The following is a 57,671-nucleotide window of genomic DNA, read 5'->3' as shown; positions in this document are numbered from 1 at the left end:
AAACCCGTTCTGAATATGGAAAAGAAATTGTGGACGAGCTTGCTCGACAGCTCGATGGTAAAAGTGCTTCTTTGTGGGGATTTGCGGGGCAAGCGACCAGACTTTCTCCTGCAACGATGGATGCCTTATTTTTGCGTTTAATGATACGAGATCTACAGATAAATGAGGGGAATGTCACTGGAACAAGTCTGATTAACGCTGTAAAAGCCATCCAGAAAGAAATTTCAGAGTTGCCGCAAGATCGAAAGTTGGTGGCTGTATTATTAAGCGATGGGGAAGACACAGAAAATATCTCGGCCGAAGAAAAAGCCAAAAACTTAAGAGTCCTTCTAGATGACTTGAAAACAAAATTTAAGGATAGATTAACCATTTATACAATAGGAATTGGCTCTAGAGAAGGAGGGGAAATTCCTGATGTTCTTGAACAAGGGCAAAGAATTCATTCCAAAAGAGATGATACATGGCTCAAACAAATTGGAGAGAGTTCCGGGGAGTATATCATCGCAGACCAGGAGTCTTCCATTGAGATTGCTCAGGATATCCTCAGCAAAATGAAAAAGAAAAACCTCGAGGAATGGATATCAAAGCCCAACGAGACTTCTTCTGTAAAAGAAGATATGGTTCAATCTTTAATCTACACCCTATATTTCCAATATCCATTAGCCTTTGCGCTTCTTTTTTTAACAATTGAAATTCTTTTTCCTATTGTGCGTCATCAAACACGGAGTCCCAAATGAAACTGTGGATGGTTTGGGTGATTTCATGCCTTGGTCTAGCCCTATGTGCGGCAGAAACGGAGTCTGAAATTAAAACCGATATCGCCAACCGACAATTTACAGCGAGAGATTATCAACGAGCTGAACAAGAATATGGAAAAATTTTGCAGCTCCCTATGTGGCGTTGGCAGAAGGAAATTGTGATGTACAATAGAGGGACAGCTTTGCTTGCACAAAAAAAATGGAATGAAGCTTTATCGCAATTTCAGCAAATCGCTCCATCTGCAACCTCTTTCCCCTTATTAGTGATTTCTCTGAAAAAAAATTTAGCCATTACACGTCTATTTCAAGGAATTCAGCTATCGCAAAATCAGAGTGATACAGAGGATCATTTTATCTCTGTTGTGTATATTTTAAAAAATGCTCTGATGAATGCAGAAGAAGCACAAAAGGCAGAGTGTTCGTTACAACGCATTGAAGGTAGCCAGGTTTGTGAGGTCTCAGAAAATTTGCGTGCTATCACAAGAGAGATTCGTATACAGCTTGCTTCGGCGATACAAGTGAATCAGCAAAAACAACTTTCTCAGTTTTCTCCAGAAAATGGAATCCCACTCTTGTTGACAGGTGTAAATGCTATTATAGAAGACCTCCATTTTTTAGAATCTCAAGCTTTTACATCCTCCCAAGAGGAAGCTTATAAAGAATGGTTTTTATCGAATGCGCAATCTTGGATCTTTCTCTGGAAAACCTTGCAGCCTTTTTTCGAAAAAGAATCGCAATCTCCCTTTCATTATGCCTCGGATGACTTTAATTTAGCTCTGGATAAGATGCAGCAGGGAAGATGGAAAGAAAGCTTAGAGCATTTGAATTTAGCTGAGAAGAATTTGCAAAATCTTTTGCAAAAAATATGGAAAGGAAGGCCATTTATGTCTTTGTTGCAAAGGCTTAATCAGTCTTATCTCAATTTGGAATTACAAGATTCTTTATCCACACTTGCCCTCGTTGGTTTATTGGAGGAGCAAAAACAGCTGCAAGAATGGGGGAAAGATCAGATAAGGACAGGTTTGCAAAAGTCCACTCAAAATCTGGAAAAAAGTGTGCACTTCATGAAAGAAAAAAACGATGTTTTAGGACGTTTTTATTTTGAAGAGGCTGAGCAGGAATTAAAAAATGTGATGGATCAGCAAGAGGGAGGCGGCAAAACAGATGCTCAAGAATTGCTGAGAAGAGCGATCGAGAAACAGCGCTTTGCATTAAAAATCAATCAATTGCAACAAAAAATGCCGAAGCAAATCGAGGAGGTTCAAAAGATTGTGCAGAATCGGCAAACCGAAACTTTTGCTGAAATTCCGCAATTTTTAGAAGCGGTTGTCAACATGCAGCAAAAAAATACGCATGATCAATTTTCAGAAAAGGATTGGAAAGATATCTTGTCCTTTGTAGGGTCCGGATATGAAAAAGCACGAGCAGCAGAAAAAAACTTACAAACCCCGGAATCGAATTTTGCCAAAGTGGCCTCTTTACAAGAGCAAGCAGTAGAAGATTGGTTTACTGCTTTAGAAAAGTTAAAAAATCTTCAGCAAGCCCAACAACCGCAAAAACAGAATACGTCCTCTTCCACGCAACCTGCGGAACAGAAAATGAACCAAGTTTTTAAAATGGCTCAAGAAATGGAAAAAAGTGATCGCGCTTTGAAACAAGCCTATGCTCCAGCTTCGATCAACCAAGGAGACAAACCATGGTAAGAATAGGTTTCATGCTTCTCTTCTTTTTTTTCGAGCATAGTTTTTGTTTTTGTGCTGAAGACGTGAAAGTGACAGCGGAGATCGAAAGTGATCAGGCCTTTGCTGGACAACCCTTGCCTGGGACGATTATGATTACGCATGATTCACAGGAGGCTGTGGACGCTGGAAGTTTTATGCTAAATGGGAAAACGCCTTTAAAAGCCCAATTCCAGCGTGATGTACGAATGGCACAGGGCAGCCCGCTAGTTATTTCTATTTATCTTTTTACGTTAGATTCGCAAGATAAGGGACTTTATGTGCTACCTAATATTCATGTCACAGTTGGAGGGAAAAAATATCAGTCTGCACTTTCCTCTTATGAAGTTCATGATGCGCATGCTTCCAGACCAACAGCAGTTCCTGCTAAACCGAGCTCCACTTATGAGCCCCCCTCTGCCGCCCCTCCTAAGTCCACTGCGTCCACCAATACAAATGTAACCCCTGTGTTAAAATTAGAAGCTTTTGTGCAGGGAAAGTCGACCTTGTTTCCAGGAGAGCGTACGCAACTTGTTTATCGTTATGTCTTCAATACCGATATTAATCTCACTAAAGAGCTTGTCCCTATGCTTGATGCTGTGGGCATGCGTAAAGTGGGGAGTAAACAAATCCATGACCATACAGAAGGCAATTTTAGTATTCGAGAAATCATGCAAGAGGTTGAAGCTGTTAAACCAGGAAAGTATGTTTATGGTCCATCTTTAATTGAAGGATATGCAGGACCAGAAAGACAGCTCTTAAGTGCTCCAGCGCCTATTGTAACTGTTATTGTGAATGAACTTCCTCAAGAAACTACACCCAAAACGTTTAATGGTGCCATCGGTGATTTTACTTACCAAGTAAAAATGCTAACACCATCCACTGTGCAGGTGGGGGATAAGATTCAGTTATCGATTCAAGTGACAGGTAAGGGTGATTTATCGACTATTAAATTACCAGATTTATGCTGTCAACCTGGATTTGAAGGACTTTTCACACAGAGCGATTTGCACGATTCAGGAAAAATTCAAGGTGATACCGTTTCTTTTATTGCTGAGATGCGTCCATTATCTATTTTGGTGCATGAGATCCCGAGTATTGAATTTTCTTCGTTTAATCCTCAGACCAAAAAGTATGTGATTAAACGCTCAGCTCCTATTCCACTAACGGTCACAGAATCTCAGCCGGATCTCCAAAAAGAAACGCAAGTCAATGCGAAGGAGGCGTGGAGTCCCCAGAATGCGAAACCGCACGATATAGAAATTCAAGGCAATGAGCCCTTAACTAGACAAAATTTAGATAATCGATTTTTAGCAACTTGGTGGTCTCTTCTTCTGATTCCACTTGGTGTTGGGTTCTTATTATTTCAAATTCAATTAAAAAAACATCTTGCTGATATGCAACGCCATTCAACAATTCCACAGAGTGAGCAAATTTTAAAAGAAGCCTTAAAGAACCAGCATCAGCCCGATCTCTGCTTTGCTTTAATCACACGAGCCTTGCTCACACGCTTAGTTGAGAAGAAAAAAATTCCAACGACAGAGGTCACTTTTGGTGCTTTGCCGCGAGAGGGGATTGTGGGAGAAGTACGTGAGTTTTTGATGCAAGTTGAAAAAATGCGTTTTTCCGGTCATCCCGAGGTTTCGGTCGAGGAATATTTAACGAAAGGAAAGGAACTCTTTTCTAAGGTGGAGTAAAAGATGCCAAAAAATTTCAAAAAGATCGGGATAGCAGGTTTACTCTGCCTTGTGCTTATGGCGGGTTTCGTTTTTTTGATTCGAGAAACTTTGCAAAAAGAATTGGAGAAGGTCGAAAAAGCCTATCAAGAAGGTGAAAGGGCAACCACTCTCAGCGAGAGAAAAAAAGCCTTTAATCAAGCATTAGAGGGATATTTGGAGATGGAAGTTGCTTATCACCCTATTTATGGAGACGGCAAACTTTACTATAACCTGGGAAATACCTATTTTCAATTAGAAGAATACCCCTTGGCCATTTTGTATTATGAAAAAGCCTTGAACCTACTTTCTGATTCGTCTAAAGTGCAAGAAAATTTAAGAATTACGCGTCAAAAGTTGGGGATTGTAGACAGCTCCAAAGCAAATGTTTTTCAATATCTCGTTTTTTTTCAAGAATGGCTTTTGCCCACTAGATTACAACTTTTATCCTTTTGCTTGATCCTGATAATTGCCAGCATTTCTCTTTTTATTTGGTATCAATTTTCTTGGATTAAACCTGTTTTTTGGACCTTGGCTGCCATCGCTTTGATTTTATTGGGAAGTGTTTTTTATTCCCGCTTCTTTTCTTCTGTGGATGGAATTATTACTCAGCCCGCTTTTCTTTATCGAGATGCCGGAACGCAGTACGCAAAAGTCCGGGAAGACCCGTTGATTGCCGGATCTAAAGTTGAAGTTTTAGATTTGAATAAGGGAGCGTGGATGAAAATTGCGACGCCAAAAGGCGAAATTGGGTATATCAAGGCCGCAGACATTCAATTGATAGAACCTTATAGGTAGAGAGGTTGATAGGATAAATTTTAATGTTTCAAAAAAATGGAGCTTTGAGATTTAAGGTATTGCTCAAATGCACTGAGTGAGCTATACTTATAAGCAAATTAATGAATATTTTTACGTAGAGTCGTTGAGATGCAAGTAGAGCGAAAAGCTTTATATAATTTGTTACGAATGAATTGGTTACTTGATCCAAGTATAAAAGTTTTAGCTTGGCAAGTAGAGGACTATCGAGCCCTCCCAGTTTTTGAAATTTTTAATCGTTTGCAGGCAAAGCATGTTGACCTGGATAAGGTTAGCTTTACAGCTTTAGCTGAGCATTGTGATAATTCGGAAGATTTGACAGATGAGCTGGTCGAAGGTTCGGAGATTTCTCAGGAAGATGAGGATCAAATCTATCTATTGCTTTTCGAATTATGGCGTAGACTTATTCCTGAAAAGCCTAGTCTTTCTACATTTTGTGATGAATTAGATCATCAAATTTATCTGTATGACCAGGGTAATCTTGATCAGGAAGAAGGAATCCAAGACGTCTTAGCGAATCTCCAAGTTATCTTGGATGAAAATGTAGATGGAGGAGGGAAACCTTTAGAAGTTTTTGAATTGGTCACAAATACTTGTGCGAATGACATCGAAAGCTTTTTATACGACTTTATTGCAGAACAAATTGATCACCACAACTATTCCTATGCCTCAGAGCTCATTGAAGGCTTTCAAAAATATATCAAAGATGAGAAATGGTTTGAGTTCTTAACCACTCGCATTTTAGCTGTCACAGATAGTCATGGTGCCAACCAGCAGGTGCGTCAACTGACCAAAAAAATCATGGCAAAACCTGATTTGGAATTTATCTTCGAAATTTTGACATTTTTGGTGCAAGATGGAGAAAAAGAAGCTTTTGTTAAGCTAGCCAAAAAAGGTGTTTCATTGCTTCAAACGGAAGAGGATTTTCGAGATCTCCTTTTAATCAGCTCGGATTTTTTCCATCACCTGGATCTAGAAAAGCAGGAAGATGCAATTAAAAAAATCTTACAAGCGCGTCATCGCAAATCTATTGCAGAACACGTTAAGGCGCAAGATTCAGACGTTCAGCAATTCGTTAAAATATTAGAATAACGCCCCACGTAATGGGGCGTTGTCCTTTTTTAAACTCTCGGATTGTGGTTTTGTGAGACCTCTTGCTCTTTCTCCCGAGCCACTTTCTTTTGGTTTACATCATTTTTAGAGCCTTTAGCATCCTCTTCTAACTCTACAGCTTTTCTTTTGCATGCAGTTGCATTTGCTTTAATATTTTGTAAATTTAATTCATCCGTAATTCTTTTCTGCAATCGTTTATCTACGAGCAGAGCCTCTCTTTTTGCAAATTCGGAAATGGTCAAATTATTGTGATGAGATTCTATGCATTTTTGCACTGCGATATTCAGTTTTTGTAGGTGATCGATCTTCCATGGAATACTTTCTTCGTAACGTCCATGATAATGATGGATAGTATCTGGCCCGTCTTTCGTTTGGGAGGGGATTGTTGTGTAGCGATGATAAATATGCGTGCATTTCCCCGCCATTTTTTCAATGGAGGCCTGCTGCTTATTTTCGATAGGTGGTTGTTGTGTTCGGGGCTCCTCCGGTCGATAGCTTTCAATGCGGCTCTGGTATTCTAGCATTAAAAAACTGCTCTCGGGAAAGGGGTACTTATAAGTGAATTGTGGAGGCTCTTTAGATAGCTCCATGGGTGCTTCTTTAGCAAATTGTTCCAGAGTGGATTTGTATAGCTCATCTATTATTCTTGTCCACGCATGGTGAGCGATTGCATCGATGCGTATCGCATGCAATATATATTTTAAATGATAAATGTCTTCTTCAAGTAAATGGACCATTTTTCTTCTATGATTCAAAGAAATATGGGGCATTTTAATGAGATCTGAGAGTTTATAAATACAATTCTGAAGCTGATATAAAGCAGCTCCAGAAATGACATCTAGTCTCCTGCTTTCTAAGTCATGGCAATGAGAATAGACAAGGGCTTGATCTAACTCTCTTGTGAAAATGGGGGACTTTTGTCCCCACTGTTCAGAAAATGTATGGTTGTGACTTTCGTTTGGTAACATTTTTTCCTGTAAAAATAATCGAATTTTTTATTGATGATTTAAAACAAAGTTAATGCCTAATTTTTCAGAAGTTTCTTTTTCTGATCGTTCGGCTTTCTCGGATTCGAGTTGTTCTTTTCGGATGTGGGTAAAACGAATTTTAGTTTTTGTTGAAGTTGTTCTTGGTGGCTCAGATCGCCGATCATCGGCAGAGACGTTCCTTCTTCTTGATATTGGGGATGGATGAGGGATAAATGGAGAATCAAAATGGTCTTCAGGTATGAAGGTTGGGTAAGGTGAGCTTTCCTGATTATGAGCTTCAAAAGCAGAATCTCCCATGTCTCTTGGTAAAGGCGATTCAGCACGCTCTCTAAACAAGGGCAGGAGTGTGATTCCTCCTGCAGCTGAGGAAGAAAGTGGTGGAAAGGAAAAACGAGGACTCGGAGCGCTAAGGGGCGAACCAAAGCGATCTGTTGATGGAGATATGGGGTGGGGTGAGATTTTCCTATGAGTGGATAATGGTGAATGACTAGGGCTAGAAGGTACTCTAAACAATGAATAGCGCGATGATGTCGCTTTTTTACTTGGAATTTCTGTCGCTCGTCTTGCAGCTTCAGAAAGATATGATTGAGGGGAAAACAGAGGAAATTTAAGGGGCGTTGTTGATGGAAATATGGGATGAGGTGAGTTTTTTGAAGGGAGGGGAGATCCAATGGTAGAAGAACTTCTTGCTGACGGTGATTCGAAATGCATACTAAACAGAGGAGAGGAGTGTGAGGGGGTCTTGGATTGACTATGGGGTTCCCCAGCTCTTGCTGCTACGGATAGGCGTTGCTGAAGCTGATTGTGAAATTCGGTAGGTCTTATCCTTTTATTTCTTGGTAGTGGTGATTGGGGAAAGGTGGATGAGTCTTCAGATTCTTCGGGAGAATGTCTTTTTCTTGAATAAGTGGTGAACTCTGATTGAGGTTTTTCTGAAGTGTCATTTAAATCACAGCTAAAAGAGTCAGACTCCGTAGAATCCGATTCTTTTTCTACTGCGGAGCTTTGCATTAAAGCTTTTTCCTTTGCTTCAAGTTGCATTCTTATGTGCTTAATGAGGCTATTTTCTTTTTCTAATAATTTTTCTTGCTCTTCTGGATACTCTGCTAGAGCTTTGAAATGAAAATCACAACAGTGAGAGATTTTTTCCATGAGATCTTTTAACTGAGAAATAGTTCGCTTAGAAAGGTATGTGCTTTTTAGATAAAGCCCATGAGTATGTTCGCATGTTTTAGATTCATTATTGAAGGAGGGCTGTTTGTTTTTAGGGCCGAACCTATGCTGGACAGCCAATCTGGGAGTTGGCGAGGATTCAGTTGAGCTTATGGGAGAAGCGTGAGAACTTTCTGAGTATCCTGAGAGTGTTTCAGTAAAGAGTCTAGTGATATAGTCACTCATTAGATCAGCATCATTTTTTTGGAGTGAAACGCAATTAAAAGTGGTTTCAAAGAGTTTGATGTCGCTTATAAAAGATAAGAGCATTTTTTTTTTAATTTGAGGGGGGAAAATGATTAAATCAGATCGAATTTGAGAGCTAAAAAATTCTAAACATTTTTGTATTTTTTCTAGCTCTTGAAAAAGATGATTTTCACTAACAAGGGGGCGCTGGGCAGCATCGAAAAGTAAGCTTATATGACAATGATTATGGCGAGTTGTGCAGCCATTTGGTCCAAGGCCTATTTCAGGAGAGGTGCATAGCCACTCGTCTTGATTTAATGGATTTGTTCCTGTTATTTGCATAATATTTCACCTTTGATAAAAGTTATTTGTTTTGTGCTTTGATTAATATTTTATGTCTATTTTGTTTTTGTCAAACTATGATGTGAATTAATGGTGTTTATTTGTGTTGAGATTTAAAAAGGTAAAAATTGAGTTAGAAAGACAAGCAATCTAAATGGTTTTAAAATTTACGGCAATTAAATAGTTGTAGATATATTCAAGAAAGACTTTCTTAAAGAGATATTAAATTTGGTATGAAGAGGTTATGCTTGATACCAATTATGAAAATTAGTCGGACTTAAAAGAAAAGAAAGCAAAGACTTATTCAAAGCTTGGTTTTTTTCTTGTTGGCGACTTGCAATCGTTGATTGAAGTTTCTTCAAGGGGGTGTTTTGAACCGTACTTGAGGTTACCAGCGCAAGAATATCTAAAATTCCATGTACGACGTCGATGTGTTTCTGCCAGAGAGCTTGAGGTTCATTCTGTTGAATATACTGAATGTCTTTTTTAAATAAATCGATTAAAATTTTTTTCTCATTTTGAGAAGAAGCAATTTGATAGCTAATGTATGTCGAGAATGCATCAATTCGATTAAAAGAAGTTTTTTTTTCGTCTTCTTCTTGATTGGCATCAACATTTTTATTATGGACATGTAACTGATGTGGACCGAGATTGTTTATGCAAAAATTAGAAATTTGTGTATTCCAATATTGATGGGCTTGCATGATGTGTTTCCTTAATTTCTTATGAAATGTGTCGTTTAGCTATTAAGTATGGAAAGTTTAATTGTAAGCTTAAAGAGATCTATGCAAAATTTATATAGCAGATTTACAGCTACTTGCATAAGTTTATAATAAGTGGAATAATATTTAAATAGTTAAATAATTGCTTAGTTTTTATAGGGGAATTAATCCGCAGGGCAGGCGCCAGATAAACAGGTGTCATCGAAGGCATTACCTTGTAAGCGAAGTCCTTCATATGAAATAGGCTTTAAAGTTTTGACGTAATCGTCGTAGGTAGTCTTGGAAATAACTTCTTGGGGAAGATAGGCATAGCCAAGATCCTGAGCATTTTTTGTCGGGTCATTTCGAAGTAAAAAAGAAACCCCCACATAAACATCCCAATGCGTGAGAAGCCAATCGATGATTTCCGGGATTTCGGAAGGATCATAAGAAATTGTGGTGGATACATTTTGTTCGGACCATGATTCTTGTAGAAGACGATACCATTCAAGTTGAACCACAGCGGAATCTGTATTGATGTCTATTTCTTCAACTGTTCCGTTTTTGTGCGTAACGAGAGCGTGTGTGAAAGGGATTTTTTCGTATCTAATTGGAAATTTAACCAGAACGGACTCTAGTTCAAAAGGCTTTTCCATTACTTCATAACCCGCATTCTTCAAGCGATTAACAAGAGGGTCATATTTTGAAAATGTGATAGAATTTAAAATGTATTTTCCGAGAGGAAGATGGATTCCTTCTGGAACCTCCCCCCATTCTTCTGTCCCCATGATTTTACTTAATGTGCCGCTTGGCTTAACGCAGGTTACATTTTTTGGTAGCGGACTGTTTAGTTCATTCGCCATGCTATAAGCTGCACTAACAGCAATATTTTTCATTCTTTTGTAATCATAGGCTGAAAGAGGATTTGCTCGAATCCCTGTCAGGCCTACACCGCATAAGTGCAAGAATTGGTTATTCAAATGCCAGGCTTCTTGGAGAATTTCATCGCGTAGATCAACCATGGTTTGTCGATAATTCATTCGCGCTGTTAGATAGAGTGCTCGTTCAAGCCCGGTTTTATCTCCTAAGAAAGCTAAAAGATTGACTTCTGAGAGATTGCAAAAACTTTTATTTCCTAGTAAAACTTCGACACATGGATTACAGCCTTTGAACCAGGGGGCACGTCGCTCTGCCGCCTCAGCATTAATAAGGCCGGGTTCAGAACCTCCTGAATCAATCATTAGCTTGAAAATGTATTCAAGCTCCTCTTTAGATGGTTTGGTTCTAAAAAGCAGGCTATTATTTGACTGCTGCCGGTGGGCGTTATCTTTTAACCACCAATCCTTTTTGGAGGTAGCAAATTCTTCCCATTCGGGTTGTCCATATTCGAAAAGGGCAATTTGCGCAGAACGACGGTTTGATAAGAGGGTGCCAAGCCAATTCACAATGTCCAAGATATCGATGCGGGTCAAAAGTTGATCTGCACGGTTAGATAAAAGAGTTGCAATGGCTTTAAAAGCTTTGCTCATGGGAATATCGCCCGAAGATATCCATCCATATCCTTTGACTCTTGCTCCAGCAGGGCGTATTTCTGAAAAATCTAAGACCAGTGTTTTAGCAGGGAATTTACCCGCAATCAGTTTTCCGATGGCCTTTGCCCAAGCGCTTGCAGAATCCCCAACTTTGATTGTCCATGTTTGAGAATGAGGATCATAGTGTTCGACATTATGCTCAAGTCCGCCTTTTTGAATGCGTTTGGATGGGATGATTTGAATGTCTTCTAGTGGTTTTCTAAGGCCATTTAACGTTCCAATAATCGGTTTGAATCCGACTCCACACCCCTGTAAAAGGAGCCATAAAACATCGACAACATCATAGACAGTCTCTACATGTGTGTAAGCGCAATTAAACATGCAGGATTCTCTTACTTGGCTAAGTTCTGTTCCCCCCAGCCACAGCGTGCGTCCGGCAGGAGCGATGCGTCTTTCTAGAATAAGAAGACGTGTTTCTTCCAACTCTTGCATTTCATGGGCATTGAGATTTCGACCTAAAGCTCTTTCCCAGAGCCACTGTTGATGATGGATAACTCTGTTAACAACCTGATCCCAATTTTCAAGAAAATCGGTTTCTTCATCTAGGGGGCGGTGATATGTCCTAAGAGATGCAGCCATGGCTCTTGCTGTAGGTGTTGTCATCACGATCCGCTTTTGTTAAAAATTCATTTTTGGGAACAATGTATTTTGATAGATCTTATAAAAGCCTAATTGTTCTTGGTATAAATCAGGCGCGTATCGATCGATACCAAAAAGGAGGCATTCTTTTTTTTGCTCTATAGATTCTGCTAGCGTTTGAATGCGTAAAATTTGATTGGGAGTGGCTTGCACAAATTTTCCCGTTGTATTGATGTAGTAAGTGAGACCTTCTTTGTCACAATAAAATTTCACTCCGAGATAGCGTAAGGAGGGGTTAAGGGGGGATTCTTGTAAATCGGTCGGAAGATTAAATTGGGCATCCCACTGCATTTTATCTTGAGAATGTAATGCACAATAGTATGTAGAACCTTCTTTTAGAATAAGGCGGTATTTTTCTTCATAAATAAAGACTTTCATTTCCTGAGGTGTTTTTAGCAATTGAATAAAACATCTAAAGCTTCCTAAGGGAGTAGTGAAGACTATATTATTTTCTAGCTGTGAATTCAAAATCGCTTGTTGTTTAATTTCACAAATCTCTTCAAAAGCTTTTTGGAAGGCTCTGATTTGTTTTTGTTGGTAGTTAATTAAAGCCGCGTGAATTTTGAGTTTTAATTGTTCTTTTTTAAACGTAAGGAGAAAATCTTTTTCCAGGGCGATGTGAAGAGGTGAAAGGATCTCAGCAATGATGCTTTCTTTGAAAGGGGGGGTATAAACATCCCCATGTTTTGTATAGTGTATGTTTCTCAGATAAAGATCCATTGCGCGTACGGCTTCAATGATATAAGCCTCGAGAGCGATCACTTTTCCGGTTTTTCTTCTGAAATGATGGCATTTCCCAAAATGTTGATAAAGTAGTTGGAGCATCGGTTGTCGTTGTAGATGTTCATTATCTTGTGTAATTCTTCCCTGTAAATAAGGCATCAAAAACGAACTAACAAAATTTTTAATATCTTTTCGCAGTTTTTGGGATTGACTTGTTTTTAACCTACGGATGATTTCTTCAGTCAGATTAAAAGAGGGAGAGAGGACAAAATGGAAGCGAATTTTGTCAGAAAAGCTTGCGAGTATCGAATCAAAATTGTCCTTTTCGACTGTTTGCAAAATCGTGATTGTTTTGCGCATCACAACATGAAGGGCAAGTTCTTGAATTTTTTTTAGATCAATTTGGTTGTGAAGAGGATAATTTTTAATAACAGCGCTGTGTAATTCATTCACTAAAGGAAGTGTCGATTGTGTTTCGGGGGGTGAAAATGTATCTGTGATAAAATTTTGCAGATAATCCGCAATGAATTGCTTTAAGGGCTTTTCTGGGAGGAGGGGTCCTTTCTTCATGGAAATGGATGCTGGAATGGCGATTTGACAAGGGGTGACATTTTTGGACGAAAGGAATTTAAGCATTTTGTCGGCGATTTCTGCAGAAGTTAAAAATCCTTGAAAAGACAAAAAATTCTGTATTTTAGATAAAAGACGAATGAGGCCCGAGGATTGCTTTTTTGCTTGAACTCTAAAAAGAAACCGTTGTAGGGCCTCTCTTTCTTCTTTAGTGAGTTTTTTAAGCTCTTTTTCTTGTTTTTGAAGAGATTTTAGCATCTTTAGGGCGGAAATTTTTTTAAATGGGATTTGGACAGCTTTTGTTTCAAAAAGTCTGACCTGACGGCCTTTGTAATACAAATAAGAGTGTGAGCCAGTTGGAGAAAAGGTGGCCGTTTTTAAAATGTCCTGAATCGAAATTTTTAACATGTCATTTTTCTTTATGTTAAAAATCACCTTCTTCTTTGCGTTCTTCTACTTCTTCTGGACTGAGAGCTTCTTCTTCGTCGTAGTATTGATCATCTTCATTGTCTCCTCTTTCATCGGCGGGAGTCATGAAGGGCTTTTTTAAATGGTCGCTTGGTCCTTTTTCCTCGTCGCGATCAAAATTAAGGGGTTTAGGGTCATCAGGATTTCTTTTTTTACGTGACATATTCACCTCTTTATTTGGCTTTCTAATTTTTTATATATATAAAAGAAAGCATTAAAGAGAAGAATTCTTCACGATGGTGATTGTTTGGATAAAAGAAAGTGATGGGATAGAGTCGCATAGATCCCTAAAAAGATTAAGGACCTATGCGACTAAAACTATAAAGTGGCTAACAAAGTTTGATTCGTATAGCTATGGATTTTGACGTTTTGTAAGGTCCCAATGAGTTCTTCACCTCCTTCAAACACAACATTTTTCCAGCATCGTGTACGTGCTTTAAGCAAGCGAGGATCTTTGGTACTTGGTCTTTCAACTAATACCTCAAGGGTTTCGTCGAGCAGGTTTTGACGCTGTTTTGCATAGATGTCTTCTTGAAGTTGCATTAAGGCTTTTAACCGTTGATCTTTCACTTCTTCGGGGATATCATCTTTCCATCGCATTGCGGGGGTTCCTTTGCGCGCACTATATGCAAAAATAAAGGCGACTGCATACTCGGTCTCTTTTAGAATACGATAAGTCTCTTGAAACTCTTCGTCTGTCTCCGTCGGGAATCCTACAATAATGTCAGTTCCTAGAGCAACATGGGGAACAAGCTCTCTTAGCATCGCCACTTTTTCTAAATACTCTTCAACGGTGTACATGCGATGCATTTTTTTAAGAATTCGATTAGAACCTGCTTGAATAGGAAAGTGAACAAATTCACATAAGCTTTTTAAATCTCGGATAGCCAGCATGAGCTCTCTCGAGATATCGACAGGGTGGCTTGTCATAAAACGGATTCTCTCCAAGCCGGGAATGGCATCTAATTTCTCGAGCAAATCGTGAAATAAACATCCCCATTCAGGAGCATCTTTCCCGTAACTATTGACATTTTGTCCCAAAAGGGTAATTTCACGATATCCTTGAGAGACGAGGTGGCGACATTCTTCGACAATATGTTCGGGGGGGCGTGAGACTTCTTCACCGCGAGTGTAAGGAACCACGCAATAGGTGCAATACTTGCTGCAGCCCCGGATAATGGAAACGTGTGCGCTCACTTTGTTGTCCCGCTTTGCGCCCATATAATCCAGTTCGGTTTCGAACTTAGTGTCGGTAAGGGATGTTTGCTTTCCGGTTGAGATAACGTCATCTAATACGCGGTTTAGATCGTGGATGTTATTGGTTCCTAAGACAAAATCGATATGCGGAACCTTGTGAAAAAGAGATTCTTTTTTAGCATTTGCCATGCATCCAGTCACACCAATAATGGTATCGTGGTTCCGGTTGCGCCCGAGCTTTCCTAACTTGCCCATCACTTTTCTTTCGGCCAAGTCACGAATAGAGCAGGTGTTGAAAATCAGGAGATCAGCGGTTTCTTCTTCCATGGATCGGACTAACCCTCGGTTTTCGAGAATTCCCACCATCACTTCGGAGTCAAGCTCGTTCATTTGGCAACCATAGGTGCGCACATAAAATGTTTTTGGATTTCGCATGAATGTTCTCAATTAGATTTTAATTATAAAGTGTTGCAACGGTTGAATAATAAGATGTTGATGACTAAATTCACGCATTGCGTTATATATACGAGTTTTTTATTGCGACCATTTTAGGGGATAAGGGGATCTTTTTCAAGGTTTCATACAAAAAACAGCAAGAAGTGAAAGATTTGAAGCAAAAAAAGTTGGCAAAAAACGACATAAAGCGTATGCTCTCAATATGATTTATCACGAAAACTTTGTATAAAAGGTCAATTATGACGAAAAATCTACAAAAAACATTTGTGCTGAAAAAGCAAGATATCAAGCATCAGTGGTTCTTGCTGGATGCAGCAGGGAAAACGCTTGGTCGCTTTGCTTCTGAAGTCGCAAAAATTTTACGAGGCAAACATAAGCCTACTTTTACTCCACATGAAGATGGGGGAGATGGCGTAATTATTATTAATGCCGATAAAATTCGAGTAACAGGTGCCAAAGAAGGACAAAAAGTCTACCATTACTATACTGGGTATATGGGTGGTATGAGAAAGATCCCTTATCGCACAATGCTAGCGCGTAAGCCTGGTTATATTCTTGAGCACGCAATTAAAGGAATGATGCCTTCAAATCGTTTGACTGATGGTCAATTGACAAGACTGCGTATTTTTGCTGGCGAAGAGCATAATTTGGACGCTCAAAAACCCATTAAAGCTAACATATAGTAATTAAAGAGGTATCACTTGGAAGAAACAGTTGCAACAGGTAGACGCAAAACTGCAGTCGCCTCAGTGCGCCTCCGTACGGGCACTGGAAAAATTGATATTAATGGAAGAGCTCTCAATGAGTATTTCCCACTTGAAATTCAAAGACAAGTTGTATTAGCTCCTTTTGAAAAATTAGGCGGCGTTCAAAAACATGACATCATTATTCGCGTGAACGGCGGCGGAGTTGAAGGACAAGCTATTGCGATTCGTCTCGGTCTTGCACGTGCATTAGTTGAAAATCAAGAAGATCTTCGCCCTGATTTTAAATCTGCAGGATTCTTGACACGTGATTCACGTAAGAAAGAACGTAAAAAATACGGACGAGCAGGAGCTCGTAAGCGCTTCCAGTTCTCTAAACGTTAATTCCGTCTGGACGCTTGTACTCCCTCTTTTCAAGGCCACTGGTTTTTCAGTGGCTTTTTCTTTCCCTCTTGTTTGCATTTAAAATAAAGTCTTCACGCAGATTAGTTAATTCGTTATAATAAAAGATAAGGATTATAATAATTTTTTCTACTCTTTTAGTTGGGGAGTTTAAAATATGTCAATTCCAGAGCCTTCAAATCGTTTATCATTACCATCTTCTTTATCTAGTTCAACAATTGAACAGCAGAAAACGGAAGAACAAAAACCGGGATTTATTCAAGGTCGGGAAAAAGTTACTCTTGTGACTCAATCAGGTTCTACCAAAATTAAAGATCTTTCCAGAACTATCCAAGATTTAGCAAAAAATGTTTTCCGAGCCCAAAGTCAATTAAGTGCTCACTCTGCTTTGATTGTCAGTGGTGAAGAAATAAAAGATAAGGGAAATTTGGAAGAGGCGGTTCGCCATTCCAAAGAAAATATTAAAGACATTGAATTGCAGCTTGCCCACGCAGAATCTGGGCCTGCACGTGCAAAATTAGAAAAGGATTTGCATGTCTTAAAAGCTCGTGTAGAAACCTTAACTAAGCAGTACGATACCCTGGTTAGTGAAAAGGATGCCAGAGGGGCAGAAGGGGCGATGCGAAAGGAAATCAATGATCTTTTACTTGAGGGATCCAAAGATCCTCTCAAGGCGGCACAAAATTTCGAAAAAGCCCATGCTAAGTTAGCGGTAAGTGATCCTCATGGAACACAGTTTCCTGAGCTGCAGCAAAAAATGCAAGTCTATGCGGGTAAGTATTTAAAATTATCATCCGAAGAAAGAAGCATGGAGAAAAAACTGGAAAACAGAAATTTTTCCAGTAAAGATAAGGTCTCTCCTGAGAAAGTCTCTTCCAGAGAAGCGAAGGTCATAGAATCTCTAATTCGCAAGCATGTCGCAGTATTGTCACTAGAAACTGATCCGCAAAAAAAAGAAAATCAATTTGAAAAAGTGAAAAATTTAGCTAGAGGTTTTGGCACTAGTCAAGCTTTTTTGAAGAATTTTCTCAATGATGATCAAAAAATTGCAGGACTTGATGCTAGAACAAGAGCTTCGTTAGAAAGTGCAATGCCGCAAACTCCGATTTCGAGTATGCGACTACTTTTGCGAGAAATTAGTACAGAAAAAGCAAATTATTTTAAAACTGAACTTCAAAATAAAGCTCCTGTAGGTGAAGGATCTCCATCTACGAGAGTGGAAGTTCCTGAAGCTAAAATCTCTTCAAGTGAAAAAAAAGAAGCTCAATTTAAAATTGGGTTAATGACCTATTTATTCAATCGACCAGTAGGTAAAGTTGCAAATAAACTGAACGACTTAGCCGTCAATAATTTAAAAATTGAAAAAGTCATTGAATTCGAAATTAAACATGTTGCATCTAAATCGGTTGAAGAATTGACAAAAGCAGATAATCAACAAATCAAGACTCTTAGTACCCTTATTCAGCAGGAAAAAGACGCCTTAGCTACATTAAAATCAGAACTCGTCGCTAAAGGTCCTAGTCGGTTAGCTTCGGATGTTGAAAGGGCCATTTTAAAGCAAGAAAGTGTGGTTGCCCGCTTAGAGACAAAGCTGGATATTTTGAAATCTCAATCTGGTGATGACTATAAAAAAGGTGTAAATCTTAAGAAAAGCATTGAGCAATTTATACAAGAAGCTCTGTCAGGTCCAGAACACACAGCAGAATCTTTATTTGCTGCATTTGAGGCTCAAAAACAATTGGCATCTCTGGCCGAAAAATCTCAAGGTCCTTTACAACCTGAACTCAGGCAAATGAATGAAACCGCAATAGCTAGACTCACATCTCCCGAAGTGAAAGAGGCATCGAAATTAACAAGTGATGAGGCAAAACTAAAGGCGCAATTATTAAAAGCAGAATCCAGCAAGGATCTTCAAACACTGAAGGCATCGCCGGCAGAAGTAAGAAATATGCTGGCCAAAGAAATGTTAGAATCGATGGTTTCTGAAAAATCTTCCGAAGAGAAGGAAAACACCGTTAGTCAACTAAAAGCCCAGATGCAGGCATGGAATACATCCATTCTATTATCAGCGAATGCAGGTTTTAAAGAAGTTTTTACGACTTATGATAGGTTTGTGGGGGCTGAGGCAGAAAGAGCTCGTTTAGATTTTTATACGCAAAGAGCTGATGTATTAAATGAAATCGCCGTAAAGGGATTTCCTCGAGATCTAAAAGCTAAAATGGATCAACTACATGAAACTGGAGCTTCCCAGGGAGCGCATATTTCAAAAGAATTGGAAAAGGTGGAAGTTAAGTTTAGTGCATATATAAACACTAGAACAAGAAAAACAAGTTCGGAAAAAGGAATTAGTGAACGGCTGCAAAAAGATCGGCCATCTCTTAAAGCTTCAGATGAGAAAGCAGCGCTGACTTTGGTCACTAAAAATGCTGAACTAGCCTTATCCAAAGCTGGAGCACCCGAGGCTAAAAAATTAGCTGAAGAATTAAATAGGCTAAAAGAAGCAGCGGTGGGAAGAAGCATTCAGCAGCGTTTTAGAGATGTGCTCAAAATGAACCGTTCCTCAGAAACGCAAGATCCCAAAGCAATATGGAATACCGTGGCAACAGACCCGGAACTAGCAAAAAACCTGGACGTTCTTCGTCAACAATCAGCACAACGCATGCAAAATATTTTGCAAGATATTGGAACTCTTTTAGAAACTGAACCAGGGAAAACGCAAGAGCAATTCGATAAGTTAACAGAAGAAGTTCAGACATATACAGCATTTATGCTTGAAGGTGGTCAAGAAGATCATGCTGTGCAAGCATTGAGTGTAGGAATAGAGGCAGAGATCTCGAAAAAAATGGATCGTTTGCTGGCCCATTCAGACACTGAGTTTGAACCAAATTTGGCCACATTGCAAATGGCGAGCGGGATTGTCTCCAGAGGCCTTACAGCTTTACCTGCTTCATTTCAAGCGAAGGCACGTGCACAGATTGGCTCATCAGAAGCTTTTAAATCGAAAGTTGAAGAAATTTTGCCACGATTTTCTGCTTTATTCAAAAGTAACGCAAATGAAACCGCGCTTATTTCCTCTAGCTTGCATCAGGTGAGAACATTAGCAAGTCTTGCTCAAGTTGAAAGTTCTAAATTAACGTTTTTAGATGAAGCAACCATTCAGAATAACTTTGTATCAGCTCACAAAGAGTTGGTAAGTTCTACAAGGCGTGAATTAGAAGAAGGTCAAAAAGGTTATGATAAGCTTCTAGTGCAAAAAGAAGCATTAAAAAAAATCTTAACACCAGAAGAAGGCGCACATTTGGAAAATTTTCTAGAAAAGTTTGACCAATATTTAAATCAATTGAAGCCAATTGCCGATCAATTTAATGAAATCGAGAAAAAAGATGCTTCAGAAGCCTCAAGTGCGCAGGCTGCAGGAGTTTTGGAGTCTGCCGCCTTTAAGCAATTAGCTGTTGCGATTAAGGATACGCTGGGAGTCCAGCAAGGAATGGGACAAATTAATACAAAAGCAGCTCAAGTCATTGCGGAAGGAAGGCCTGAAGCAAAAGTCTTTCGAGATGCAGATTTGGGAGTTCAGTTTGTACTGATCAAACACCCCGTCGATAGATTTTTAAAATGGCCAGGTCTTTTAGATAATATGGTAAAAATCATCGAGAAAAAGAAACCAGAAGAAGGCAGCCAGTTAGCTGGGGTTCAAAATCGATTTGCTCAGTTGAAACTTCAAGTCGAAGCGCAAGCCCAAGAAATCAACAAGGGCTAATCGACAATTAAATCAACGATAACGGGCAGATGATCTGAGGGGAATTGTTGGTCAACTTTTGCAGGTTCAATGGCATGCAAGAGAACCGTAATTCCCCCTCCTACGTAGACATGATCTAAAAACACGCCGGGAGTTCCTGTACTTAGAAAACGATTATCAAATCCCCCTTTTTTTGTTTCCCCGTCATCATTTGTATAAGTCGATAAAGGTCCTAAAAAACCGAGAAGGGATGTATTCTGCGCATTTAATAGCCCAGCAGATGTAAGAAGACGATGTAGGTAATCTCCATCGTAAGCAGGGAACTTTTTGATATCTTGTCGATGGGGGAACGTATTCAAATCAGCTGTGATAATAACAGGTAATCTTTTTGCCATTTTGCTTATGTGAGAGGCCATGAATCGAACAGAGTAATCCCTGGAATCAATCGAGCCAAATGCGACATGGGCGTTCGCAATGGCAAATCGTTTGCCTGTCACAAAGTCTTCTAGTTCTAAAATGGTCAACGTTCGGGCAAAGGAATAGGGATCTTTTCCTGGTGTATGAGGAGTAGAGGACATAAACAAAACAGATTCATTGTCGACATTAAAGCGGGATTTTCGATAGAAAATACCGTTGACCTCTCCTTTCATTTTTCCATCTAACGTTCCCTTTCCATAGAAGGCGTATTCATCTCCCAAAAAGCTTAAAAGATCTTCCACTTGGTCTTGTTGCAATTCTTGGGAGCCTATTAAATCAGGATTTATCGCCTGAATCAATTCCACAACTCTTGAGCACCTATTTGGCCAGCGGTGGACCTCATCTAGACGGTTGTCCATATAATTAAACAGCATATTGTAAGAAACAACCCGTATTTTTTCTTCCTTGCGTCCTAATCCCTCTTGTATTTCTATCCACTGGTTCTGTGAGTACTTCCATTGAGAAAGCGATTCTCCTTGTTCAATCTGTTCCATTAAAGGAATAATTGAATTTGAAATTTCGCCTAAACATAATCGAGAAAGACAGCTGAAGAAGAAAAGGGCTCGTAAGAAAAGCTTCATTGGGTAATCCTAAGCTATAATTTTCCCTATTCTTTCAATTCATCTGCATAAATTCAAGTCTTAATTTTTAGTAATTCGTATAGGTTATTTTGATGCTAGTTAATATTCTAAAATCGTGGCAGTTTGTTTAGTATTGATGTTTTTTATGTATGTTGTTATTTTTTTTCGAGCAAATCAGTCAAAGTATGAAAAAAATGACATTCTTTCAAATCCTTCATGCTTTTAAATCATCATTATTTAAATACCTAGAACGTTTATGATTCCAATTGTACAGACTCTCTTCAATTCAGTAAGTCAAACCTCTCAAGTTCAGGCAATTGGGAGTCGTTATGTAGAACCAGTTTTAGAAGAACAAGTTTGTGAATCGATCTTTTTTGAAGATTTTTATCCGAAAGAAGATGGCTGTGATCAAACAATTGCTATTTTAAAAGAGTTGAATCACATCGATCGCCACGGATGGGTAACCATCCCGTTCAGAAGAGGGTTTAATTTTGGCCTCTTAGCACTAGAACAAAAACAATTAGATGCGCTTTATCAGCAGTTATATCGAAAAAATCAGCTTTGCGGATTGCCTTCTAAGGATTTTAGCATGCAAGAGCTATTCAAGTCCCTGCTTAAGCATATGCAAGGGGCTATTATTTGTTATGCAGGCAGCGGAGTCAGGAAAAAGGTTTTAGACGAGTCCTATTTTACAAAAATTCTAGAGGAATTAACAAATCATCGAAAAACACAATTAGACCCTGATTTGTGTGCTGAGTTAGGCCAAAAAGATTGTGATGACGACTATCAGGTTCTTTTGGCCCGTTCTGAAAATTTACCTGAAGGGACAAATGCTGTTTTGCAATTTTTAGAAGATCAGGTGGATGAAAAATATAGACATTTGGTTCGAAAAGCCTGTTTAAACAACTTTTGCATTAAAGCCCCTTTCTTCTCATTGGTTTCTTGGACAAATCGGCGAGCAACATCCAATCCGGCTGTTGACGAGAATGTTGACTGTGATGTTGTTTTTGTATCACAACCTAACGATTGCTTTTTAGACGCGAAATTTAGCATCCGTCTGAATTCCATTGTAGAAGATAAAGTTAATGGCACTCCCCTAATTCCGAATGGAGGTCATTATATTCATGATGGAGAATTCCATGCAGCAGGAGGCTTACAAGGGATTATCTGTTTTCTGACAAGGGTTTTGAAAGCACAAAATTTAGACAATATGAATAATCATATTTTTTCTAAGCTCGTTGCTTTGATTTCTATGGGCCGAAGAGACTATGGACAGGGATTTCAATTTATTCAACAAAGCGAAAAAAGCAAAAAGAGTTTGCCATGGCAAATTACCGATCGATTCATTATCGGGGCCACTGATAATTTAACGATAGAAAATGCTTTGCAGATCTCGACTTATTTAAAAAAACATTATCCGCATGATCAAGTGATGGCTCTTGCCATGACTTACAACGCTTGTTTATGTATTAGTCAGCATGTCTCGCCCATACTTGTGGATGAGATTTATAAGAAATTATTGCCGATTCCCAATGCACTGGATGATCATTTTTCAATTTTTGCATTAATAGATCAAGGTGTACGGTTAGGGATTTCGTTTGTCGATGTGACGCAAATCCATCAGTGCTTTGCATTGTTAGCCCTTGGAGTAAAAAGAGGGCAATTTAATGCATCCAGTGTCCAAATTTTCTTAAGCAAACATGAAGGTTTTCCTGTTGTAAAAATTCAAGAGGAAAACAAGTCTGTTTTCATTCGTTTTGATCCATTAAAAGGTTACCAAACATGTTTAGCTCTATTGAAAGATAAAAAAATAAGTCGCTACTTAATACATGTTTTGAATGCGTATTTTCCGCAAAACAGCTTTTTGGCTTCAGAAGGCTCTCAGCTTTCGGGATATCGGGAGCATATGAAAATATTATTGAAGCCTTTGCAAGAGGCAATCCTGGAACATGAATTTGCTGAAAATTCTTTTTTAAGTCATTTAAACTATTACTTGTTATCTGCTTGCCAAACGTGTATTCCCTCTTTCATGGGGTTAGAAAACGTGATCAAGCAATTTCCTTTTATTCATGAAAGAAGCAATCAAAAAAGGAAAAGAATTTTAGAATGTCAGCTTGAAAATATTTTGTTTTTTTCGAAAATTGAGCCTTGGTTCAACTTCGTAGCGAATATATTTGAGATATTTCATCGATCAACATCTTCTGTGCAGGCTTGGATGGAGGCATTGGCTTCCATCAACGACCCTCGACTACAGCAATTATCTTTTGGGATTTTAAAATATTCTCTTCAGACAAAAAGAAAGACCTATTTAATCCGTGTCTTAGCCGAACATTTGTTGTCGACTAATGTAGAGTTAGCATTTGAAGTCTTTAAACTCTGCGATCTCCAGGAGGTTGCATACAAAAGAATCCACTTAGATTTATTTTTAAATTTTTCATCCCACATCAAAGACCATCCTGTAGACTTCATTTTTGCATTTATGAAACAAGTCCAGCCTCTTTTTGAAAATCACGACCTTAATGATGAATTACTAACTGCTAAGGAGCATTTTGAGACGATTGTTAGTCCACTTTTAAAAAAGATTTTTCATTCAGGTTACAAATCTTATGTACATACTCTATTAACACTTCTCACGAAAAAAAACTCTAAAAGCGAGATGTGGCGTGACATTTTAAATGAGTTAATTAGTCATTCGGAAGTTGAAGAAAGTTTATCTTTATGGAGAGAGGGAAAAACATTTAAAGTATGGAGACAAAAGGATGCCTTAGCTTTTGCAGAATATGTGTTTAAACATATTGAAGCAAAAAATCATTTCATCAAAGCAGAAGTTTTGACGGATCTTTGCAAATTCTCACCTTCAGGATCTAGTTATGGGCAAATTAGGCAGCTTGTTTTATCTATCCTCACGAATGAAAAGGGGAAAATTACGGCCAGAAAGGTGCCACAGAATTATTCCCCCTATTTATCTAAAGAAGAGCTACTTTCTGTTGAGTTAAATGTGATTAAGGATGATATCTCAGGCTCTCATTTTTTCTCTGCCGCTGAAAGTCTTTTGGGCATATCATTCTTTTCGGAAAATGATGGATCTCAAAAAACCAAAAAAATAATCTACTTTTTCTTTTCAAAGTTGATGGAATCCAAAGGGGATCTTAAAGATTCTAAGTTATTCGACACCATTCTCAAACTTTTATCTAGTCAGTCATTTGCTCACTTGATCACGAGAGAACATAAAATAGACTGGATTTTTGGCATTATTCAAAAAATGGGAAATGTCAATAAACTTCCCCAGTTTTCTTCATTTCTTCATGAGATGCTTAAAGAGATCTGGAGCCAAGATTCCTTCCTTTTGTACTCCTCATGCATTGATTATTGTTTAAAGCATCTTTTACATAATAAGCAGATATCAAAGCCTTTAAAAAAAGTGGTGCAAGATTTTCATGTTCATTTGCTTTTTTATAGCTTGTCATTGCCAAAAAAACAGGTGTTTTTTGATGTGGTACAGCTTGTGGTAAATCAGGAGTGCTTTAAAACTCTAAAAAGTGAAAGTCGTACGCGTTTAGAAGAGCACACGTTACGATCTTTAAAAAAGCCCAATCTGAGTAAAGAAGAAGTTTTGGGCTTTCATCATCTCTATAAAGGTGTAATGGTCCAAGGAAACAGTGTGGAAGTGAATTTTGAGATTGTGGAAGCTTTGATCACGCATTTATTGCATTTCTCTCAGGTAACATTTGTGAACCATTGGAGCGCCCAATTATTGCAACATTCGCAAACGCCTTCTCAAATTACGGTTTTACTTAAAGTGGGTTATCATTTAATACCTTCCAACGAGAGGGATTTTCAGAAAATATTTGATGCGTTTTATAGTAAACAATGCGTAGATAAAGATGGAGAATTTGCCTGGAAACAACTTGTCGAAGAATGTCTAACAAAATCTCATCCTCAATTTGTTTTTCATCTAATCGAGCGAAATGAAGAGATGTTAAAAGAATTAGATTTCTGTATAGAAAAGCTGTTAAAGCATTTTTTAGAAAATACCAAACCCCAGCCTCATCAGCTAGAAACTTATATAAAGATTACTGAGCACGCTAATTGCGCAAATTTCGTAACCTGGTTGGATTTATGTCATAAAATAGAACGTTTTGGGTCAGAGAAGATAAAAGATCAATTTTTGCATGCTTTTAAGGAAAGAGTACTTTACTCCGATGTTTTGAAGGCTTTTCCCCAAGACAAATTCGCCTGTTTGATGCGTTGCTTGTCTCTTTTAGAAAGAGAAAAAGGGTTTTCAGCGGAGCAATGGCTGCAAGATAAGCGTATTGCAGCTTTTTTTGATGAGCCACTTTTAAAAGATAAAAAAGCAGAATTTTATTCTCACTTGCTAAAGCTTATCCAAAAAAAGAACCCTCTCGCTTATGTGATAACATTGCATAAACACATGGCTATTTTGATGGAAAATAGCCACCCAGAAGCTTTATCAATCGACTCAGTTAAACTTTTAATACATAACACTCAAGAATGCATGATTATCAAAGGATGCCATGCCTTGCAAAAGAGATTTATGGAATCTCCTGGGCCAGAGGAAGAGGCTCTTTTTATTGATTTATTAGCGCGAACGGTGAGTGAGTTAGTAAAAAGTCATCAAATCATTGAAGAGGTGGCTGTTCTTATTCGTCTCTATACGCAAAAATATGCAATAGAATTTATTTTTGAAGCCATGGAGCTTTGTTCTTCACATCCGAATAAAAAAATTAAAGCGATGTTTTCCGACTTGCAAACACACTTTTTTTCTGTTCAAGAGAGTGAATCTTATCACGTTTTGGAAGACTGGGTTCAAACACCCCCTTCTCTTCAATTTTTGTCCGCATTTTTTGAATCTTCTGTTGTGGAAAAATTCTTAGCGCCAAATCAAATCAATCAATTATTTGGAAAAGCGATCGTGAAACTGATGGAGAAAAATCCCTGCAAAGAGTCTTTAAGGCTTTTTTATGATCATTTTTCAAGATTTGAATCTCTCCCAAAGCTTAAGGTTAGCGCACTAAAAGAGTTTTTTAGCATGCTCTTTGATGTAGATTCTTTCATTAATCAAGAAGATCAATTTTGGCGCTATCTAGATACATTTGCTCTTTTATGGATTAGGCAATCGACGAAGCCTGAAAACTATTTCTACAAATGGGAACGGTTATCAAGTGAAGACCAAAAAACGAGAGTTTTTCATTTAATTGCTTCATCAGATATTCAAAAATTGGAAAAAAATCTTCAAGCTCCTATCCCGTGCGCCAATGATCCCAGCATACTTGATCGCATTTTTGACTTTGCGAATATTATGTTCGAGCTTTCAACACTTCAAAAGAAGAATTTAGAGAAAAATTATTCTCATGCATGGGGAATTGCAAAATATTTTCTAGGAACGCTTGTTTATCTAGATTCAAAGGAAGTTTCTCCAAAGAACAGGGTGAGATATGCACAGATCATTGAGACATTAGCTGATCAGCTGATCTACATGAATGAATTTTTGTGTAAGAAGATGCAATTAGGGGAAATTTTTTTTCAGTTAGAACTCCCTAAAACGGCCGAAAAGGTTTTTCAGAAACTCTATTTCTATTGTTACCAAGATTGGCCTCAAGGATTTTTGATCTCCGACAAAGGAAAAATGGAAATCATCAATGATCTTTTTCCTATCCTTGCAAAGCATCCCATCGATTCAAGTCGGCAAAAAGCCGTGCAACTTTTTGGTTCTGTTGGGTATTTTTGTATGCAAAATTTTCCTCGGACTTACTTCTCCGATTTTAAGTATTTATTAGAAAAAATTCAGGACAAGGATTTATCGGTTACGCTTGTTGATCAATTTCTTGAAAAATTAGCGAAAAGTCCCTTCAGTGCAAAATTTTCCTTATCTACTAAAGCAAGCCTTATAGAGAGCTCAATTCTTTTTGTAGCGGACCAAGCAGAAATCCGGACAAAGAGTATCGAATTGTTTGGGAAATTTGCGGATTTACTAGCGAAGATGGATCGTCAGAAGTATAACGCATGCTTCGAAAAAATCGCTCAATTGTATGGGAATCTAAAAGAGTTTGAAGGGCTAAAAGAATTGCAGCCAAAAACATTTAACTTTTTGCATTTATGCTGTTTTAGAGAGTGGCCAAGTTCTGTCATTTTGAAAATTAACGAACATGAACAAACCAAAATATTCGAAGATACCATCCAATTGCTGATCAATGGTTTAGATGCGAATAGAGCAACCGAGTTATTTATTAAACATGGTCATTTACTGCTGAATAAAAATGCGCAAGTCTATGCTAACACTCTAGAATCTATTCTCAATTTCTTAAAAGGAAAAGAAGAAATCCATTTAATTTCCGCTGAATTTGAAAAGATTGCAAAGTATGCAAAAGATGACTCTTTAAGGATTTTTGAGACAATTTTTCATATCCTTGAAATGGATGTTGCCACATTTTTGGAATCAGGAGCTCTGCTCTTAACGGGAGCTTTTCATGCACGTATTTTTCAAGGAAACATCGACTCATTTTATGAGAAAATACATGTCTTTGGAAAACACATGTTATCTTCCATGGCTGCTGGAAATCTAGATGCCTATCAGGACGTGTTTTTCCCATTACTGTTTCTTGATTTTGGAAAAACACGTGAAACAAAGCTTTCTTCCGAAGAAAAAATATTAAGATTATCAAAAATTAATCATTGGCAGAATGAGTTCGGAAAAATGCTTGCACTGAGAAAAGAAACGGTTCTGAAAAGAAAATTCAAGATGATGGTTAATAAAATCCAGGGAATAAAAGAGGAAAAGGACCCCGTTCGTTTTGAAAAGGCCACACAGTGGATTGAAAATCAATTATTGAAAAACCTTATCCGTCTTTCAGCTAATTCGATCGATCACTTCACTATCACGTGCGATTCTCTACAGTATGTGCAAAATGTGATTTTGCGACGTCCCCCTGAAGAGCGCGATAGTCATGGATATGAATTGTTATTAGAGTGTTACCAGCCACTATGGGAATGGTTAGAAAATCACGGAATGACGATTATGGGTAGCTTGTCCAAAGTCCCGATTTTTCGATTCATTATTTCAGCTCTTATAGGTAAAGAAAACTGCACAATAGCGCTAAAGGAAACGGCTAAAGGAAGAGACTGCTTTGCGAAACTTTGTATAGAGCTTTCTCATGCAATGCTTAAGGCAAGCTTAAAAATTGCACCAACAGACTCGGAGAATAACCGATTTTTTTGTATTGAAATGATTGCATTTATCAATAAAACAATAGACTTACAGGTATTTGACAATCATCTGGAAAAATTTTATTTTATCGTTGATTTGTTTCAGAGATTTTTATCACACCTTTCACCATATTCAGAAAACGAAAAAAACATGCTAATGCAGGTAGCTGAAAAAGCTGCGTTTCAACCGATTGATGAAGCTTTTATGCTGCAACAGATCTTCTTATTTATTCTAAAAACCTGGACCTGCAGAAAAACACATGAAGAGAGGAAACAAAGTCGTCTTTTAATTTGCAATTGGTTGCTGATATTGATCAGCAAAAAAAGATTGCCTGAAGGATTGAAGCTTCTTCGCCAACATCCCATTGTTGAGGTGACCTTTGATAAGTTAGAAATCAAGGAAATCAAGGAAATAGGTTAATTTTTTTATTTTTAGAATTTGTTTTAATATGTTTTTGTGCTTAGCTACGCATAAATCAGCATAAAAAATATGAGGAATATGTCTAAAAATTACGACGCAGTTGTGATTGGAACAGGACCCAATGGTTTTGCAGCGGCTATTACACTGGCCCAAGCCGGTCTTTCCGTAGGGATGTTTGAAGCGAAAGATACGATAGGTGGAGGAATGCGCTCAGCCGAGCTTACTCTGCCTGGATATGTTCATGATGTCTGTTCGGCCATCCATCCTTTAGGAGTGGGGTCGCCCTTCTTCCGTTCATTGCCTCTTGAAAAGCACGGATTAAAATGGATTTTTCCTTCGGCTGCTTTGGCGCATCCTTTCGATGATGGATCGGTCGCAATTCTTGAAAGCTCCATCGAGAAAACAAGTGAAATATTAGGTCTCGATGCAACAGCTTATCGACGCATTTTAGAGCCTTGTGTACAAAAGTGGGATAATCTTGTTGATGATTTATTGGGACCTTTAAGGTTTCCGAAGCACCCTATTCAAATGGCTTGGTTTGCAGGATTATGCTTACAACCTGCCTACAGCTTAGCATGTCAATTTTTTCGTGAGGAACGGGCTCGCGGTCTTTTTGGAGGGCTTGCAGCTCACTCGATGATGCCTTTAGAGCGCTCCTTAACATCTGCTTTTGGTCTTATTCTAGGGACACTCGGTCATAAGGCAGGCTGGCCACTACCTGAAGGGGGATCACAAAATATTGCCAATGCTTTGGCATCTTTCTTTCGCTCTCTTGGAGGAGAAATTCACACAAACACAAATATTGAGTGCATTGATGATCTTCCGTCATCTCAGGTAATCCTCTGCGACGTGTCACCAAAACAATTATTAAAAATAGCAGATCATCAGCTTTCTGATCATTATAAGGGTAAGCTAGCCAGCTACCGTTATGGACCAGGCGTTTTCAAAGTGGATTGGGCGTTGAGTCAATCAATTCCCTGGAAGGCGAAAGAGTGTTTACGTGCAGGTACAGTACATATTGGGGGAACTCTTGATGAAATCGCCAAATCGGAAAGAGAAGTTTGGGAGAATGTTCACCCTCAAAAACCTTACATCATTCTTGCTCAGCAGAGTTTATTTGATTCTACTCGAGCTCCTAAGGGGAAGCAGACAGCTTGGGCCTACTGTCATGTTCCCAATGGCTCTAACGTGGATATGACAGAGGTTATTGAGGCACAGATTGAACGTTTTGCTCCAGGATTTAAGGATTGTATTCTGGCTAAAGCGACCAAATCGGCTGTAGAATTTGAGCAATACAATGCCAATTATGTGGGAGGGGATATCAACGGTGGCGTACAGGACCTCACACAGCTATTCACGCGTCCGGTTGCGAGAATAGTGCCCTATTCAACACCGCGTAAAGGACTATACATTTGTTCTGCTTCAACTCCTCCAGGAGGGGGCGTTCATGGTATGTGTGGCTATCATGCCGCTAAAGCAGCTCTTAAGCAGTGCTTTTAAATAGTTTTGAAATATTTCTGAGGAATGAATTAACCTGGAAGCAATTCAATGTTTCATTGACTGCAGTGTGCTAGAAGTGTGTTAACTGTTTTAGCGTGCTTGCTCTAAATGTTTTTGATGATCTCATGCATAAAATATCAGGATCCTTCACTTGTTTAAGCTAATCTTTTGTTTTTTCTTTTTATATCCCTTATATATTTTGCCTTTTCATGGTGGTGAAGTAATTCCCGCATGGGAAAATACTTTTCAAAAACTATCTAATGAGGAAAAGTGTATTCTTGATGTTTTTTTTAAAAGAATGATCACTGAATCCGAAGGTGGTTATGTTCTCTACGGTTCAAAGCCAGCCTGCTCTGAGGGAATATTTGATCGAAAAAAGTCTCAAGTCAATTGGATCGGAAACAAAAATCATCAAAATTCAGTAGAACTAGCTGAAGGGTATCGTGTCTGGAAAAAGTATTTTGCTTCCATTGCTTCTAAAAATTTAATTATTTGCTTAAAAGATCATCCGGATTCTTTATATGATGCATGGCATCAGTTATTTTGGGTGAATCCTAGAAAATTACAAGAAGTCATAAGTGATCATTTAGCTTTATTCAGATACTCTTTAGGACCTCATGTAACCCCCTCATCATTCTTAAATTTTATGATTGATCCATCTCAGGATTTTCTTCATGATTACGTGTTGATAGGAATTATTTTGGGATTTGGAAGTTTTAATTCCTTGTCTTACCAGCGATTGGAAATAATTGAAAAAGATTTATGTTCAAGAGAAATGCCTCCTTATCAAGCAAAGAGTGAAAGATTAAATTTTCCAAATCGATTTCAAAACGTCTATCTTGGTTTTGATAAAGTTACGGCAGAAAAAGCGCCTCTATCATTTAATTACTCAACTTTAGCAGAAGAGTATGAGCTCTTATTTTCAAGGAGTTTTTCTTCTCGAAAAAAATCTTCGGAAATTCCTTTATTCGCAATTTTTCATGAAGACGAAGAAACGACTAATATTGTTTCTAGCTATGAAAAGGACCGATTAAAAATCCAAAATCTTTTGTCTCAATCTGATTTTCTTGAGCAAGTGTTAAAGGTCATTTTTGAATGAGAATATTCCATCCCATTTTCTTTTTTATTTTAGCATTGCATTTTTCTTTCATATGGAGTGAGGAGATGCCATGTGCAGCTTTTTTAATCGCTCAAGAAATTAAGCAAGGGGTTCCCAATCAGGATGAAAAGCAAATCGAAGCTTTAATTGCTGGCTTAGAAGCGCGCCAAAGAGGGATCAATCTCTCATCAGAAGATTTAAACGTTTTTTCTCGGCTCATAGAAAAAGAAAGGTTATTTTTAAGTCAAAAAAATTTGACTGCTTCGGAACATTGGTTAAAACAACTCACAACAGATGATAACATTCATTTCGTTGTTCCTTCTAAATTAGGCTATCTCACCGTAAAAGAAGGAACAGGAAATACCTTAACAAATGAAAACGGTCACATTATAGCTAACTATATCATTAAAAAGTTTGACGATTTTTTTCCAGAAGCAGCAGCAAATCGAAAGTCATTGAATCTTTCTGAAGTAATTCCTGGGTTAGCTCAAGGTATGTTGGGTATGAAAGAAGGGGAAATTCGTACAATTTATATCCATCCTGACTATGCCTATGCAAATAGCTATCTTTTTGATCCTAACGTGGGTATAGAAGCGACCATCGAACTTGTTTCTATTTTATCCACTCCTTCTACGATTTCTCCTCTCCCTATACCTATGCAAAAGAGCCTTCCTAACATCTCTCAAGATGAGATTACAACCTTGCGGCTAAGAAATTCCTATGTTTTAGGTTGGAAGTTGTGGGATCATTTAAGATGGGGAGATAAGCAATTTAGTCTTCACGAGTTGATCAAGTATTTGAGATCCAATGAGACTGTGAAATTGCCACTTGAATGGCTTGATGAAATTAATCGCATTCATTGGAATCTGTATCAAGCCAAAAAACAATCTGTGACTGGATAAATGTGGCTGCTCTGTTAAAGCTGAGCAGCCACATTTTGCATTAATTGACTGTCAAATCTTCAGGGATCATGGAGAGTGAAGCATATTTGCCACCCATGTCGCGCAGGAGGGCCTGCCAAAGTTTTTCAGGTGGAGTGTCAAATAGGTGATGTGCCGAAGCTGGGTGTAAAAACCAATGGCTATCTAAAAATTCTCTTTCTAGCTGTCCAGCTCCCCAACCTGCATAACCAAAACAAAGGTGGATGTGAGGGCCTTGCTCATCCGAGATGGTCTCTTGCAAAAATTGCAGGTCACCGCCTAAGAAGACATTATCACAAATTTGTAGGGTTTGACTAGGAATACGGTTAGATGTATGTAAGAGCATCATTTGATTGGTTTGAACAGGTCCACCAGCTCGAATTCCCACATGAGGATTTGCGAGATTATTGATGTTGATAATCTCCTCAGGAAGTTCAAGTTCAAGGCTTTTGTTTACAATAATGCCAAATGATCCATTGGGATTATGCTCGCAAACTAGAACAACTGCTCGAAAGAAAATCCCACTATCAATTTCTGGCGTGGCAATCAAGAATGTTCCTTTTTGAATCTGCGAGTAGGGGGCATTTTCCATAATGATCCTTATCTTTTTTAGCTCTTACAAAAAGTTTTTAGGGACACACTTCACAACACATAGGCACTAACTCGGTTTTTTGTACTTCACAATCAACAACTTGCTGATTGTACATTTTTAAAGCTTCTTCTGTGGATGCAAGTCTTCTTAGCAGTTCTGCAAACACCTTTTTGTACTGCGCATTTTCCAGCAGACAAGGTGGGTTGCAGCCTGTTTCATCTAATACCATAGAGACTCTTGAAAGAGAAGTTGAGATTTTATCAATTTCATCATTGAAGAAATTGCGAAACTCTTGCGGTGAACACAGCTTTTGTAAGAGATTTAGCCGACGAGCACGCAATCTCTGCCATTGCTTATCCAAATGAAAGAGAATGCCGTAGTGATTAACATCATTCATGAGGATTTCTCCTTTGCTTAGGAGAGAGGAGATTTTAAGATTGAGATCATCTTTCATTAGCAATGTGCCAAGGCTTCCTTTGCCTTCTTTAATGGATGCAAACACTTCTTTCCCATCATTAGTCATGGCTTTAGTGTTCGATGTCGTGGAAACTAGGTTATCCAATAATTCGTCGACTTTTTCCCAAGATTCTCCAAATTTTTCTGTGACGTCATGCAGATTATTCAACGTTTCAGAAATGGTATCGGGTTTATTTAAGGCGGCTGTCATGTCGCTGAGATTTTGCATAGAATCTCCTAGATTACGCCACACATTTTCCTCTTCCATGGCATTAAGAGCTCTGCTAATGGAATCTAAGGCGAGATCGAGTTTTATCGCGACACCTTTCAAATCTTTAATTGTATCTTCGACAGAACCCGATTCGTTTGCATAAATCACTTGATCATTCACAATCTCAAGCTTTTGACCCTCTTTTGGTGGAAGAGGGGTAATCGCGACGGATCTTTCTCCGAGTAGGCCGGAAGTGCGTAAAGAAATTTCGTCTGTGTTAAATACGTTTACAGCGGAATCGACCAGCAACTCTAATTCATAAATATAAACATGCCCGTCTCGTCCAATTCTTTCTTCAATGGCTTCTTGAAGCTCACGAATGTCTGCTACTTCCCCAACTGGTTTTCCTCCAAAATTGACGCGTGTACCAATGGAGATTTTATCAATGTCCGAGAATCTTACGCGTAGCCTTTTTCCCTCGTCACCTACGGATGGGTGTAAAAAAAGTAACATGAATATTACAATCGCAAAAGCGACGATAACAAAAATGCCGATGATTAAGTTTTTTGCTTGATCAGCCATGAATTAAGGTCTCCTAGTCTGCTGGCTACCGAGTAAATCTTTAGTTAGTATGGCATTTTCAAAAAATGCATGTAACAAGGGATCGTCGATTTTCATAAATTCTTCTTTGGGAGCAATTTGCGCGATTTTGCCATCATGATGAAAGGCGAGTCTGTCGCCAACTTCCATAGCAGAGCGAATATCGTGCGTGACGACAATGCTGGTGGCTTTTAGTTCTTTTTTGGTCGTATTGATAAGGTCGTTAATTTGCATCGCGGTAATCGGGTCAAGGCCTGTCGTCGGTTCATCGTAGAGGATGATTTTGGGATGGTAAACAATCAAGCGGGCTAATGCCGCTCGTTTACGCATTCCACCCGACAGATCGGATGGCATTATATTTTCTGTGCCACTCAAACCAACAAGATCGAGAGCGTGGCTGACTCTTTCTTTGATTTCATTCTCAGATAAGCTTTTTTCATGTTGGTTTAAAAAAAAGGCGGTATTTTCTCCTACATTCATCGAATCAAATAAAGCGGAGCCTTGGAAAAGCATTCCCATGCGAGAAGGTGTATGACTTTTTTCAAGGGAAGTGATGGGCTCTCCATCAATTTCGATCGTGCCACTATCTGGCTGTTCAATGCCGATGATCTGCTTTAATAAAACGCTTTTCCCAACCCCTGATCTTCCTAGAATGACTAAAGTTTCTCCCTCAAAGACTTCAAGGTTGAGTCCTTTGAGAACCTCTAGTTTTCCGTATTTTTTATATAAGTCTTTTATAATAATTTGTTTGCGCATCTAAAACCACTTGCTAATAAAATCTGAAATATAGGGATAGGATCCATTCAACCCGATGGTGATGATGAAATTGCTAATCAATATAACGGAATAGCAGATCACAACACTATTTGTGGTGGCGCGGCCGACACCTGCAGCTCCTCCTCGCGTCGATAATCCCCTATAACAAGAAATGGTAATAATGATAATCCCAAAAATAAATGCTTTGATCAATCCACTTACCATGTCGAATGTTTTAATGTGAAGAGGGAGTGGATCTAAAAAAGTTGATGGGGGCATTTGATAATAATACACAGAAAGTAAGTAGCCGCCCAAAATACCCATGAGGCAGCTGAAAATCGTTAACAGCGGGAGCATGGTTGTTCCAGCGATAAAGCGGGGGGCGATCAGATAGCGTAAAGGGTTAACGGACATCGAGCGTAAGGCGTCAATTTGCTCGGTGACACGCATGGTTCCTAATTCGGCACACATGGAGGCTCCGACGCGGCCTGTCACCATAAAAGCCGTTAAAATGGGACCAAGTTCAACCATCATCGCCTTTGTTACCATTAAACCTGTGGCACTTGCTAATCCTTTGTCGGATAACTGAAAGAAAGATTGAGCAGCTAAAACCAGCCCGGTAGAAAATCCTGTGATGGCAACAACAGGAAGGGACATCACACCGATTTCGAACATTTGATCGCGGATCAAACTCCATGCAGGAGGACGCTTGATCGTGACCCAAATCACTTTTAAAATCAGAAGAAAGTAATCGCCAAGAGTGGCGAGCATTTTAGTCATTGTATTCATGCAGATAAAATTTCACTAGCGAAGGGTAAAAAAAAGCATTTTGGGATTTAAGCCGATTGTATGCAAACAACCGTTTCGGGTCAAAAAAAATATGAGTTAATTTTTTTTTGAACTATATTCCTTAATAATCATATTTCCAGATGATATCAAAATGGCCATTTGCATCGTCACTGACACCTGCTTGCAGCTTGAAGTTTTTAATAATGCTTGTTTCAATATTTACTTCGTTGCTCTCGGATCCCATATTTTTACTCACAGAGACATACGTTCCACTTGTGATGTATTTACCCACTTCAAATGAAACATCCCCAGAATCTCCCTCACCACTTCTATTAATATCGATCCGATCGATCCCGGTTTGATTGCGAATGCGTGTGAGCAAATCAGGACCTTCTTGCTGCCGGCTCAGATCTGTTAAGGAAGCGGTTAGTTGGTCTCCCTGAAAAGGGGAAATTTCTGAAAGTCCTTTGCCAAAGAGGATCCAGGATAAAATTTCCTGTTGCGACATAGGGGGATTAGAATTGAGAGCAAGCGTAGGATTTTTAATGGGTCCCTTGACAATGACTTCTGCAACAATACGATGTAAATCCATTGAGCCAACTACATATAAAGTGGTATCGTTGCTTGGATCTCCTGCAAAGTTGACTGTTCCCTCTTTAATCAAGAACTGCTTCCCATTAAAGAGATAAGATCCTTTGACAATTTTAAGCTGCCCATCAAGGAGGGGATCATCTGCCGTCCCTTTTAAGATAAGATCGCCCTGCCACTCAGAGGTGAGGTTGGGAGCTCCAAAAGTCGCTTTTGCAGGCAGCTTAAGCTGAATATTTAACTTTAAAGGCCATTCAGATTTTTTGATTTGGGGAGAAGCAGGGAGAGCTTCTCCCGCAGGCACGTTAATGTAGGTGACTTCCACAGCATGTGCGACCTCAGAAATTTGATTGGGAAGCGTCATTTGCGTTTTATTGGAGGTCAAGGTTCCCGATAAAAGACCTTCTTCTTTATTGCCTTTAAGAGTGAGGGATCCACTAGCAATCGATTGAAAGAAATCCACATCCAGGAGCTGTAGCTTATTTAATTCAAATTGTGCATCGAAAGGAAAAAGAGGATCATTTAAAGACAGTCGACCAGTTCCTCTTATAGTTCCTTCATTCTCGTCCTTAGCAGAAAATTGCTCTAAAGTCATTTGTTGACCCGTGGCACTAATTTTGGCCGTAATTGAGCGAAGTATGGCTCCCGCATTAATACTTTCAAAAAAACCATTTTGTAAATCCACGTATCCACGCAGTTGAGGGAAGCTGAGCGTTCCCTCCATACCTAAATGAAGCTCCACGTCTCCATCAATTGAAATTTTATCTACAAATAACAGAGAGAGGATAGGAGAAAGGGGCCCTTTACCCCGTAAATTTGCCGAAAAAGGAAGATCCCGATCGATGTAGGCTTTGAATGGCGTAATGGAAAAAGTAAGCGGGATTTTAGCCTCTCCTTGGAGGGGATTTTTTTCTATTCCGATAATACGTCCCGTACACTCCAAAAGTTGATCGACGAGAGATGCCTGAAAAGAGATGTTAAAGGGAGGAAACTTGGTAAAGGCTTCTTCTTCAAGTTTTACATCTGTTAGCTCAAGGCTCAGCTGGCCTCTTGGTGATTCTGGGGATCCGAATAGGAAGATTTGTCCTGAGGCATTTCCTTTTAAGGGAAACTGGGGGGCAAATAAATGGACAGCCGCAAGTGGTAAATCATGAATGCGGAATGTACTTTGTAGAAAAGTTGGAGCATATTCTGTGGAGGCAAAAAAGTAGCCTGAGCCCATCGATAAGAAGAGAGGTGATATTTCGAATTTTTCGGCTGTCAACTTGATTTCAAAAGGATCGCGTAAAGAAATTGGTTGGTCTAAAGCTTCACCCGATAAAGAATCGAGTGTAATAATCAGCTCCTTTTGATAGCTCCATTTTCCATCAGACTTAATATGAAAGGGTTTTTGGTAATGGCCCTTTAGGTTAATTGAAAAAGGGGACACGGAGGTCTCTTGACTAAACGCACTTTTAAAAACCAACTCTTCTAGAGCAATATCTTCCCATGAGCCCTTTGATAATTCGACTTGAATGTCGCCACCAGGAGCCGTAAAAATATTCTTTGCTTCTAGCTGAAGATGTCCTTTTTGGGCCAATAGATGTTGGTAAGCCAGATTTTCTGCCCAAACATTCATGAAAAGATGGTCGCGATCGAGTGTGGCCTGAACTTCAGCTGTCCCTTCCCAATCAGGCAACCAGTCTGCAAGTGAAATTTTCGAGCTTTTTGCTTGTCCCTTAAAAGTCATCGTGCTAGGAAAAATAAGAAAGTCTCCCTCGATGTTCGACGAAGCATAATCGATGCTGGCATTAAAAAAATGAATAGAGTGATCAGGATTAAAATTGAGCAATGATTTTGCATGAAAAGGAATAAGTTCCTTTTTTCCTGTAATGGCAAGACGTCCAATGGAATCAGTAAAGGGAGAGACCGTCAATGAAATTTCGGGTTGATTAACGACCCATTCTTTTATTTCGAGGCTGTCTGAATAAAAGATGGCTTGTAAAGAGGGGGTTAGAAGAGGCCCTTTTATCGAAATATCCATTTCCGTTTCAGAGCTCAATTTAAGATCAGTCATTGAAAAAGGATTATCCGTAAATGCTGCATGGAAGGAGGTTTGACTCAATTCCAATTGAGAGTCCAGGCTAAGCGTTCCATAAAAATCAGCGAATTGTGTATTTCCTTCAATTGACTGAAAAGTGAGCATTTGATGTGGTAAATAAACAAAATTTCCTTTTGCGTATCCTTCCAAAAATAGTTGATCCGTGTTGGTTTGATTTGGTTCTGAAAGAACTTCTACGACGCCCTCCCATTGGTTGTCATTGCCGTTCGCGTCTAGTCTAAGGCTAAGGGTAGAGTTCTCAAGGAATGTAGGTTTTTGTAAAATTCCTTGGGAAGTTTCACTTAAAGTGATGAGAGCAAAATAATTGGAGTAATTTTTTTTCAAAGTAAAAGCGGCAGATGTCGTGGTCACAGAGGTATGAGAGGGCGTAATAAATAGTTCCCCTTTGGCTGAAGGGAATAAAGATTTTGAGGAAAATGCACCAACCAAAGCCACCCCTTTTTCAAACTCTTCGGCTTTCATATAGGTGTGAAGATTAAGTTTTTTAATCACAGATGGAGATAAATTAAATTGCTTGATTTCAAAGCGTCCCAATTTAATCGAGAAGGGAAGAGGCAATAAATCAGCCTCTGAAGAAGATGAAAAAGGAATTTCGGGCAGTGATTGAATAAATAGATGTTTGCAATAAACGTGTTGCAGATTGAGTTTTGAAGAAAGTAAACCAAAGGGATTAATGCAAGCTTCGATGTCTTCTGCGGATAGCCATGGGATGGAAGAGTTTTTGGAATAAATTCTTACTGTTTTAGCCTGGATGGTGCAAGGATATTCAAGTTGAGGTGACTCGATTTCCACACGGAAATCACTGGAAGCTTCAAGATGTTTTAAAGCCATTTGCAAGACAGCATTCTTGACAGTCCCTTCTGGTAAAAGAGTGATAATAATTCCGCACAGCAGTCCCAGGCATACAATAAAAAGAAGGAATTTTTTCATTAGAAAGCTTGCCCCACGCTTAAATAAATTTGATAGGCACTATCGACATGTTTGCGCCGGTTCAGAGGAAATGCAACATCCAGTCGCAAAGGTCCGACGGGGGTATAATAACGCAAACCCATGCCTACAGCATGCAAAAACTTGTGTTTTAATTCAGGTAGAGGAGATGCGTACACATTTCCGAAATCATAAAAACCGACCCAACCGAAGTCTTTTGTGGCATGAACTCGGGTTTCAAGAGAGTAGACCATCATGGAGCGTCCCCCGATAGGTTTATGTTTGTCGTTTAACGGGCTGACTGTTCGATAGGCATAACCTCTCAAAGTGGTTTCAGAACCGGCGTAAAAACGTTCCGAAGGAGGAATGGTGCGGCGTGGAGAACCTTGAATCGTTCCGAATGTTCCTTTCGCAGCCAAAACAATGCTTCCAGAGTGATTTAATGCGTGATAAATGGTCCCAGTTAGTGTGGTTGTGGCGTAGGCAAATTGCGGTTTCAAAACCTGTAATGTGGGAATTAAACGATAGTAAATAGAATGTCCTTTAGTAGGATCTAAGAGACTGTCGACAGTTGTCCAGCGTAATTGCAACGGAAATTTGATCAGATGATAGCTACCATTATGATCAGAACGCGTGTTGCTTAACTGTTTGAACATGGAGCCATATGAGAGCCACAGGCGATTATTGACTCTTCTTTCAATCGTTCCAGACACGCTAAAAGAAGATTCTGTATAGCCTTTCGTGGTTTCATACTGGTATTCTAAAAGTCCGTGAAATTCTTGTCCTCGACATCTAAAGTCTGGTTTAACAAATAGAAGTGAGACTTCTTGTGTTTCTTGCCAAAGGTTGGCATGAAAACTAAGCTTTTCTCCAACCCCTCTAAAATTGCGGTTTTCCCAATCGGCAGTTGCACCAGACCCCCGTTGTGTGGTGAAGCTGGCACCCAAACCGATGCTGTGATGTTTGCCTTCAGTGACTTCAATGACCATAGGTGCTAAATGGTCGTTTGGATTTTCTGGTTTTTCAGGGGTGATGACAACTGAGCTGAATAAACGTGATGCTTCGATAGCGTTTTGGGTTTCTTCTACCCTTTTTGTATCATATAATGCACCCTCTTCCCACCGAATTTTTTTGTTGAAAAAGCGGGTTTTGACCCGTCGATTTCCTGTCACTTTAATGGGGCCAAAGCAAACCTGTGGGCCACTATCTACCGTCAAAACAACGGAAATATCTTTGGCTGTTTGGTCAGCAAAAACCTCTGTTTTTGAAATGCAGGCGAAGGGGAATCCTCTGCGAGCCAAGAGACAGAGCAAGGTTTCTTTAGCCTCGATGATCGTTTTCGGGTAAGCTGTGCATCCAATTCCCACGCCTAAATCGGCCGCTTGAATGTGATCCAAGAGATCGGGTGTCATGCTTTCTTTTAAAATTTCGGGCTTAGCAAATTGAATTTTGAAGGCTTTGAAGGGGTAAATGAGACCAGGTGTAATAAGAAAGCGGACGACGATAGGTATAGATTTAAAATCAATTTTGACATCAATTTTTGCATTGTAATAAGCTAAGCTATGCATGACTTTGATGAGCTGAGGGATATCCGCCTCCGCTCTTCGATTAAGCATCGCCTGAGTCGTAGGGGGGCGATCTTGCAAGCGGACAAGATCAGAAGCTGATTGTAAAAGCTCTTTTGTTTTCGTGTCATCGACTCCGCAAAATTCCACTTCGTAAGAAAGAGTGCTAAACCCTTGGTTAGGAATAAAAAGAATCAATAGAGCAATGAAACAGTACAAATAAAGGTTATGTTTCATTTTTTTGCTATCATCCGTGAATAAAACTCTCGTCGTGCTAATAGTGAAATTATGATCTTTTAACCTGATTATTTTCAATAAGATCCGATTATTAACGCAGAGGAAGACATGATCGAATTACATGCTGTAATAAAAGGGTATGTGCAAGGCGTGGGATTTCGTTACACCATACAAGATTATGCAAATCAGATGGAAATTTCTGGGATGGCGCGCAACTTATCAGATGGATCTGTGGAATTAATTGCGCAAGGTTCACGAGAAAAACTTGAAGGGCTTCTAGAGAAAATACGTGAAAGGCCGGGACGAGGGCGTATTGACTCAATTCAAGTGGAATATGGAGAAATTAAAGCATTATATTCTACATTTAAAATTGCGCATTAAAGAGCTCGAAATTCCAGCAGGAGGTTGTGATGCCAGAAGAGTTGAAAATTATTTGGATTTTGGCGGTAGGCTTGAGTTTTGCCTGTGCAGCGGGATATATTGCCCAACGTTTAAAACTTTCTCCGATTTTGGGATATCTCATCGCAGGATTTTTTATTGGACCCAATTCTCCTGGATTTATTGCGGATCAAAGCATTTCGGATCAGCTTGCTAATATTGGCGTGACATTGCTCATGTTTGCAGTTGGTTTGAATTTTAATTGGAAAGATATTGATGCCGATAAAAAAATTGTGGTGCCAGGCGCTCTGATCCTTTCCTTTTTATCCATTTGCGCCGGAATTCTCCTGAATGTGAGTTTGGGGCAAACCGTAATCGAAGGTTTTGTGATTGGTGTTGCCATTTGTGTATCCAGTACCGTTGTCATTGTCAGGGTTTTGGCGGACCAAAATTTACTACACACCAAACAAGGACATATTGTCGTTGGTTGGACCATTGTGGAAGACTTAGTCTCTGTTTTAGGTTTAATTCTTTTACCCGCATTGATTTATTCTCCTTCTGAAAATACTTCAGGACCCTTCCTTTCTATTCTTTCCTCGGTAGGTATTGTCTTATTGAAAGTGGTGGTTTTGGGACTCATTGTACATTTCATCGGAGAAAATTTAATTGAACGCATTTTGAAATTGATTGCACGCACCCGATCGCATGAGCTTTTTACATTAGCCATTTTGGCTTCTGTCTTTCTAATTGCTGTGGGATGCTCGTACATTTTTGGGATTTCACTTGCATTGGGAGCCTTTATTGCCGGGACCGTTGTAGGGAAAACGGAGTTAAGTCATCAGGCTGCAGCCAATGCTTTGCCTATGCGGGATGCCTTTGCCGTGATTTTCTTTCTGTCCGTTGGAATGTTATTTAATCCCCTCGCAGTACAAAATAATCTACCTCTCTTTGCAGGAATCTTGGTTATCCTGTTGCTTTTACGTCCATTGGTTGCCTATCTGATTGTAAAAATTGCGAAATACCCGAGTTATATCGGATTTACTGTTGCTCTCGCAATCAGTCAAATTGGGGAATATTCGTTTATTTTGGCTGAAGAAGGAAGTCGTCTAAATATTTTGCCTGATAATGCCTATGATATTTTAGTAGCTTGCGCTTTTATCAGCATCGCGTTAAATCCCATTTTGTTTCAATTTTTTAAACCTTTGACAAAGGCGACCAGGCCTTATCTAGATGTTGATACCTCGAAAATACAACTGGATACACTTTCCGAAGCCACGGGCACATTTTTACCCATGGCTCTAGTGGTAGGTTTCGGACCTGTAGGAAGAGCCGTTGCGCGTCATTTGGCGACTCAATATCAAGTATTAGTTATTGATCAGAATATCGATACGGTTTCCTCGACAAAGGAAAAAAATATTGAGTTGCTTTTTGGGGATGCCACGCAATTACAGCTTTTAGAAAGGGCTAAAATTGAAAATGTACAGGTGATCGTGATTACGACACCCGATCTTCCCATAACGAATTCGATCATTGAAGCCGCTCAGCATATTAATCCGCATGCCGATATCATTGCACGTGTGCATTTTGAAAGAGATTACGACCACACAAAATTTGGTAGTATTCCGATCGTATGTGATGAAACGGCTTGTGCAGAAAAAATGGTGGAATTGGTGAGCCAACGAGATATGTAGGCTATTCAGTTTGACCATTTTAACAATTGAAATTAAGCAACTAGTCTTTTATGCTTTTAGTCTTACTAGATAGAGGAGATTAAATCATGAAACTATTGCTATCAAAGCCTCGCGGTTTTTGTGCTGGAGTCGAACGCGCCATTGAAACAGTGGAAAAAGCGCTAGAATATTGGGGTGCACCCATTTATGTGAAGCATGAAATTGTGCATAATCGCGCAGTCGTCGATGGCTTAAAAGCAAAAGGGGCCATTTTTATTGAAGAAATCGAAGAGGTCCCCATTGGAGCACGTTTGATTTATTCAGCGCACGGCGTTTCTCCTGCAGTGCGTGAGGCGGCTAGTCGTAGGCAATTAATCGAAATCGATGCCACGTGTGGGCTTGTGACGCGTGTCCATTCTGCTGTAAAACGATATGCAGCTCAAGGTTATCAGGTTGTTTTAATTGGACATCGCAATCACGTTGAAATTATTGGAACAGCAGGAGAAGCCCCTGACGTGACAACGATTGTGGAATCTCCTGCGGATGTGGAAAAGCTCTCCTATGAAAAAGATGAAAAGCTATTCTATATTACGCAAACGACTTTAAGCTTGGATGATGTAAAAGAAATTACGGAAGCTTTAATTCAAAAATATCCCCATATTGTGACATTGCCAAGTTCTTCTATTTGCTATGCAACGACCAATAGGCAGCTCGCATTACGTGAGATTACAGATCAAACAGATTTGGTTTTGGTTGTGGGAGATCCGACCAGTTCAAATTCAAATCGATTGCGTGAAGTCGCCTCGAAGCGAGGGCTTCCATCTTACCTTATCAATAATGAAAGTGAAATTCAATTAGAGTGGATGGCAGGAGTGAGCACAATTGGATTGACTGCTGGAGCTTCGACACCTGAAGGGATTGTTCAAAATTGTATTCAAAAACTCATTGAGTTAGGAGTAAAAGAGGTCGAAGACGTTGTTTTTATTAACGAAGACGTTGTTTTTCAACTTCCTAAGCCCATTGTGAATGCCAAATTTGGGTCAATCTAACTTTTTCATAAGCAAGGAGGATTATATCTTCCTTGCTTTCTTAGACATTTATTCTAAAAATCATTTCCATCTTTTTAAGAAAAGCACGATAGGCTTCAGGCGATCCACCTTGAATCCTCATTTCTGGAGGAGGGGTTGTGATCTCGTCTTGCAAAGGGATTGCGATCAGAGCCACATTTTCTAATGTCTCATTGGTTTCGACTAATCGTTTCAATACTGCATGGGTGGGATGTGCAAAAGCCATATAGATCCGACGCTTACCTCGCTTACCCTGAAAATGGCTTTGCGGACCATAATAATGGGTGTCGTAAAATGTTTTGATTAAAGGGATTTTATCTGTTGTCACCAAACCCTGGGCATCATGCCAATCATATGCGCAGTCATATCCAAAACGAACGGTTCTTTTCTTTTCAAAAACAATTTCAAACTCATCCACAATACGAGCAGCAGTATAATAGCGCACCTCGCCATTGTATGGATCGTAACCACAACGTGCTGCGTGAGGAGGGAAAAGCACGACATCGCAGGGATCTAGTTTTTGTCGCAAAAATTCGTATAATGCTTGTGAGCGGCAGGTTCCCCCTGAGCAAATCGGGTATAAGGCATCTTCTGATTGCAAGGTAAAGCAATTTTCAGGAGATCCTGAAAAGTCTTTAACCACATGCAAATAACCGCCCTTCCGTTTAAATTGTAGCTCCAGTTCAGTAAGTGCACAATCTTTATGCTCCTTTAAATTAGGATCAGTAAAAATCTTTGGGTCTAATTCGAAAGAAACAGAAAGATCGGTTTGGTGCATAAAATTAGCTCGAAGAAGGGTTTGCTGGTTTTCTTTTAGGATAAAAGCGTTTTTTTTCTCTGGTTTTATCTGTATTTTGAGAAGGGGGAGGTGGCGGAGGGCCAATCCAATTTGGTTCTTTTTTGAGTACTTTTAAAAGTCGATTGAGCGTGCGCAATTCTCTTTGGGTTACCAGGGTGATCACTGTTCCTGCTTTTTCGTAGCGCCCCGTTCGTCCTGAGCGATGGATATAGAGGTCTAGATCATCTGCCAGGTGATATATAAAAACGTGCGAAACCGACGAAAAATCGAGTCCGCGTGAAACCACATCGGTGGCGACAAGCAGTTGGATTTTATTTGTTCGAAATTTATTCGTTACAGCTGAGCGGATATCTTGACTTAATCCAGCATGAAGAAAATCAATGGTTTCATGCAGTTGCTTGCGGAGTACATAAGTCACTTTTTCACATTCTTGTCTGGAACTACAGAAAATAATCGCTTTGGTGGGGGTCTGTGTTTTAATGAGTTCAATGAGATTATGTTCTTTTTCATGATAGCGGCAATAAAGAAAATGATGCTCGATCATATCAGGTGTGGCATCTTCTCCGATCAAAGAAACTTCTAAAGGAGATTGCATATGTTTCTTGGCAATATCTCGAATTTGTTTTGGCATTGTGGCCGAAAACAGCAATGTTTGATGCTCGTGGACTAAGCATTGGATAATGAATTCTAAGTCATCGTAGAAACCCATGCTGAGCATTTCGTCGGCTTCATCGAGGATCAGCGTCTCCACGTGGCTAAGGTCGATTTGTCTGGAGTAAACAAAGTCGATTAAACGCCCAGGTGTGACAACTAAAACTTGCACACCATGTTTGAGTTTAGATTGTTGCATAGCTGCATCCTCGCCGCCAAACAGGGCGAAAGTTTTAACTCCTTTTTCGGCTCCAATTTTTTGCGTCTCAGTCGCGTATTGAAGAGCCAGCTCCCGCGTAGGGACCACAATCAGGGCTTGTACAGAATTGGAGTTTACATCCACGCGATCGCAGATGGGGATTGCGCAGGCTGCCGTCTTACCTGAACCGGTTTTAGCCAAGGCTATGAGGTCTTTTTTTTGAAGAATAAGTGGGATAGCGGCCTTTTGAATAGGTGAGGGCTCTGAAAATTTTAATTTTTCTAGAGCTTTTAAAATGGTTGGATCTAATCCAAAGTCAAGAAAACTAGTCATATTACTCATTTTGGTCTGTGATAGATATCATTATATCGTCTTAGACATTCCTAGTCATCCAATTAGTTTTTTTTATAGATTTTTTGTTTTAATTTTAACAATTCTCTTAAGAAACATGACTTTTCACGGTAATTGTTTTAGCTTTGCGCAATGAAGTTTCTTTCACTTCTAATTCGAAGGGTTCAATATAAATAGAATCGCCTACTTCGGGTGTGTAACCTAAAACTTTTGCGACCAATTGCGCTAAAGTCAAATCGTCTTCTTCGTCTAATTGGGCTTCAAACTGTTTGTTAAAGTCTGCCACGAGCATATCTCCCGGAAAAGTTCTCTCCATGACACGCGCAGGTTTTGTTTTTTGTTTCGAGGCAGTTTCTTCTCCTACCTTTCCAATGATTTCTTCCAATAGGTCATCTAGGTTCAGTAATCCGACTGCCGCTCCTTGATTGTTTAAAATAACCGCGACACTTTGATTATTGCGTCGAAATTGCTTTAAAATTTGCATCGCTTTTGTGTTTTCGGTCACAAACCAAGGGGGGCGAGCATGGTCGCGTACTCTTTTTGTACCGGGAAGTCTGACAAGGTCGCGTGGGAAAGCGATGCCTACAATATTGGACTGATCCGTGTGAAAGACTGGTAAGTAATCAACACCCGTTTTTTTCAAAAGGGCTCGCATTTGGGCGATTGTTCCATTCGACGGAATCATCGGAATTGATTCAATTCGCGTCATAATCTGTGTCGCATTTTTGATACGCAAGTGAAAGATGTTAGCCGCGATATCATTAAAATCATCTGAAGAAGAACCAGGACCTCGATCCTCTCCATGTTCCTCCAAAATTTTTTGGAGTTCATCTTGGCTAAGAAAAAGATCGGGTTCGGAGCTCGGTTGATTTAAAAGTTTGCTTCCAATTTTAGAAACCATGTTAATCGCCCACAAAATAGGCGACATCAACCTAGCCGAGGCATACAGAAGAGGGGCGCCCAGCATGGCGACATTTTCCGAATAGTGTCTAGCGGCAAACATGGGCGAGAGTTCTCCAAAAATTACAACCAAGAGAATTTGGGGGATGGGTGCCCAATCTGGACTCAAGCCTAAGGAACTGAAAAATTCGCGGGCACATTCGGAGCCGATTACCATGGCCACATTGACACCAATTAAAGTTGTGCCAAATAAGCGTGCAGGATTTTGAAGGAGATAATTTAAATAAATGGCACGTGTATTCCCTTGACTCACGTAGTAATGCAAGCGTACTTTGTTAAGAGAAACACAAGCCATCTCGATCATTGAGTAAAATGCGAGAATAATAATGGAAAGAAAATTAAAAAATAACCACCACCAAGCCGAAAGATTCATTTGCCTATTCCTACAATCCAAGCCATATTATGCCGCTTTAGTCTTTCCTTTTAATTTGCGAATATAAAGTCGTCTCACCCGATTTGGGTAAGCGGAGAGGACATGAAATAAGAAGTCGTGAGTTTCGTATTTTGTTCCTGCCTTGGGAATGTCGCCCAGTTGCTCTGTTAACCATCCTCCCAAGGTGACCATGTTATTTTCACTTACTAAATTTACATCGAACATGTCGTTAAAGTCGGCTAATTCAAGTCGTCCACTTGCAATAATTTCATTGGCTCCCGCACGTGTATATAAACTTTTTTTATCGCGTAAATCTGCGATTTGGCCAATCACCGTTTCTGCCAAATCTTCACTCGAGATAAGCCCGGAAATCGATCCATATTCATCTACAACCAATGCGAGGACTTGGTTCATTTCACTTAGTTGTCGAATCAGTCGGCGAGCCAGTGTTGTCTCTGGGACATAAAATGGTTTGTCTAAAATGGGGATTAACTCTCGGCCTGAAACCATGTGTTGATTATGAAGAAAATAGGCTTTTGCGCTTAAGATTCCTAAAATGTTGTCAATATTTTTATCGCAAACCGGTACGCGTGAGACTTCTTGCTCAACAAATAAATAGGTGAGTTTGGATAGCGGTTCGTTTACGTCGTAAAATAAAATATCTTCTCTTGGGCGTGCAAGCTCTTTAACGACGGCATCCTGCAAATTTAAATAACCAGATACGAGTTCGGCTTCATCTTTATGCAGAACTCCATATTCCTCGGAAGTTCGCAAAACATGCATCAGTTCTTTTTTTGAAATTTCCTGATTGCGTTTTAGGTAGAAAAATAAAAGGCGAGAAATGGGCGCAGTAATCGCGATGATAGCCTGCCGCACAGGTTTCAATAGTTTCTGCAACACATCAATAACAGGGCTGACCCAATAGGAAATTGTAACGTTGTTTTGAAAGCCGAGATTTTTAGGGATAATTTCTCCGAAGAGAAGCGTCATGACTAAAGGGAATCCAACCTTCCATTCCCAACCACCATCTGTCCCACTCATGCTAGAGGAAACGTTTTGCAAAAGAATATTGACGATTGTATTTAAGATAAAAATGGTAACGAGCAGGTCTTTTGGATGTGCTAAAAGGCTCGCGATTAATTGCTTTCTGGGATCTGGGTCTTTTGCATACGCCTTAATTTTCATGGAAGAAAGAGAAAACAAAGCCGTTTCGGAACTAGAAAAATATCCAGAAAGAAATGTCAAAACTAGAATAAAAAAAACAAATATAAAAAGACTTAACATGGGGAATTTCTTAGAGAATGTTTTAACATGTGCATTATCTATCTACGATGTTATTGATCTCTGTTTTACCTATTCTTATTATTCTCGTCTATTTGCTTTTTGTATTCAGACTCTGAAGAAACAAAAAGAACTTTTGTGCTGCCTTTTGGACTAAGCCCTAGCTCGCGCATGAGCGTTAGTTCAATCCAAGCAGGGTCACTTTCGCTATTGATTTGGTCAAGCAGCTTTTGTTTGAGTGCAAGCGCTTCTTTTTTTTGATGTTGAAGTGTCAGCAATTGTTCCGTTAACTTGAGAAAATCTGTTTCTCGCTGTTTAATGCCCTGTTCATAGCACATGAGGCAAAAGAGGACAAAAAGAATGACCCACCAGGAGCGGATCATTCCAATATGAATGAAAGAACGCATATTTCTTTTAAGCAGACTCAAGACGTTCTTATGCATATAAATTACATACGTGGGGTTACAATGCCAACCTGATTCATGTACTTTCCATTGCGGTCCGCATAGGAAACTTCACATGGATGCTCAGATTCAAAGAATAGCACTTGGGCCAAGCCTTGATTAGCATAAATTTTAGCTGGTAGTGGCGTTGTATTTGAAATTTCTAATGTGACATATCCTTCCCAGCCCGGCTCGAATGGGGTGACGTTTACAATAATTCCGCAGCGTGCATAAGTGGATTTGCCGATGCAAATTGTGAGAACATTGCGAGGAATACGGAAATATTCGACACTGCGTGCCAAAGCAAAAGAATTTGGCGGGATAATGCATTCGGGTGTTTGTAAAGAAACGAATGCATTATCTTCAAAATTTTTAGGATCAACGATCGTGTTATGAATGTTTGTAAAGACTTTAAATTCATCCGATACACGTAAATCATACCCATAGCTAGACAAACCAAAACTAACAACTTTAGTACCATTATCTGTGTTACGGACTTGTTGATCGGTGAATGGCTCAATCATTCCATGTTCTTTTGCCATTTTTCTGATCCAATGATCGGGCTTAATACTCATACTCTTACCTTCGTGAAACTTGATTTAAGTAGAACAATCCTATCATGCTTTCTATAAAAAGGCTAGTGGTTGTGTGAATCTTCTTTTTTTTGAAAGGAAGAGGGAATCTATTGAGTAATTTTTAACATTCAGGTAAAAAGCTCATTTGATATTCGATATGACTCTTTTGAAATTAAAGACAGGAAACGCACAATGATAAAAAAACATCTATTAGCTTCAGGAATCTTTGCTTTGCTCGCTTGGGGATCACCCCTTTATTCCCATTGCCAAATGCCATGTGGAATCTACCACGATAACATGATTTACGATCAGATCGATCAGTATGTGGAAACGATGGTCAAAGGGATCACGGTCCTGACAGATAACAAATTTACGACACTACACGATAAGAATGAATTTGTTCGCTGGATTATGACAAAAGAGACAGAATCGAATAAAGTCTCAGAATTGATTACCACTTATTTCCTACAGCAAAAAATTAAACCAGATGAAGAAGATTCAACCAAGAAAGTGGTGATGGCTCACCGTTTACTCTTTTTGATTGTGGGAATTAAGCAAAATATCGATATCAAAATGGTTAAGAATTTCCAAGATCAGTGGGAAAAATTTAAGTTGTTATTCCACGTTGAAGGATATGAGTGCAAAATGGAACAGCTGAAATTAAAAGAATGGGAAGAAGCGAGAGAACGTGCGAAGAAGCAAGATGCGACGGATCACGACCATGCACACGATCACGACCATGATCATGCACATGCCCACCACCATCACCATTAAGAATTAATGGGGAAACCGATTCTTGCAAACAGAGCACGCAGAACAATGAGAGGGTGGAGAAAGAAAAACTTCACCACTCTCCAATAAGTGACGGATGCAATTGGCTTTTCAATCACGTGAGAACGATTTAAGAGAGCATCCGCGATCCACTCAAGATGCAGCTCTAAAAAAGGTTTTGGCAGTTCATCTAAAGCAAAAAAAGCGGTTTCCAGAGATTCATCTCCACTTTGTGGAGTTCCACCGATTGGATAACATTCATAGACATGCGTGCGCGCAGTTAAAAGATTAACGGGAGCATATTCTCCCGTTTTTCGTATAAGTTTAACCCGCAAGCCGCTTTCTTCAAAGACTTCACGTACAGCCGCATCGGCTGGAGTCTCGTGATCATCAATTCCCCCTCCTGGTAAAACCCAGATGGGGATATCACGTCTTTTGATTAAAAGTACTTTAGATCGATCTTTAGAAAAGACAATACCTAGGGCACATTCTCTCACAGGTGAGAACCCTCAGGTAAAGGAGCGTGTAATTTCAAAACAAAATCCGCGAGGTTCTTTCCCTCTTGAATTGCTTTTTGTTGCTCTTTTACATCTTTTAATTGTCCATCCGCATTGAAAGCTTCATCTGCATGTGCAATCCAAACCTGCTCAGGTAACACATAAATGAAAATATTTTCCAGCATGGCTCTAAGATGGACCAATCCGCGAAGCCCTCCCAAGTGACTCGGTGAAGCGCTCATAATGGCAGCCGCCTTCCCTTTATAGGGAGCTAAATATTCAGGCTCGTCGGGCGAAGGTCTAGACACCCAGTCGATCATATTTTTAAATGTTCCTGGAAGCGAGCTATTGTACTCGGGAGAAGAAATTAAAAAACCTTGGTGTGCAAGAAAGATTTTTTTGAGGGCTTTAGCATTGTCTGGAAGGCCTTGTCTTTGTTCTAAATCGCCATCATATAAGGGGAGTGGGTAGTCTGCTAAGTCTAGATAAGTGACTTCTACACCCGAGTGTTTGGCTCCTTCTATCGCAATTTTGACCAATTTTTTATTGAAAGAATCTTTTCTTAGGCTTCCAGCAAAAGCTAAAATTTTTGGTTTATTTCCCATTGCAACCTCTTAGATTAAAATTTTGGAAAACAGCATTAGTTTAAGAAAATCTCCCCCAGTAAGCATTCTGCGGGAATTTTGGCGAGCAGACTCAGTTAAATCATTCAAAAAGAACTGACAATAGCTTAAATAAAGCGGAGCAGGATGGCTAGGATCTTTTTGTGCATATCCTTGAAAAAGTTTGTCCTTACATTTTGTGTTAATGATGACTTTGTGGTATTGAAAAAACTCAGATGCAACATGTTCTCGATAGTCTCGCACCTTATAATAGCCCATGGACTGTTTTTTTTGCTGGTAATAGTGATGCGCAATTAAAAGGTACAGTGCGGAAACCTTTTCATAATAGCGATAGCTTAAAATGAGGTTTGCTAAAGCGACGTTTGAATTTTCGGGCAACCGCTTGAAGTTTTTGAGGTGCTTGGGCTTTATTTTGACTAAGTCGTCGATCTGTTTTTGCAGAATACTTGGATCTTGTCTACCGAGAAAAAGCATGGTAGGGGAGAGGGTAAAATCTTTAATAAAGGTTTCATGAAAGCGAATAAGCTCTACAATTTCATCCAACTGCTTGCGGAGTTTCAAATCAAGTGCAGAATGCGTTGTCTTGTAAGTATCAATTGCTTCGATCAAATCCCGATATTTATCTTGGACTTTCTGAGTGCCTATTTGGGGAATTTCACTCAATACACAAATTTCAAAAAGCGTTTTCCCTGCGTGTTTAACAAAATCTTCTTCCGAAAGGCCTTGGGTGGGCATGACGATGTCTGGAGGATTGTCCAGGGAAGTTGTAGTGGTGGAATGATCAGTAGAATGTAAAGGTTCCTTAGATGTAAATGATGTCCGAGAGCGCGGGTTAGCTTTTAATTTGTCCCGCGCATTAGTGATCATCTTGTATTTTTCTTCGGCATCAGGATTACCAGGATTTTTATCTGGGTGATACAGGAGGGAAAGCTTTTTAAAACGCCTGGTGATATTGCTTTCAGGTTTACAGTTATCTGGGTGAATTCCCAAAATGCGGTGGAAATCCTCTGCATGAGAAAAGTCTGGTTCGTAGAATATTCCCTCTTTTTCTTTCTCTGGTTTTTCGGGGATTCCTGCCTTTTGTGTGAAAGTTCCCCCGGGGAAATAGGAACCAAAAAAGTGATGGCAGTAACTGGGATTCCCATGTTGCTTGCTAAAAAAGCGTTTGAGGTCTTTAGAAAAAGAATGAAATTTCAAAACATTTAGCCGATCCACATGTTTTTCAACCCATCGTCCAATGCATGGATGAATAAGCAAGCCGGCTGAATATCCAAAAACATAGCCTACAGTTTGCACAATGCGGACAGCGAGGCGAATGGCACTTTTGCTAAAATCGACTAAAGTCTTCCAGTAGAGATTTGTAAGAGATTGTGAGTAGTCACCACTTAGAATGAGTGTAAGTCCAGCTAATTTAATGGCTTGAACGGCAAAATTAAAAGTTGCTTGTCCGAGTTGAAAAGGAAGTAAGGTTAATTTAATCAAGCATGCTTTGCGGCCATGTAAATCGGCAGCAGATTCAATAGTTTTAAAAAAGCTATTTTTTTCTGGGGATGCTGCAAAATGGATGGAAAAACTAGGGCTTGCGGCGTATGTCATCTAAAGTCTCCTTCAGTAAAAATAGGTAAAGCCAACATGCTTTGTTCTGTCGCCAGATTATATGGAGGAAAGTGATAATAATAAACATATAAAGAGACTCCCTTGACAAAATAGGTCGTTCTCATAATGGTAAAGAAAAAAGGCTCGATGTTAAAGAGGGTTCCATGGAGAGTTTCTTGAAGGAATTTGACAAAGGGGAAGCCCTACGGATTCGAGATCAGCTGCAATTTGAAATCAAATCCAATTTTTATTCTCATCCCGATATGGATGAGACAACGCAAACGCAAGAATTCTATTTTTTTATTCCAAACTCTCTTCAAGTCAATAAAGAAACCTATACGCGCGAGCAGTTTTATCAAGATCAAACCAATTTAGTGCGTTTCAAAACGCCTGTGTTTACCATTGAGCAGTTGCTGAATATGCACGACGCGCGATCTCCGCTTACACGGTTAAAGACGTGGGCGATGGATAAGAATTTGAATGAAGAGAAAATTGAGGATGAACTGAAACTGTTTGGCAACATTGTGCGCAGTTCGATCCGCCAAAAAGTAAAAGCTTTAAGTTTTCAATTAGACGCAAATCGGTCAGGAGTGCAGGGCGAGAGTGTAAAGGAAGAACTAGAAACCTTTATGCGAGGGCTTGATCAATTGATTCAAGAATATTTAAGTGTGCAAAAAAAGTATAGCGTTTTACCCGTGCAGCCTGTCACATTGGATTATTTTGCGTATGTTGAAGAGTTTGTGAGTAATGTAATCAATTATTATTTAACCGTTCTCTTAGAGAAGGTTCGTTTTTCAAAAAATGCCCAGTTTGCGCAGCTTGATGCAGAGCTATGTGACTTCATTCTACAGGAAAAGAAAAGAAGGCAGGAAAGGAATCAGGAACCCGAGCCCAATAAGCCAGATAGCTTGAAGAATGAATTTATTTCCTATCAAAATAATTTATCGAAAAAATTTGTGATGACAGCCCTTTTCCCGGAGGTCACAAGATTTTCATCCGATTCAGCTATTAAAAATTTAATTGGAAGTTTTTCGGCTGGTATCGCCATGTTCTTCTACCTTCTCTTATTTATTTGGGGAGGAAATGTTTTTGTCATCAATTCATTCCCGTTTGTTCTGATTACTGTGGCATTTTACATTTTGAAAGACCGTTTAAAAGAAGGATTAAAAACCTTGTCCTATCGACAAACGTTGAAATGGTTTCCTGATTACACCACCAAAATTCGTTTTAGAAGTCGAGAAGAAATTTTAGGCACCATTCGAGAGTCCTTCACATTTGTGGATTCAAAGAGTGTGCCATCCGAAATTGTTCAAGTGCGCAATAAGGGTTTTCATTCAACATTAGAGTCCTTCAAGCGACCTGAAACTGTGTTTTATTATAAGAAAGTTGTAAATGTTCAGAGAAAACATGGCCACGTGGAAAATCGGAGGCATGAACTCCACAACCTTTTTCGGTTTAATATCGATTCTTTTTTACGCAAAGCTTCGAATCCTTATTATCAATACATTACAGTGGATCCCGAAACACATCAGGTCGGAGTCACGCTGTTGCCCAAGGTTTATCATTTGAACATTATCTTGAAAAACACATATCAGATCGGAGAAAACAAAAAACAAGCAGAATTAAAAAAGTTCCGCTTAATCCTTGATAAAACAGGGATTAAACGGATCGAAGAATTGCAATGATTAGGGCACAAAAGAAGAGATGACGCTATTAATGACGGCTAAAACAAGAGAAAAGGCTACAGCCCACCAAAAGCCATCCACATGAAAGCCTGGAACAATGGCACTTACAAGCAAAACAAGTAAGCCTAAAATCACAAAAGTGAATAGACCGAGCGTTAAAATATTAATCGGTAAGGTCAGAAGAAAAATAATGGGTCGAATGAATGTGTTGATGGCTCCCAAAACAACGGCGACGACAAGTGCCGTACTAAAATTATCCAGGCGTACCCCGGGAAGAATTTGAGCTGTAACAAAAACAGCGATTGTATTTAACAAAATTGCAATTAAAATACCCATGTTAACCTCTTACCAACTTAAATTTTGCTTTTGCAACTCAGCTTGAGCTTGAGGATTTCCAAGGCGAGCTGCTCTTTTAAAAAGATCTAACCCTTCTTGTCCTTTTTTTTGTGTACCTAAGCCGTTTATGTAGAGTCGCCCCAAATAGTATAACCCGAGAGGATCATTTTGTTCTGCAGATTTTTGATACCAGTATAAAGCTTTTAAATAATCTTGTGGGACACCACTGCCAGTTTCGTATAAGCGACCTAAATTGCTAGCTGCGACGGGGTGTCCACTCTCGGCGGCTTGTGTAAAGAGATCAAAGGCTCGTTTTAAGTCTTTTTCGACTCCCTTTCCTGTTAAATAAAATACACCCAAATTATTTTGGGCTAAACTTGATCCTTGACTGGCAGCTAATTGGTAATATTGGGCGGCCGTTTGTAGGTTGGGTTGGATGCCTCTGCCATTTTCATACATTAGAGCCAAGTTGTATTGTCCTTCTGGATTCTCATGGTCAGCTGCTTTCTGATACCAATTAAAAGCCTGCTCGTAATTTTTTTGGACCCCAATCCCGTTTTCATACATGACACCGATGTTTGTCTCGGCAGAGCCTAGTCCATTTTTGGCAGCCATTTGGTAAAATTTCAGGGCTGTCTGGAAATCTTGGGGCACACCCCATCCATATTGATACATACGTCCAAGGTCATTTTGTGCAATGTCAAGACCTTGATCAGCTGCTTTTTGGTACCACCGAATCGCTTCTGTATAATCTTTTTGAACTCCTTTCCCACTTTCATACAAGCGTCCTAAATTAGCTTGTGCATAAGGATTTCCTTGGTCGGCTGCTTGCTTGTACGCAGCGAGTGCGGCTGAAATATTGGAAGGAATGCCCCATCCATTTTCGTACATGACTCCTAAATTGTTCTCTGAGTGTACATACTTTAATTTGGCTGCTTTTTGAAAATATTCAAGAGCTTTGTTGTAATCTTTAGGATTTAAAACTTCGAGATAGAACCGACCCACTGCATTTAAGCCTTGTGGGTTATTTTGATCCGCTGCTTCACGGTAGTAATTGAATGCCTCAGTTAAATTTTTTTCTACGCCAATCCCGTTTTCGTAAAATCGGCCTAAATTCGCTTGAGCAAAAGGGTTTTTTTGCTCGGCAGCTTGTCGGTATAATTCAAGAGCTTTAGGAATGTCTTGTTCTACTGCCCATCCATTTTCGTACATCGTTGCGAGATTATTTTGTGCCAGAGAATAGCCTGATTGTGCGGCCGAGCTAAACAATTGAAAAGCTGTGTCATAGTTTTTGGGAACACCTTCACCCAAGATAAACATATTGCCTAACAGGGTCATGGCTTCAAGATTTCCTCGGTCGGCTGATTTTTTATACCACCTGAACGCCTCAGCATAATCTTGAGGAACACCTTTTCCGTAAAAATAAAGAGCTCCTTTTTGCAGATCTTCATCAGCCGTTGTCTCTGGTATGGTGGACTGGTCAGCGGGCATATTTTTGGCGGGTTCAGAAATCGTTGACGAAGCATTCCTCTCCAGAATAGGGTGATCTGACGGAACAGAAGGAGGTGAAGCAAGAGGAAGTGTCGCGCCTAGAATGCGAAAAAAAAAAGCAGGCATGGGCATAAGAATTCCTTAGTAAAGCCATTTATTTCACACTAGATAAAAAGAAAATAATAATCAAGCTGCTGAAGGGGGGATAAACTAATTTTAATTTCATCTTAAATACGTAGGTATTTAACTATCTAGATTGCGGATGGCAGTGCAGATTCGGCCTTTTGCTCTTTAATAATGAATTCTTAGATACCTTTACCTAAATTCAGCGCATTGATATGATTCATTTTCAAAGCAAACAGGCTATTTAAATTAATAGCCAGTTAATAAGCACCTTATTAATTTAAATTGCTTCAGGAGGAAAAGATGCCAAGTCAGCAAGCTGTTGTTGAGGTCTTATCTAAAGCGATAGAGAACAAAGAGGATGTTGATCCTCAGCATCTGTCTTTAGAGTCCTTGCTTCTCTTAATCAATACCGAGAGACTTCGGCAATTGAAAGAAGAGACAATCAAAGAATTTTCTAGCCTAAAAAAACGGCAAGGGGAAGTAAGCACACTGCACAAACTTTTGCAAAATATCAACAATGCGACCAATTCTAAAGGTGAATTTGATTGTTCAAAAAATGAAGAATTAAAAAAGCTTTTAGAAGAAGCCAAGCAAATTGGTGTGAGTATCCCAGAAAATAAGCAATCTTTTAAAAAAGATGAAAGGGATCGTCTCGTTGAAAACATTCGGATGACGATCGAAGACCAAAATATTCAAAACGAAATGCAAATGCAAA

The 57,671-nt window shown here is 39.3% G+C and carries 43 protein-coding genes (2 of these 43 running past the window's edge); 18 read left to right on the top strand and 25 right to left on the bottom strand.

The window, feature by feature from the left end; all coding sequences use genetic code 11:
* The 5 genes from AOM43_RS01915 to AOM43_RS01895 form a co-directional block, all read left to right on the top strand.
* Window positions 1-737, top strand: partial view of a VWA domain-containing protein gene (locus AOM43_RS01915; RefSeq protein WP_226987361.1) — the 3' portion only. 409 nt of this gene lie to the left of the window's left edge; only the last 737 of its 1,146 coding nucleotides appear in the window; its start codon lies beyond the left edge, outside the window; it ends in the stop codon at window positions 735-737.
* The gene (locus tag AOM43_RS01910; RefSeq protein ID WP_059358808.1) at window positions 734-2,461 is read left to right on the top strand and encodes a hypothetical protein; all 1,728 of its coding nucleotides are present in this window, start codon (window positions 734-736) and stop codon (window positions 2,459-2,461) included. Before AOM43_RS01915 ends, AOM43_RS01910 begins: the two co-directional genes overlap by 4 nt.
* Entirely contained in the window at window positions 2,455-4,173 is a 1,719-nt protein-coding gene (locus AOM43_RS01905; protein ID WP_059358806.1) for a BatD family protein, read from the top strand. The genes AOM43_RS01910 and AOM43_RS01905 overlap by 7 nt, the downstream gene beginning before the upstream one ends.
* A gap of 3 nt (window positions 4,174-4,176) precedes the next feature.
* Complete coding sequence (locus AOM43_RS01900) at window positions 4,177-4,989, top strand: tetratricopeptide repeat protein (protein WP_039376407.1); 813 nt, start codon at window positions 4,177-4,179, stop codon at window positions 4,987-4,989.
* Between the two features lie 129 nt (window positions 4,990-5,118).
* Window positions 5,119-6,099 (top strand): hypothetical protein, encoded by a 981-nt coding sequence (locus AOM43_RS01895; RefSeq protein ID WP_039376408.1) that lies wholly within the window; start codon window positions 5,119-5,121, stop codon window positions 6,097-6,099.
* Between the two features lie 29 nt (window positions 6,100-6,128).
* On the opposite strand, the gene AOM43_RS01890 is transcribed toward AOM43_RS01895, so the two are convergent.
* The 7 genes from AOM43_RS01890 to miaB all read right to left on the bottom strand — a co-directional run bounded on the left by AOM43_RS01890 (window position 6,129) and on the right by miaB (window position 15,174).
* Window positions 6,129-7,088 (bottom strand): hypothetical protein, encoded by a 960-nt coding sequence (locus AOM43_RS01890; protein ID WP_059358803.1) that lies wholly within the window; start codon window positions 7,086-7,088, stop codon window positions 6,129-6,131.
* Window positions 7,089-7,115: 27 nt separating this feature from the next.
* A complete protein-coding gene (locus AOM43_RS01885) occupies window positions 7,116-8,849 on the bottom strand; it encodes a hypothetical protein (protein WP_059358801.1) in 1,734 nt (577 codons plus the stop codon).
* A gap of 242 nt (window positions 8,850-9,091) precedes the next feature.
* Window positions 9,092-9,553 (bottom strand): hypothetical protein, encoded by a 462-nt coding sequence (locus AOM43_RS01880; protein WP_059358799.1) that lies wholly within the window; start codon window positions 9,551-9,553, stop codon window positions 9,092-9,094.
* A 182-nt stretch (window positions 9,554-9,735) separates the two neighbouring features.
* Entirely contained in the window at window positions 9,736-11,745 is a 2,010-nt protein-coding gene (gene nrdJ / locus AOM43_RS01875; protein ID WP_006342605.1) for a ribonucleoside-triphosphate reductase, adenosylcobalamin-dependent, read from the bottom strand.
* A gap of 15 nt (window positions 11,746-11,760) precedes the next feature.
* Complete coding sequence (locus AOM43_RS01870; protein ID WP_059358797.1) at window positions 11,761-13,482, bottom strand: hypothetical protein; 1,722 nt, start codon at window positions 13,480-13,482, stop codon at window positions 11,761-11,763.
* A 16-nt stretch (window positions 13,483-13,498) separates the two neighbouring features.
* Window positions 13,499-13,705: a hypothetical protein gene (locus AOM43_RS01865; RefSeq protein ID WP_006342607.1), complete on the bottom strand. Its 207-nt coding sequence runs from the start codon at window positions 13,703-13,705 to the stop codon at window positions 13,499-13,501.
* 155 nt (window positions 13,706-13,860) lie between these two features.
* Window positions 13,861-15,174, bottom strand: a complete 1,314-nt coding sequence (miaB, locus tag AOM43_RS01860) for a tRNA (N6-isopentenyl adenosine(37)-C2)-methylthiotransferase MiaB (protein ID WP_006342608.1) — start codon at window positions 15,172-15,174, stop codon at window positions 13,861-13,863.
* A 260-nt stretch (window positions 15,175-15,434) separates the two neighbouring features.
* On the opposite strand from miaB, the gene rplM reads away from it, so the two are divergent.
* The 3 genes from rplM (at window position 15,435) to AOM43_RS01845 (ending at window position 20,061) form a co-directional block, all read left to right on the top strand.
* Window positions 15,435-15,878: a 50S ribosomal protein L13 gene (gene rplM / locus AOM43_RS01855; protein WP_006342610.1), complete on the top strand. Its 444-nt coding sequence runs from the start codon at window positions 15,435-15,437 to the stop codon at window positions 15,876-15,878.
* Between the two features lie 18 nt (window positions 15,879-15,896).
* Window positions 15,897-16,283 carry a 30S ribosomal protein S9 gene (gene rpsI / locus AOM43_RS01850; RefSeq protein ID WP_006342611.1) on the top strand — a complete coding sequence of 129 codons (387 nt, stop codon included), beginning with the start codon at window positions 15,897-15,899 and terminating at the stop codon, window positions 16,281-16,283.
* Window positions 16,284-16,458: 175 nt separating this feature from the next.
* Entirely contained in the window at window positions 16,459-20,061 is a 3,603-nt protein-coding gene (locus AOM43_RS01845; RefSeq protein WP_226987360.1) for a hypothetical protein, read from the top strand.
* Here AOM43_RS01845 and AOM43_RS01840 read toward each other — a convergent pair.
* A complete protein-coding gene (locus AOM43_RS01840) occupies window positions 20,058-21,098 on the bottom strand; it encodes an endonuclease/exonuclease/phosphatase family protein (protein WP_006342613.1) in 1,041 nt (346 codons plus the stop codon). The genes AOM43_RS01845 and AOM43_RS01840 overlap by 4 nt on opposite strands.
* Window positions 21,099-21,354: 256 nt before the next feature.
* On the opposite strand from AOM43_RS01840, the gene AOM43_RS01835 reads away from it, so the two are divergent.
* The 4 genes from AOM43_RS01835 (at window position 21,355) to AOM43_RS01820 (ending at window position 32,244) form a co-directional block, all read left to right on the top strand.
* A complete protein-coding gene (locus AOM43_RS01835; protein ID WP_059358795.1) occupies window positions 21,355-28,743 on the top strand; it encodes a hypothetical protein in 7,389 nt (2,462 codons plus the stop codon).
* A 78-nt stretch (window positions 28,744-28,821) separates the two neighbouring features.
* Window positions 28,822-30,243: a phytoene desaturase family protein gene (locus tag AOM43_RS01830; RefSeq protein ID WP_013924590.1), complete on the top strand. Its 1,422-nt coding sequence runs from the start codon at window positions 28,822-28,824 to the stop codon at window positions 30,241-30,243.
* Between the two features lie 151 nt (window positions 30,244-30,394).
* Complete coding sequence (locus tag AOM43_RS01825; RefSeq protein WP_039376414.1) at window positions 30,395-31,342, top strand: hypothetical protein; 948 nt, start codon at window positions 30,395-30,397, stop codon at window positions 31,340-31,342.
* Window positions 31,343-31,407: 65 nt separating this feature from the next.
* Window positions 31,408-32,244 (top strand): FKBP-type peptidyl-prolyl cis-trans isomerase, encoded by an 837-nt coding sequence (locus tag AOM43_RS01820; RefSeq protein ID WP_226987359.1) that lies wholly within the window; start codon window positions 31,408-31,410, stop codon window positions 32,242-32,244.
* Window positions 32,245-32,284: 40 nt separating this feature from the next.
* On the opposite strand, the gene AOM43_RS01815 is transcribed toward AOM43_RS01820, so the two are convergent.
* The 6 genes from AOM43_RS01815 to AOM43_RS01790 form a co-directional block, all read right to left on the bottom strand.
* Complete coding sequence (locus AOM43_RS01815) at window positions 32,285-32,854, bottom strand: YqgE/AlgH family protein (protein WP_059358791.1); 570 nt, start codon at window positions 32,852-32,854, stop codon at window positions 32,285-32,287.
* Window positions 32,855-32,891: 37 nt separating this feature from the next.
* Entirely contained in the window at window positions 32,892-34,103 is a 1,212-nt protein-coding gene (locus tag AOM43_RS01810; protein WP_006341893.1) for an MlaD family protein, read from the bottom strand.
* Between the two features lie 3 nt (window positions 34,104-34,106).
* Window positions 34,107-34,877, bottom strand: a complete 771-nt coding sequence (locus tag AOM43_RS01805) for an ABC transporter ATP-binding protein (protein ID WP_006341892.1) — start codon at window positions 34,875-34,877, stop codon at window positions 34,107-34,109.
* Window positions 34,878-35,657 carry an MlaE family ABC transporter permease gene (locus AOM43_RS01800; RefSeq protein WP_013924594.1) on the bottom strand — a complete coding sequence of 260 codons (780 nt, stop codon included), beginning with the start codon at window positions 35,655-35,657 and terminating at the stop codon, window positions 34,878-34,880. It lies immediately after the preceding gene.
* 130 nt (window positions 35,658-35,787) lie between these two features.
* Window positions 35,788-39,285: a translocation/assembly module TamB domain-containing protein gene (locus AOM43_RS01795; RefSeq protein WP_059358789.1), complete on the bottom strand. Its 3,498-nt coding sequence runs from the start codon at window positions 39,283-39,285 to the stop codon at window positions 35,788-35,790.
* Window positions 39,285-41,084: an autotransporter assembly complex protein TamA gene (locus tag AOM43_RS01790; RefSeq protein ID WP_059358787.1), complete on the bottom strand. Its 1,800-nt coding sequence runs from the start codon at window positions 41,082-41,084 to the stop codon at window positions 39,285-39,287. The genes AOM43_RS01795 and AOM43_RS01790 overlap by 1 nt, the downstream gene beginning before the upstream one ends.
* Window positions 41,085-41,192: 108 nt before the next feature.
* Between AOM43_RS01790 and AOM43_RS01785 the strand changes: the two genes are divergently transcribed.
* From AOM43_RS01785 to ispH, 3 genes are all read left to right on the top strand, one after another.
* The gene (locus AOM43_RS01785; protein WP_006341888.1) at window positions 41,193-41,465 is read left to right on the top strand and encodes an acylphosphatase; all 273 of its coding nucleotides are present in this window, start codon (window positions 41,193-41,195) and stop codon (window positions 41,463-41,465) included.
* A gap of 29 nt (window positions 41,466-41,494) precedes the next feature.
* Window positions 41,495-43,153: a cation:proton antiporter gene (locus AOM43_RS01780; RefSeq protein WP_006341887.1), complete on the top strand. Its 1,659-nt coding sequence runs from the start codon at window positions 41,495-41,497 to the stop codon at window positions 43,151-43,153.
* Window positions 43,154-43,236: 83 nt separating this feature from the next.
* Window positions 43,237-44,181: a 4-hydroxy-3-methylbut-2-enyl diphosphate reductase gene (gene ispH / locus AOM43_RS01775; RefSeq protein ID WP_036746390.1), complete on the top strand. Its 945-nt coding sequence runs from the start codon at window positions 43,237-43,239 to the stop codon at window positions 44,179-44,181.
* Window positions 44,182-44,221: 40 nt separating this feature from the next.
* On the opposite strand, the gene AOM43_RS01770 is transcribed toward ispH, so the two are convergent.
* From AOM43_RS01770 to dcd, 6 genes are all read right to left on the bottom strand, one after another.
* Complete coding sequence (locus AOM43_RS01770; protein ID WP_006341885.1) at window positions 44,222-44,977, bottom strand: hypothetical protein; 756 nt, start codon at window positions 44,975-44,977, stop codon at window positions 44,222-44,224.
* 4 nt (window positions 44,978-44,981) lie between these two features.
* Window positions 44,982-46,181, bottom strand: a complete 1,200-nt coding sequence (locus tag AOM43_RS01765; RefSeq protein ID WP_006341884.1) for a DEAD/DEAH box helicase — start codon at window positions 46,179-46,181, stop codon at window positions 44,982-44,984.
* Window positions 46,182-46,287: 106 nt separating this feature from the next.
* Window positions 46,288-47,532 (bottom strand): hemolysin family protein, encoded by a 1,245-nt coding sequence (locus AOM43_RS01760; protein WP_059358785.1) that lies wholly within the window; start codon window positions 47,530-47,532, stop codon window positions 46,288-46,290.
* Window positions 47,533-47,559: 27 nt separating this feature from the next.
* On the bottom strand, window positions 47,560-48,816 hold the full coding sequence (locus AOM43_RS01755; RefSeq protein ID WP_059358783.1) for a hemolysin family protein: 1,257 nt from the start codon (window positions 48,814-48,816) through the stop codon (window positions 47,560-47,562).
* A 65-nt stretch (window positions 48,817-48,881) separates the two neighbouring features.
* On the bottom strand, window positions 48,882-49,220 hold the full coding sequence (locus AOM43_RS01750; protein WP_006341881.1) for a hypothetical protein: 339 nt from the start codon (window positions 49,218-49,220) through the stop codon (window positions 48,882-48,884).
* A 41-nt stretch (window positions 49,221-49,261) separates the two neighbouring features.
* Window positions 49,262-49,831 carry a dCTP deaminase gene (gene dcd / locus AOM43_RS01745; protein WP_006341880.1) on the bottom strand — a complete coding sequence of 190 codons (570 nt, stop codon included), beginning with the start codon at window positions 49,829-49,831 and terminating at the stop codon, window positions 49,262-49,264.
* Between the two features lie 192 nt (window positions 49,832-50,023).
* Between dcd and AOM43_RS01740 the strand changes: the two genes are divergently transcribed.
* Complete coding sequence (locus tag AOM43_RS01740; RefSeq protein ID WP_006341879.1) at window positions 50,024-50,605, top strand: superoxide dismutase [Ni]; 582 nt, start codon at window positions 50,024-50,026, stop codon at window positions 50,603-50,605.
* On the opposite strand, the gene AOM43_RS01735 is transcribed toward AOM43_RS01740, so the two are convergent.
* Genes AOM43_RS01735 through AOM43_RS01725 form a run of 3 tightly spaced genes read right to left on the bottom strand, consistent with a single transcriptional unit; the run spans window position 50,602 to window position 53,318 of the window.
* Window positions 50,602-51,099 (bottom strand): NUDIX hydrolase, encoded by a 498-nt coding sequence (locus AOM43_RS01735; RefSeq protein ID WP_013924595.1) that lies wholly within the window; start codon window positions 51,097-51,099, stop codon window positions 50,602-50,604. The genes AOM43_RS01740 and AOM43_RS01735 overlap by 4 nt on opposite strands.
* Window positions 51,096-51,704 (bottom strand): NADPH-dependent FMN reductase, encoded by a 609-nt coding sequence (locus AOM43_RS01730; protein ID WP_006341877.1) that lies wholly within the window; start codon window positions 51,702-51,704, stop codon window positions 51,096-51,098. The genes AOM43_RS01735 and AOM43_RS01730 overlap by 4 nt, the downstream gene beginning before the upstream one ends.
* Window positions 51,705-51,713: 9 nt before the next feature.
* Window positions 51,714-53,318 carry a J domain-containing protein gene (locus AOM43_RS01725; RefSeq protein WP_013924596.1) on the bottom strand — a complete coding sequence of 535 codons (1,605 nt, stop codon included), beginning with the start codon at window positions 53,316-53,318 and terminating at the stop codon, window positions 51,714-51,716.
* A 164-nt stretch (window positions 53,319-53,482) separates the two neighbouring features.
* Here AOM43_RS01725 and AOM43_RS01720 point away from each other — a divergent pair, with 164 nt between their 5' ends.
* Complete coding sequence (locus AOM43_RS01720) at window positions 53,483-55,003, top strand: hypothetical protein (protein ID WP_006341874.1); 1,521 nt, start codon at window positions 53,483-53,485, stop codon at window positions 55,001-55,003.
* On the opposite strand, the gene AOM43_RS01715 is transcribed toward AOM43_RS01720, so the two are convergent.
* Complete coding sequence (locus tag AOM43_RS01715) at window positions 55,004-55,339, bottom strand: phage holin family protein (protein WP_006341873.1); 336 nt, start codon at window positions 55,337-55,339, stop codon at window positions 55,004-55,006.
* 9 nt (window positions 55,340-55,348) lie between these two features.
* The gene (locus tag AOM43_RS01710; protein WP_006341872.1) at window positions 55,349-56,962 is read right to left on the bottom strand and encodes an SEL1-like repeat protein; all 1,614 of its coding nucleotides are present in this window, start codon (window positions 56,960-56,962) and stop codon (window positions 55,349-55,351) included.
* 294 nt (window positions 56,963-57,256) lie between these two features.
* On the opposite strand from AOM43_RS01710, the gene AOM43_RS01705 reads away from it, so the two are divergent.
* Window positions 57,257-57,671, top strand: partial view of a hypothetical protein gene (locus AOM43_RS01705; protein ID WP_013924597.1) — the 5' portion only. Its footprint extends 113 nt past the window's final position; only the first 415 of its 528 coding nucleotides appear in the window; it begins with the start codon at window positions 57,257-57,259; its stop codon lies beyond the right edge, outside the window.

The organism is Parachlamydia acanthamoebae (assembly GCF_000875975.1).
Lineage (GTDB): Bacteria > Chlamydiota > Chlamydiia > Chlamydiales > Parachlamydiaceae > Parachlamydia > Parachlamydia acanthamoebae.
The sequence above is the reverse complement of the archived record's forward strand: the minus strand, read 5'-3'. Positions and strand labels throughout refer to the sequence as shown.

What these genes read in the sequence shown, in the direction of transcription:
- AOM43_RS01710 (WP_006341872.1), bottom strand. Translation starts at nt 56,962, where the DNA reads ATGCCCATGCCTGCTTTTTTTTTTCGCATTCTAGGCGCGACACTTCCT.
- AOM43_RS01835 (WP_059358795.1), top strand. Translation starts at nt 21,355, where the DNA reads ATGATTCCAATTGTACAGACTCTCTTCAATTCAGTAAGTCAAACCTCT.
- AOM43_RS01830 (WP_013924590.1), top strand. Translation starts at nt 28,822, where the DNA reads ATGTCTAAAAATTACGACGCAGTTGTGATTGGAACAGGACCCAATGGT.
- AOM43_RS01865 (WP_006342607.1), bottom strand. Translation starts at nt 13,705, where the DNA reads ATGTCACGTAAAAAAAGAAATCCTGATGACCCTAAACCCCTTAATTTT.
- AOM43_RS01820 (WP_226987359.1), top strand. Translation starts at nt 31,408, where the DNA reads ATGCCATGTGCAGCTTTTTTAATCGCTCAAGAAATTAAGCAAGGGGTT.
- AOM43_RS01720 (WP_006341874.1), top strand. Translation starts at nt 53,483, where the DNA reads ATGGAGAGTTTCTTGAAGGAATTTGACAAAGGGGAAGCCCTACGGATT.
- AOM43_RS01800 (WP_013924594.1), bottom strand. Translation starts at nt 35,657, where the DNA reads ATGACTAAAATGCTCGCCACTCTTGGCGATTACTTTCTTCTGATTTTA.
- AOM43_RS01785 (WP_006341888.1), top strand. Translation starts at nt 41,193, where the DNA reads ATGATCGAATTACATGCTGTAATAAAAGGGTATGTGCAAGGCGTGGGA.
- AOM43_RS01795 (WP_059358789.1), bottom strand. Translation starts at nt 39,285, where the DNA reads ATGAAAAAATTCCTTCTTTTTATTGTATGCCTGGGACTGCTGTGCGGA.
- AOM43_RS01790 (WP_059358787.1), bottom strand. Translation starts at nt 41,084, where the DNA reads ATGAAACATAACCTTTATTTGTACTGTTTCATTGCTCTATTGATTCTT.
- AOM43_RS01765 (WP_006341884.1), bottom strand. Translation starts at nt 46,181, where the DNA reads ATGACTAGTTTTCTTGACTTTGGATTAGATCCAACCATTTTAAAAGCT.
- AOM43_RS01770 (WP_006341885.1), bottom strand. Translation starts at nt 44,977, where the DNA reads ATGCACCAAACCGATCTTTCTGTTTCTTTCGAATTAGACCCAAAGATT.
- AOM43_RS01815 (WP_059358791.1), bottom strand. Translation starts at nt 32,854, where the DNA reads ATGGAAAATGCCCCCTACTCGCAGATTCAAAAAGGAACATTCTTGATT.
- AOM43_RS01900 (WP_039376407.1), top strand. Translation starts at nt 4,177, where the DNA reads ATGCCAAAAAATTTCAAAAAGATCGGGATAGCAGGTTTACTCTGCCTT.
- AOM43_RS01740 (WP_006341879.1), top strand. Translation starts at nt 50,024, where the DNA reads ATGATAAAAAAACATCTATTAGCTTCAGGAATCTTTGCTTTGCTCGCT.
- AOM43_RS01905 (WP_059358806.1), top strand. Translation starts at nt 2,455, where the DNA reads ATGGTAAGAATAGGTTTCATGCTTCTCTTCTTTTTTTTCGAGCATAGT.
- AOM43_RS01870 (WP_059358797.1), bottom strand. Translation starts at nt 13,482, where the DNA reads ATGTTAAAAATTTCGATTCAGGACATTTTAAAAACGGCCACCTTTTCT.
- AOM43_RS01755 (WP_059358783.1), bottom strand. Translation starts at nt 48,816, where the DNA reads ATGTTAAGTCTTTTTATATTTGTTTTTTTTATTCTAGTTTTGACATTT.
- miaB (WP_006342608.1), bottom strand. Translation starts at nt 15,174, where the DNA reads ATGCGAAATCCAAAAACATTTTATGTGCGCACCTATGGTTGCCAAATG.
- AOM43_RS01880 (WP_059358799.1), bottom strand. Translation starts at nt 9,553, where the DNA reads ATGCAAGCCCATCAATATTGGAATACACAAATTTCTAATTTTTGCATA.
- dcd (WP_006341880.1), bottom strand. Translation starts at nt 49,831, where the DNA reads ATGAGTATTAAGCCCGATCATTGGATCAGAAAAATGGCAAAAGAACAT.
- rplM (WP_006342610.1), top strand. Translation starts at nt 15,435, where the DNA reads ATGACGAAAAATCTACAAAAAACATTTGTGCTGAAAAAGCAAGATATC.
- AOM43_RS01885 (WP_059358801.1), bottom strand. Translation starts at nt 8,849, where the DNA reads ATGCAAATAACAGGAACAAATCCATTAAATCAAGACGAGTGGCTATGC.
- AOM43_RS01780 (WP_006341887.1), top strand. Translation starts at nt 41,495, where the DNA reads ATGCCAGAAGAGTTGAAAATTATTTGGATTTTGGCGGTAGGCTTGAGT.
- AOM43_RS01750 (WP_006341881.1), bottom strand. Translation starts at nt 49,220, where the DNA reads ATGCGTTCTTTCATTCATATTGGAATGATCCGCTCCTGGTGGGTCATT.
- nrdJ (WP_006342605.1), bottom strand. Translation starts at nt 11,745, where the DNA reads ATGACAACACCTACAGCAAGAGCCATGGCTGCATCTCTTAGGACATAT.
- AOM43_RS01840 (WP_006342613.1), bottom strand. Translation starts at nt 21,098, where the DNA reads ATGAAGCTTTTCTTACGAGCCCTTTTCTTCTTCAGCTGTCTTTCTCGA.
- AOM43_RS01760 (WP_059358785.1), bottom strand. Translation starts at nt 47,532, where the DNA reads ATGAATCTTTCGGCTTGGTGGTGGTTATTTTTTAATTTTCTTTCCATT.
- AOM43_RS01715 (WP_006341873.1), bottom strand. Translation starts at nt 55,339, where the DNA reads ATGGGTATTTTAATTGCAATTTTGTTAAATACAATCGCTGTTTTTGTT.
- AOM43_RS01810 (WP_006341893.1), bottom strand. Translation starts at nt 34,103, where the DNA reads ATGGCTGATCAAGCAAAAAACTTAATCATCGGCATTTTTGTTATCGTC.
- AOM43_RS01910 (WP_059358808.1), top strand. Translation starts at nt 734, where the DNA reads ATGAAACTGTGGATGGTTTGGGTGATTTCATGCCTTGGTCTAGCCCTA.
- AOM43_RS01805 (WP_006341892.1), bottom strand. Translation starts at nt 34,877, where the DNA reads ATGCGCAAACAAATTATTATAAAAGACTTATATAAAAAATACGGAAAA.
- AOM43_RS01845 (WP_226987360.1), top strand. Translation starts at nt 16,459, where the DNA reads ATGTCAATTCCAGAGCCTTCAAATCGTTTATCATTACCATCTTCTTTA.
- AOM43_RS01725 (WP_013924596.1), bottom strand. Translation starts at nt 53,318, where the DNA reads ATGACATACGCCGCAAGCCCTAGTTTTTCCATCCATTTTGCAGCATCC.
- AOM43_RS01890 (WP_059358803.1), bottom strand. Translation starts at nt 7,088, where the DNA reads ATGTTACCAAACGAAAGTCACAACCATACATTTTCTGAACAGTGGGGA.
- AOM43_RS01730 (WP_006341877.1), bottom strand. Translation starts at nt 51,704, where the DNA reads ATGGGAAATAAACCAAAAATTTTAGCTTTTGCTGGAAGCCTAAGAAAA.
- AOM43_RS01895 (WP_039376408.1), top strand. Translation starts at nt 5,119, where the DNA reads ATGCAAGTAGAGCGAAAAGCTTTATATAATTTGTTACGAATGAATTGG.